This window comes from Maribacter halichondriae (assembly GCF_027474825.1).
Lineage (GTDB): Bacteria > Bacteroidota > Bacteroidia > Flavobacteriales > Flavobacteriaceae > Meishania > Meishania halichondriae.
The window spans coordinates 1,100,344-1,158,014 of record NZ_CP107030.1; the positions used below are offsets into that span (position 1 = coordinate 1,100,344).

At 41.5% G+C, this 57,671-nt stretch carries 49 protein-coding genes, 1 tRNA gene and 5 pseudogenes (1 of these 55 running past the window's edge); 18 read left to right on the top strand and 37 right to left on the bottom strand.

Features of this window, described 5'->3' with window-relative positions; translation table 11 throughout:
- Positions 1–273: 273 nt before the first annotated feature.
- The 3 genes from N8A86_RS05075 (at position 274) to N8A86_RS05085 (ending at position 3,496) form a co-directional block, all read left to right on the top strand.
- Positions 274–909: a hypothetical protein gene (locus tag N8A86_RS05075; RefSeq protein WP_273568076.1), complete on the top strand. Its 636-nt coding sequence runs from the start codon at positions 274–276 to the stop codon at positions 907–909.
- A gap of 107 nt (positions 910–1,016) precedes the next feature.
- Positions 1,017–2,780: an adenosylcobalamin-dependent ribonucleoside-diphosphate reductase gene (locus tag N8A86_RS05080; RefSeq protein WP_273568077.1), complete on the top strand. Its 1,764-nt coding sequence runs from the start codon at positions 1,017–1,019 to the stop codon at positions 2,778–2,780.
- A gap of 50 nt (positions 2,781–2,830) precedes the next feature.
- A complete protein-coding gene (locus tag N8A86_RS05085) occupies positions 2,831–3,496 on the top strand; it encodes a hypothetical protein (protein WP_273568078.1) in 666 nt (221 codons plus the stop codon).
- A gap of 367 nt (positions 3,497–3,863) precedes the next feature.
- On the opposite strand, the gene N8A86_RS05090 is transcribed toward N8A86_RS05085, so the two are convergent.
- The gene (locus tag N8A86_RS05090; protein WP_273568079.1) at positions 3,864–4,556 is read right to left on the bottom strand and encodes an RNA polymerase sigma factor; all 693 of its coding nucleotides are present in this window, start codon (positions 4,554–4,556) and stop codon (positions 3,864–3,866) included.
- 312 nt (positions 4,557–4,868) lie between these two features.
- Here N8A86_RS05090 and acsA point away from each other — a divergent pair, with 312 nt between their 5' ends.
- The 6 genes and pseudogenes from acsA (at position 4,869) to N8A86_RS05120 (ending at position 10,029) form a co-directional block, all read left to right on the top strand.
- On the top strand, positions 4,869–6,602 hold the full coding sequence (gene acsA / locus N8A86_RS05095) for an acetate--CoA ligase (RefSeq protein ID WP_273568080.1): 1,734 nt from the start codon (positions 4,869–4,871) through the stop codon (positions 6,600–6,602).
- A gap of 70 nt (positions 6,603–6,672) precedes the next feature.
- A pseudogene (gene pdhA, locus N8A86_RS05100) lies at positions 6,673–7,592 on the top strand (pyruvate dehydrogenase (acetyl-transferring) E1 component subunit alpha).
- A gap of 26 nt (positions 7,593–7,618) precedes the next feature.
- The gene (locus N8A86_RS05105) at positions 7,619–7,951 is read left to right on the top strand and encodes a hypothetical protein (RefSeq protein WP_337251738.1); all 333 of its coding nucleotides are present in this window, start codon (positions 7,619–7,621) and stop codon (positions 7,949–7,951) included.
- Between the two features lie 5 nt (positions 7,952–7,956).
- On the top strand, positions 7,957–8,595 hold the full coding sequence (locus tag N8A86_RS05110; protein ID WP_337251739.1) for a transketolase C-terminal domain-containing protein: 639 nt from the start codon (positions 7,957–7,959) through the stop codon (positions 8,593–8,595).
- Positions 8,582–9,775, top strand: coding sequence for a dihydrolipoamide acetyltransferase family protein (locus tag N8A86_RS05115; protein WP_273568081.1), 1,194 nt, complete (start codon positions 8,582–8,584; stop codon positions 9,773–9,775). Before N8A86_RS05110 ends, N8A86_RS05115 begins: the two co-directional genes overlap by 14 nt.
- On the top strand, positions 9,772–10,029 hold the full coding sequence (locus tag N8A86_RS05120) for an acyl carrier protein (protein WP_273568082.1): 258 nt from the start codon (positions 9,772–9,774) through the stop codon (positions 10,027–10,029). The genes N8A86_RS05115 and N8A86_RS05120 overlap by 4 nt, the downstream gene beginning before the upstream one ends.
- Before the next feature lie 74 nt (positions 10,030–10,103).
- On the opposite strand, the gene N8A86_RS05125 is transcribed toward N8A86_RS05120, so the two are convergent.
- From N8A86_RS05125 to N8A86_RS05135, 3 genes are all read right to left on the bottom strand, one after another.
- Positions 10,104–10,286, bottom strand: a complete 183-nt coding sequence (locus N8A86_RS05125) for a hypothetical protein (protein WP_273568083.1) — start codon at positions 10,284–10,286, stop codon at positions 10,104–10,106.
- Between the two features lie 115 nt (positions 10,287–10,401).
- The gene (locus tag N8A86_RS05130) at positions 10,402–10,770 is read right to left on the bottom strand and encodes a VOC family protein (RefSeq protein ID WP_273568084.1); all 369 of its coding nucleotides are present in this window, start codon (positions 10,768–10,770) and stop codon (positions 10,402–10,404) included.
- Positions 10,771–10,814: 44 nt separating this feature from the next.
- On the bottom strand, positions 10,815–11,324 hold the full coding sequence (locus tag N8A86_RS05135; protein WP_273568085.1) for a hypothetical protein: 510 nt from the start codon (positions 11,322–11,324) through the stop codon (positions 10,815–10,817).
- Between the two features lie 60 nt (positions 11,325–11,384).
- Here N8A86_RS05135 and N8A86_RS05140 point away from each other — a divergent pair, with 60 nt between their 5' ends.
- Positions 11,385–12,476: a ribose-phosphate diphosphokinase gene (locus N8A86_RS05140; protein WP_273568086.1), complete on the top strand. Its 1,092-nt coding sequence runs from the start codon at positions 11,385–11,387 to the stop codon at positions 12,474–12,476.
- A gap of 81 nt (positions 12,477–12,557) precedes the next feature.
- Here N8A86_RS05140 and N8A86_RS21380 read toward each other — a convergent pair whose 3' ends face one another.
- Together N8A86_RS21380 and N8A86_RS21385 are read right to left on the bottom strand one after the other, a co-directional pair.
- Entirely contained in the window at positions 12,558–12,941 is a 384-nt protein-coding gene (locus tag N8A86_RS21380; RefSeq protein ID WP_430682180.1) for a 3'(2'),5'-bisphosphate nucleotidase CysQ family protein, read from the bottom strand.
- A 16-nt stretch (positions 12,942–12,957) separates the two neighbouring features.
- Entirely contained in the window at positions 12,958–13,353 is a 396-nt protein-coding gene (locus tag N8A86_RS21385) for a 3'(2'),5'-bisphosphate nucleotidase CysQ family protein (protein WP_337251741.1), read from the bottom strand.
- Between the two features lie 96 nt (positions 13,354–13,449).
- Between N8A86_RS21385 and N8A86_RS05150 the strand changes: the two genes are divergently transcribed.
- A complete protein-coding gene (locus N8A86_RS05150; RefSeq protein WP_273568087.1) occupies positions 13,450–13,713 on the top strand; it encodes a BON domain-containing protein in 264 nt (87 codons plus the stop codon).
- Positions 13,714–13,822: 109 nt separating this feature from the next.
- Here the strand turns inward: N8A86_RS05150 and N8A86_RS05155 are convergent, their stop codons facing one another.
- From N8A86_RS05155 to N8A86_RS05185, 7 genes and pseudogenes are all read right to left on the bottom strand, one after another.
- On the bottom strand, positions 13,823–14,290 hold the full coding sequence (locus N8A86_RS05155) for an Hsp20/alpha crystallin family protein (protein WP_273568088.1): 468 nt from the start codon (positions 14,288–14,290) through the stop codon (positions 13,823–13,825).
- Between the two features lie 123 nt (positions 14,291–14,413).
- Positions 14,414–15,118 carry a hypothetical protein gene (locus tag N8A86_RS05160; protein ID WP_273568089.1) on the bottom strand — a complete coding sequence of 235 codons (705 nt, stop codon included), beginning with the start codon at positions 15,116–15,118 and terminating at the stop codon, positions 14,414–14,416.
- Between the two features lie 225 nt (positions 15,119–15,343).
- Positions 15,344–15,996 (bottom strand): annotated as a pseudogene (upp, locus tag N8A86_RS05165) (uracil phosphoribosyltransferase).
- 281 nt (positions 15,997–16,277) lie between these two features.
- Positions 16,278–16,559 (bottom strand): helix-turn-helix domain-containing protein, encoded by a 282-nt coding sequence (locus tag N8A86_RS05170; RefSeq protein ID WP_273568090.1) that lies wholly within the window; start codon positions 16,557–16,559, stop codon positions 16,278–16,280.
- A 304-nt stretch (positions 16,560–16,863) separates the two neighbouring features.
- Positions 16,864–18,417 (bottom strand): Fic family protein, encoded by a 1,554-nt coding sequence (locus N8A86_RS05175; RefSeq protein WP_273568091.1) that lies wholly within the window; start codon positions 18,415–18,417, stop codon positions 16,864–16,866.
- A 228-nt stretch (positions 18,418–18,645) separates the two neighbouring features.
- A complete protein-coding gene (locus N8A86_RS05180; RefSeq protein WP_273568092.1) occupies positions 18,646–19,989 on the bottom strand; it encodes a site-specific integrase in 1,344 nt (447 codons plus the stop codon).
- A 306-nt stretch (positions 19,990–20,295) separates the two neighbouring features.
- Complete coding sequence (locus N8A86_RS05185) at positions 20,296–20,493, bottom strand: hypothetical protein (RefSeq protein WP_273568093.1); 198 nt, start codon at positions 20,491–20,493, stop codon at positions 20,296–20,298.
- 316 nt (positions 20,494–20,809) lie between these two features.
- Here N8A86_RS05185 and N8A86_RS05190 point away from each other — a divergent pair, with 316 nt between their 5' ends.
- The 4 genes from N8A86_RS05190 (at position 20,810) to cls (ending at position 26,111) form a co-directional block, all read left to right on the top strand.
- Positions 20,810–22,186 (top strand): methylmalonyl-CoA mutase subunit beta, encoded by a 1,377-nt coding sequence (locus N8A86_RS05190; RefSeq protein ID WP_273568094.1) that lies wholly within the window; start codon positions 20,810–20,812, stop codon positions 22,184–22,186.
- On the top strand, positions 22,179–24,341 hold the full coding sequence (gene scpA, locus N8A86_RS05195) for a methylmalonyl-CoA mutase (protein ID WP_273568095.1): 2,163 nt from the start codon (positions 22,179–22,181) through the stop codon (positions 24,339–24,341). Before N8A86_RS05190 ends, scpA begins: the two co-directional genes overlap by 8 nt.
- Before the next feature lie 105 nt (positions 24,342–24,446).
- Positions 24,447–24,520 (top strand) — tRNA-Arg (locus tag N8A86_RS05200).
- 169 nt (positions 24,521–24,689) lie between these two features.
- Positions 24,690–26,111 (top strand): cardiolipin synthase, encoded by a 1,422-nt coding sequence (gene cls / locus N8A86_RS05205; protein WP_273568096.1) that lies wholly within the window; start codon positions 24,690–24,692, stop codon positions 26,109–26,111.
- A 22-nt stretch (positions 26,112–26,133) separates the two neighbouring features.
- Here the strand turns inward: cls and N8A86_RS05210 are convergent, their stop codons facing one another.
- The 8 genes from N8A86_RS05210 to N8A86_RS05245 all read right to left on the bottom strand — a co-directional run bounded on the left by N8A86_RS05210 (position 26,134) and on the right by N8A86_RS05245 (position 34,102).
- Positions 26,134–27,495, bottom strand: a complete 1,362-nt coding sequence (locus N8A86_RS05210) for a c-type cytochrome domain-containing protein (RefSeq protein ID WP_273568097.1) — start codon at positions 27,493–27,495, stop codon at positions 26,134–26,136.
- Between the two features lie 74 nt (positions 27,496–27,569).
- On the bottom strand, positions 27,570–29,030 hold the full coding sequence (locus tag N8A86_RS05215; protein ID WP_273569027.1) for a DUF1501 domain-containing protein: 1,461 nt from the start codon (positions 29,028–29,030) through the stop codon (positions 27,570–27,572).
- A 4-nt stretch (positions 29,031–29,034) separates the two neighbouring features.
- The gene (locus tag N8A86_RS05220; protein WP_337251799.1) at positions 29,035–30,114 is read right to left on the bottom strand and encodes a DUF1553 domain-containing protein; all 1,080 of its coding nucleotides are present in this window, start codon (positions 30,112–30,114) and stop codon (positions 29,035–29,037) included.
- On the bottom strand, positions 30,105–30,884 hold the full coding sequence (locus tag N8A86_RS05225; protein ID WP_273568098.1) for a DUF1549 domain-containing protein: 780 nt from the start codon (positions 30,882–30,884) through the stop codon (positions 30,105–30,107). Before N8A86_RS05225 ends, N8A86_RS05220 begins: the two co-directional genes overlap by 10 nt.
- A 98-nt stretch (positions 30,885–30,982) precedes the next feature.
- Complete coding sequence (locus N8A86_RS05230) at positions 30,983–31,375, bottom strand: c-type cytochrome domain-containing protein (protein WP_273568099.1); 393 nt, start codon at positions 31,373–31,375, stop codon at positions 30,983–30,985.
- 101 nt (positions 31,376–31,476) lie between these two features.
- Positions 31,477–32,424, bottom strand: coding sequence for an FAD:protein FMN transferase (locus N8A86_RS05235; RefSeq protein WP_273568100.1), 948 nt, complete (start codon positions 32,422–32,424; stop codon positions 31,477–31,479).
- Between the two features lie 67 nt (positions 32,425–32,491).
- Positions 32,492–33,025, bottom strand: coding sequence for a YceI family protein (locus tag N8A86_RS05240; RefSeq protein WP_273568101.1), 534 nt, complete (start codon positions 33,023–33,025; stop codon positions 32,492–32,494).
- A gap of 153 nt (positions 33,026–33,178) precedes the next feature.
- Positions 33,179–34,102: a formylglycine-generating enzyme family protein gene (locus tag N8A86_RS05245; RefSeq protein WP_273568102.1), complete on the bottom strand. Its 924-nt coding sequence runs from the start codon at positions 34,100–34,102 to the stop codon at positions 33,179–33,181.
- 283 nt (positions 34,103–34,385) lie between these two features.
- On the opposite strand from N8A86_RS05245, the gene N8A86_RS05250 reads away from it, so the two are divergent.
- Positions 34,386–35,066: a head GIN domain-containing protein gene (locus N8A86_RS05250; RefSeq protein ID WP_273568103.1), complete on the top strand. Its 681-nt coding sequence runs from the start codon at positions 34,386–34,388 to the stop codon at positions 35,064–35,066.
- A gap of 6 nt (positions 35,067–35,072) precedes the next feature.
- Here the strand turns inward: N8A86_RS05250 and N8A86_RS05255 are convergent, their stop codons facing one another.
- The 9 genes and pseudogenes from N8A86_RS05255 to N8A86_RS05290 form a co-directional block, all read right to left on the bottom strand.
- Positions 35,073–35,255, bottom strand: coding sequence for a CPXCG motif-containing cysteine-rich protein (locus tag N8A86_RS05255; protein ID WP_273568104.1), 183 nt, complete (start codon positions 35,253–35,255; stop codon positions 35,073–35,075).
- Positions 35,256–35,390: 135 nt separating this feature from the next.
- Positions 35,391–36,710 (bottom strand): TolC family protein, encoded by a 1,320-nt coding sequence (locus N8A86_RS05260; RefSeq protein WP_273568105.1) that lies wholly within the window; start codon positions 36,708–36,710, stop codon positions 35,391–35,393.
- The gene (locus N8A86_RS05265) at positions 36,710–40,012 is read right to left on the bottom strand and encodes an efflux RND transporter permease subunit (RefSeq protein ID WP_273568106.1); all 3,303 of its coding nucleotides are present in this window, start codon (positions 40,010–40,012) and stop codon (positions 36,710–36,712) included. The genes N8A86_RS05260 and N8A86_RS05265 overlap by 1 nt, the downstream gene beginning before the upstream one ends.
- Complete coding sequence (locus N8A86_RS05270) at positions 40,012–41,148, bottom strand: efflux RND transporter periplasmic adaptor subunit (RefSeq protein ID WP_273568107.1); 1,137 nt, start codon at positions 41,146–41,148, stop codon at positions 40,012–40,014. Before N8A86_RS05270 ends, N8A86_RS05265 begins: the two co-directional genes overlap by 1 nt.
- Before the next feature lie 152 nt (positions 41,149–41,300).
- Entirely contained in the window at positions 41,301–41,429 is a 129-nt protein-coding gene (locus N8A86_RS05275; RefSeq protein ID WP_273568108.1) for a hypothetical protein, read from the bottom strand.
- 36 nt (positions 41,430–41,465) lie between these two features.
- Positions 41,466–41,588: pseudogene (locus N8A86_RS21955) on the bottom strand (hypothetical protein); the annotation flags it as partial.
- A complete protein-coding gene (locus tag N8A86_RS05280) occupies positions 41,585–42,187 on the bottom strand; it encodes a hypothetical protein (protein WP_273568109.1) in 603 nt (200 codons plus the stop codon). The pseudogene N8A86_RS21955 and the gene N8A86_RS05280, both read right to left, overlap by 4 nt.
- A 215-nt stretch (positions 42,188–42,402) precedes the next feature.
- Positions 42,403–43,281: a leucine-rich repeat domain-containing protein gene (locus N8A86_RS05285; protein ID WP_273568110.1), complete on the bottom strand. Its 879-nt coding sequence runs from the start codon at positions 43,279–43,281 to the stop codon at positions 42,403–42,405.
- Between the two features lie 186 nt (positions 43,282–43,467).
- Positions 43,468–45,389: pseudogene (locus N8A86_RS05290) on the bottom strand (ABC-F family ATP-binding cassette domain-containing protein).
- Positions 45,390–45,535: 146 nt separating this feature from the next.
- Here N8A86_RS05290 and N8A86_RS05295 point away from each other — a divergent pair.
- Complete coding sequence (locus N8A86_RS05295; protein ID WP_273568111.1) at positions 45,536–45,937, top strand: DUF983 domain-containing protein; 402 nt, start codon at positions 45,536–45,538, stop codon at positions 45,935–45,937.
- On the opposite strand, the gene N8A86_RS05300 is transcribed toward N8A86_RS05295, so the two are convergent.
- The 7 genes and pseudogenes from N8A86_RS05300 to topA all read right to left on the bottom strand — a co-directional run bounded on the left by N8A86_RS05300 (position 45,915) and on the right by topA (position 55,838).
- Positions 45,915–46,970, bottom strand: a complete 1,056-nt coding sequence (locus N8A86_RS05300; RefSeq protein WP_273568112.1) for an NAD(P)/FAD-dependent oxidoreductase — start codon at positions 46,968–46,970, stop codon at positions 45,915–45,917. The two genes, N8A86_RS05295 and N8A86_RS05300, sit on opposite strands and share 23 nt — an antisense overlap.
- 202 nt (positions 46,971–47,172) lie before the next feature.
- Positions 47,173–48,072, bottom strand: coding sequence for a type IX secretion system ring subunit PorN/GldN (gene porN / locus N8A86_RS05305; protein WP_273568113.1), 900 nt, complete (start codon positions 48,070–48,072; stop codon positions 47,173–47,175).
- 56 nt (positions 48,073–48,128) lie between these two features.
- Positions 48,129–49,688 carry a type IX secretion system motor protein PorM/GldM gene (porM, locus tag N8A86_RS05310; RefSeq protein WP_273568114.1) on the bottom strand — a complete coding sequence of 520 codons (1,560 nt, stop codon included), beginning with the start codon at positions 49,686–49,688 and terminating at the stop codon, positions 48,129–48,131.
- Positions 49,689–49,742: 54 nt separating this feature from the next.
- Positions 49,743–50,393: a type IX secretion system motor protein PorL/GldL gene (gene porL, locus N8A86_RS05315; RefSeq protein ID WP_273568115.1), complete on the bottom strand. Its 651-nt coding sequence runs from the start codon at positions 50,391–50,393 to the stop codon at positions 49,743–49,745.
- Positions 50,394–50,506: 113 nt separating this feature from the next.
- Positions 50,507–51,861 (bottom strand): annotated as a pseudogene (porK, locus tag N8A86_RS05320) (T9SS ring complex lipoprotein PorK/GldK).
- A 122-nt stretch (positions 51,862–51,983) separates the two neighbouring features.
- The gene (locus N8A86_RS05325; protein WP_273568116.1) at positions 51,984–53,141 is read right to left on the bottom strand and encodes a formimidoylglutamase; all 1,158 of its coding nucleotides are present in this window, start codon (positions 53,139–53,141) and stop codon (positions 51,984–51,986) included.
- Positions 53,142–53,291: 150 nt separating this feature from the next.
- A complete protein-coding gene (gene topA, locus N8A86_RS05330; RefSeq protein WP_273568117.1) occupies positions 53,292–55,838 on the bottom strand; it encodes a type I DNA topoisomerase in 2,547 nt (848 codons plus the stop codon).
- Positions 55,839–56,028: 190 nt separating this feature from the next.
- On the opposite strand from topA, the gene N8A86_RS05335 reads away from it, so the two are divergent.
- On the top strand, positions 56,029–57,671 hold the 5' portion of the coding sequence (locus N8A86_RS05335; protein WP_273568118.1) for a WD40/YVTN/BNR-like repeat-containing protein. Its footprint extends 1,504 nt past the window's final position; only the first 1,643 of its 3,147 coding nucleotides appear in the window; it begins with the start codon at positions 56,029–56,031; its stop codon lies beyond the right edge, outside the window.

The following is a 57,671-nucleotide window of genomic DNA, read 5'->3' on the forward strand; positions in this document are numbered from 1 at the left end:
GCCCCTATATCATTTTAGCAATAAGATGACTCAAGGATAGATTGACAGTAAAGAATAAAACGAACACTTCAAAGGAAACAGGAGACCTCGGGCCTCCTGTTTCTGTTTATAATAAATCCGAAAGTTCCATACAATAGATTTTGAAGGCAACCATCCCAAAGGCAGCACTTCGGAAATTTTAATTTGTCCCTTAAATTTGTCGCTCAACAGATGATGCATGTCATTGTCGTCAAGACATCTGAACTATACTTTTATCCTTTAAATAGTTACATCATGAAAAAAATAGCGTTTGTACTCGTAATATTTACATTGATGGCATGTTCCTCGACACGATTTGTGGATAGCTGGAAAAACAGGGAAATAGCTGTGTTCAGTCCCCAAAAGCTTTTGGTCATGGGCATGACCGAAAACCTTACGGCACGAAAGATTTTTGAGGAAGAACTCAAAGAGCAGTTCATAAATCGCGGAATCAATGCTTATGAAAGTAGTGTGGCCATAGATCAATCTTTCACGACTTCAAAAAGAAGCGAGGAAGAAATAGAGTCCATGAAGGAAAAACTTTTGCAAGAAGGATTTGATGCCGTTGTGATTACTGCGGTTGTAGGTATCGATGATAAAACGATACGTAGGTCAGGGTATTACACTTTCGGGTATAATTGGTGGTATCGGTTCGGACCTTATTTTTTCAGATTTCAGGATGTTTACTACACTCCCGACTATTATGAAGATTATAAGGTTTTTCATATAGAGACTTCTATCTATAACATCAAAGGCGATGAGGACAAATCGTTAGTCTGGGTTGGCACTTTTGATATAACAGACCCAGTAAACATCACCTCGACCGTTGATGATTACGTAGCCCGAATCGTCAAGCAATTGGAGCGGGAGCAGTTGATTTCCAGTTTATAAAATCTTGGCAAGCCCTTTACGGAGGTCTTCTCTATGGCCGAAGGAAAAGCAATTTCTGAAATAGACAAAGGTAGTTTCGAAATACTATTAGAATAGTAGGGTCGAAAATGATAGAGCAAATTCTACCGGTCAAGATCGGATTTAATAATAAAAACAAGATGTTGACTGACAACGCACTACAGATTCTAAAAGCTCGTTATTTGCATAGGGATGCAAATGGCGAGGTTAGTGAATCTCCAGATCAGCTTTTTAAAAGAGTAGCCAAGTACATCGCCAGTGCCGAAGAGGTGAACCGGAACATTTGGGAAACCCGATTTTATGAATTAATGGCTTCCCTACAATTTCTACCTAATTCCCCGACCTTAATGAATGCAGGCCTCCCGAACGGACAGTTGAGTGCCTGTTTTGTACTGCCTATTGAAGATAGTTTGGATGAGATTTTCACGACCCTCAAAAATGCGGCCTTAATCCATCAGAGCGGGGGAGGAACAGGTTTTGATTTCTCAAAACTTCGTCCGAAGGACGACCAAGTCAGCTCGTCTGGTGGGAAATCCTCAGGTCCCATTGCTTTTATGAAGCTCTACGATGCCGCGACAGAATATGTAAAACAAGGGGGTAAACGCCGAGGGGCCAATATGGGAATTTTCCATGTTGACCATCCAGATATTCTGGAATTCATCATTGCAAAGACAAATGGAAACACCCTACAGAATTTTAATATCTCCGTAGGTATCACACGAGACTTCATGCATGCCCTCGAAAAACAAGAAGATTGGAAATTAATAAACCCCAGAACGGGTAAAGTTCAAAAAATAGTAAAGGCGGCATACATCTGGAACTCCATCGTGAAAGAAGCTTGGAAGACCGGAGATCCGGGACTCGTTTTTTTGGACTCCATCAATAAAAATAACCCTATTTCGAAACAGGGCTACCTCCAATGCACCAATCCTTGTGGAGAGGTGCCATTGCTCGATTTCGAAAGCTGCAATTTGGGATCCTTGAACCTTACCAGAGTATTAATCAAGGAAGGAGCAAAAACTAAAATTGACTGGCCAAAACTCGAAACCAATATTCAAATTGCAATGCGGTTTCTGGACAACGTAATCACCGTTAACCATTATTTACTGCCACAAATAAAAAAAATAAGTACAACTAATCGTAAAGTGGGATTGGGTGTGATGGGTTGGGCAGAATTATTGTTATCACTTGGAATCCCTTATGCATCTGAAGAAGCTGTGAACCTGGGCGAACAATTGATGGAATTCATCAAAACCAAAAGTCACGAATCCTCAAGGGACCTTGCTCAGGAACGGAGTGTTTTTCCTTCCTGGAAAGAAAGCAGCTATGCTCCTCATAAACCTATGCGGAACGCTACCTGTAACAGTATCGCCCCCACAGGTACGATCTCCGTCATTGCGGACACCTCTTACTCCATTGAACCTTTATATGCACTGGCCTATAGACGAGTCGGGGTTTTGCAAGACAAAACCCAAACCGAAATAAATTCCGTTTTCTTGGAAAAAATGAAAAGGCTTGGATTGTGGAACGAAAAAGTAAAAGCGGAAGTTTTGCAATCTGGAAGCATACAGCACATGCCATCGATCCCAAAAGAAATCAAGAAGCTGTTCGAAACCAGTTTAGAGATTCCTTGGGAGTATCATTTGTTGCACCAAAGAGCGTTTCAAAAATATACCGACAATGCGGTATCAAAAACCATCAACTTGCCAGAAAAGACTACTGTAAAAGAGATTTCGGAAATCTATAAAAAAGCTTGGGAATACGGATTAAAAGGCATTACTATCTATAGAAATAAAAGCAGAACCCGACAGGTATTGCAAAAATGTAATTTCAACAATACTGCGGAGTGTTAGCAGGAGATTACACAAGCCTCCAAATGAACACTCCTGAAGTAATTAAAAAAATGGAAAAAATAAAAGCTGCTTTTATACCCAAAAATACAAAACCAAATATGTTGTTGCTGCCCTTGGGCGGAATGGGCTTGTTTGTTATTTTGTATATCATGGCTGCCGTGAATTATCCAGGCGGTTCTTGGATATTGCCAGATCAGGATGGATTTAGTTTCTGGCACAATTATTTGTGTGATTTGTTGGACGTTTATGCAATCAATGATGAAGTTAATTCGGGGCGATTTTATGCGATAGCAGCATTAGGCTTACTTTGCACAGGTTTGTTTTGGTTATGGTCCTATTTGCCCAGATTATTCGAGACAAAAAATCTCAATCAAAAAGTTATGAAAATCTCGGGGCTCCTTTCACTTCTAACAATATTTTTACTTGCTTTTGGCAACCATGATGAAGTTGTACGAATTGCAGGTATTTTTGGTGTGATCGCCTTTATAACTTGCTCGGTAGAGCTTTTTAAAGCGTACCATAAAAACCTATTTCTATTGGGCGTACTCTGCATTTTGGTCTTTCTGATCAATTATTATATCTATGAGACCGGACTATTCATTAAATCACTTCCCGTCATACAAAAGATTACGTTCATATTATTTATAAGCTGGTTTATTGGTTTGGATGTGGCGTTGTATAGGAAAGTAAGGTTGCCTGTTAAAAAACCCGCTTGAGTTTATCAAAGACGAAATTCTAATCATTCCCGCCATTCTTCAAAAAAAGATGAAAAAAACGGTACTTTTCGTTATCAAACCGTTCAAGAAAAACATCTCTTTTTCGGGCAAGTCCATCTTACATAAGATAACTCAAGGGTGCCAAAAGATAGGATGTTAATATGGCCAATATCCTATAACGTAGCTTACGTTCAAAGAAACCAACTATGGGCTTTAACATCAAGGCAAAAAAACTAAATAGCAAGGGAACACTAGTGATCTTAGCTACTATCAAAATCTAGATAAGTGCGGTAACGCTAAAAACAAAGTAAAAAGTGTTGGCCAGATTGATTGTATATTTCTTCTTGGGCTCCAAAATCTGTTTCGACTATAATAATCTAAACCGTTCTTTTACCTTAAATATGATCCTATTAATAACATTTTCGGGGACTTCCAATATTTCGGAAATCTCCAAAGTATCCTGATGTCCAAAGACAAGTAGCTCCACAACGGTCTTACTTCTTGCAGGTATAGTTGAGTAAAGTTGCCCCAGTAAACGTCTTTTTTCATCGGAAAGCAAGGCAGCTTCATGTAGGCCCAGCTTTTGGACCAGTTGCCGTTCCAGCGGTTCATCCAACCGAATCTCCAGTGACCATCCCTGTTTTTGCCGATATGAAATATCGTCCAATTCATCATACAGTATGCGATCTCCATCCCCATCTGTGGTGAAATCTTCGCTCAAGGTTTTCAATTCTTCTTTTAATAAGGCATGAGTATTGACCTCATCTGGAACTTCCTGTGCCTTTTTCTCCTCTATTTTATTTATGGCCTTTTTAAAGAGTGATCGTCTCAGTTTCGTCACAACTGTTTCAGATGAAAAAGCCTTAAAAGCTTCTAAATAGACTTCATCCAGCATTTCATCTGCATCATGAAATCCCCTGTCCAGCATACCCTGGTTTTCCGCGGCTTTTAGACTTCCGGTCATGAATTTTTTTAATTCGGGGACAAGAGTTTCAATTTTTTTATAAAACTGTTCAAAGTCGTTTTCTTGCTTATACTTATATAATTCTTTGGTCGACATGATATTTGAATTTAAATGATTAGTGACGACCTATTTGATGGCCATTTTAAAACATTTTGGCATAAAACTAGGGTTAAACCAACTGGATAAAAATGATATGCGTCAGTCCTTTATTGGTATATAGATAAATTGTCTAGAATCAAGTTCACGAATCACACACTAAACTGACCAGGGTCATTTCGAAATTGCCGGGTTATGGCCAATTTTAGAAACTAGTGATTACAAAATCTAAGAATTGAACACGGAGTCCATTTTACATTTTAATTAAAAAATAAGAGCGTTCAAAACTACTATCCATACCCAAGATCTGTCATGAAAGATAATCTACACAAAGTAAACCGGACAATTTCAAATATGCCAGATTACGATTCTTTCTATAGTAAGTTTAGTTGGGAAAAGGAATATGAAAGTTTAGACGGACTTCCAGAAGGTGGAATCAATATCGCCCATGAAGCGGTCGACAGGCATGCCAATAGTAATAGAAGGGATACCGTTGCTTTAAAATGGATGCGAAATGACCGTTCAGTTGAAGACATTACCTATGCCGATTTAAAATTACGTACCTCACGATTCGCCAATGTGCTGGAAAAATTGGAGATAAAAAAAGGAGATGGTGTGTTTACCCTTTTGGGGAGAATTCCTTTGTTATATGTCGCGGCCTTGGGAACACTCAAAGCCAGGGCCATATTTTGCCCGATGTTTTCCGTTTTTGGCCCCGAGCCTGCTTTCCAGCGTCTGAGCAAAGGCAAAGCCAAGGTATTGGTCTCGACGACAAAACTTTACGAGAAAAAGATAAAACCATTGTTGGAGCGGCTTCCGCTGCTTCGCACTATTCTATTGGTGGATGTGGATCAGCATGTAGACGATAAGGTAAAGTCCTTATCACTATTGATGCGCGAAGTTACCGATCATTATTCCATTAAGGATACACAGCCGGAGGACCCCGCACTGCTACATTTTACAAGCGGTACAACGGGCATGCCTAAAGGTGCCTTGCATGTCCACCGCGCGGTCCTTACTCATTATGTTACTGGTAAATACGTGCTTGATCTTCATCCCGGGGATGTGTTCTGGTGCACGGCCGATCCCGGATGGGTAACCGGTACGTCCTATGGCATTATTGCGCCCTTGGTCAATGGGGTTACCAACATTGTTGATGAAGAAGAGTTCGATGCCACTCGGTGGTATTCCATTCTTGAAGAACATCGAGTGAATGTTTGGTATACGGCCCCAACGGCCATCCGGAGATTAATGCGGCTGGAACTTAAGCCACTCGATAGCTATGATCTATCCAACTTACGCCTGATTCATAGTGTTGGGGAACCCCTTCAGGCAGAAGAAGTGGTTTGGGGTAAAAAGACATTTGGAATGCCCATATGTGATAACTGGTGGCAGACCGAGACTGGTGGCATCATGATCAGCAACTATGCCTCGATGGAAGTTCGGCCGGGATCTATGGGGAAACCGCTACCGGGAATCGAAGCTTCCATTGGATCTATTGAAGGAGAAAAAGTACAGCTCTTGACAAAACCCTTGGAACAGGGCCATCTTTTGCTAAAAGCCGGATGGCCATCGATGTTCCGAGCCTATCTGGACGAAGAGGAACGTTATAAAAAGTGCTTTAAAGGGGAATGGTATATCACAGGCGACCTGGCCAAAAAGGATGCCGAAGGCTACTACTGGTTCGTGGGCAGGGCCGATGATATCATCAAAACCTCTGGTCATATGGTCGGGCCTTTCGAGGTGGAAAGTGCATTGATGGAACATCCTGCCGTGGCCGAAGCGGCTATTATAGGAAAACCGGATGCTATGATCGGTGAATTGGTTAAGGCCTTTGTGGTTTTGGAACCCGGATTCGAAGCGGACGAGGCGACCAAGTTGGATATCAAAGGATTTTCTAGAAAAAAACTGGGTCCCGCGATAGCACCCAAGGAAATTGAATTTATCGACAGTCTACCAAAAACCAAAAGCGGTAAGATCTTGAGACGGCTTTTGAAAGCACGCGAATTGGGATTACCGGAAGGGGACACCTCAACATTGGAATAAGATGGAAGAAAAAGAAATTCACGCAGGTCCGATAATTGACAAGAAAAAAGGTCTTGAGCTTTTGTACAAGATGATCTTGATCAGAAGGTTCGAAGAGAAGTCGGCCGAGTTATATACCAAAGAAAAAATCCGGGGCTTTCTGCACCTATATATCGGGGAAGAAGCCGTGGCCGTTGGTGTCATGGAGTCGTTGACGGAGGAGGACAATATCTTGAGTACCTACCGCGAACATGGTCATGCATTGGCTAGGGGAGTAGATCCAGGAAGTATCATGGCAGAAATGTACGGCAAAATGGAAGGATGCAGCAAGGGGCGTGGTGGTTCCATGCACTTGTTCGATACGAATAAAAAGTTTTATGGCGGAAATGCAATTGTCGGGGGGCATCTACCGCTGGCAGTAGGTATGGCATTGGCATCCAAAAAACAAAACCAGCCCAGTTTAACCTGTTGTTTTTTTGGAGAGGGGGCAATTGCCGAGGGGGAATTCCATGAATCGATGAACTTGGCGGCCTTGTGGAAGGTGCCAGTACTTTTCCTTTGTGAAAACAATCTATACGGCATGGGGACGGCACTCCGTTTTTCTCATTCGGTCCCCGAAGTCGAAAAAAAGGAGCTGCATACGGTGTGGAATCAGCTGCTGTTAACGGAATGGACGTGTTGGAAGTACGGCAAGCCGCCAAGAAGGCTGTAGCTTATATTAGGTCAACAGGAAAACCCTATTTCTTGGTTTGCAATACCTATCGTTTCAGGGCGCACTCGATGTTCGATGCCGAACTGTACCGGGAAAAAGCGGAAGTTGAAGTATGGAAAGAACGCGATCCTATTCCTGAATTGGCGAATGACCTATTAAAAAAAGGCCTGGTTGCCCAGACCGCTATCGATAACATTGAGAAAAAGGTAAAAGCCGAGGTACAAAAAGCCGTTGACTTCGCGGAAGCGGGAACCTTTGAACCCCTAGAAGATCTAACAAAATTCGTTTACAGCAAGTAGCCATGGAGAATACACAAACCTTAAGGATGACCTACAGGGAAGCACTAAAACAGGGGCTTCGCGAAGCCTTGATCAATGATGAAAAGGTTTTTTTGATGGGCGAGGATGTAGGACGTTATGGGGGAGCCTTCGCGGTAAGCAAAGGCTTTCTTGAGGAATTTGGGGAAGACCGAATTATGGACGTTCCCTTATCGGAATCTGGTTTTGTAGGCGCAGGTATAGGAGCTTCCCTAGGTGGAATGCGCCCAATCGTTGAAGTTATGACGGTTAACTTTAGTTTACTCGCACTGGATCAGATTATAAACAATGCCGCTACGCTGTTACATATGTCCGGGGGCAGATCAACGTACCTGTGGTAATCCGAATGAATTCCGGAATAGGCAACCAACTTGCGGCCCAGCATTCGCATAGTTGGGAACCTTTTTATGCACATGTTCCCGGATTAAAAGTAATTTCTGCCGGAACACATGAAGATGCCAGGGGAATGCTCGCGACCGCCCTTGAGAGCTCTGATCCCGTCATCATTTTCGAATATACCTCACTACTCAATACCCAATCGGAAATTCCATTGAACTCGGGTCCGGTGGATATTGACAAGGCCAAAATACGGAGAGCAGGAAAAGACCTATCGATCATAACCTATGGCCCCGGGGTATACAAAGCATTGGCGGCGGCCAAAGAATTGGCCTCATCAGGAATTGATGTGGAAGTATTGGATCTTCGTGTGCTCAATCCTATCGATAATGAGACGATTATGGATTCCGTAGCTAAAACCCATCGGGTTTTGGTAGTGGAAGAAGCCTGGCGATCAGTCAGTATATCATCCGAAATCATCTCACGAATAATGGAACATTCCTTTTATGAATTGGACATGCCCATACAGCGCCTTTGCGGCATAGAGGTGCCCATTCCGTACGCCAAACACATGGAGGATGCTTCGATTCCCCAACAGCAAGATATCGTCGACACGATTTTAAAAATGATGCAGCATGATCGAGTTTAATATGCCCAGTTTAGGTGCTGATATGGAAGATGGAACGCTTGTAGAATGGCGGGTTAAGCCCGGCGATAAAGTACAACGCGGAGATATCGTGGCAGATGTGGATACCCAAAAGGGATTGATTGAAATAGAGGTCTTCGATGAAGGAATCATTGAGGAACTGATAATCAAGGAAGGGGAAAAAGTCCCTGTTGGTACCCTAATGGCACTGATTATTCCAGAAGGAGATTCCGAATCGAGCGAGGAGAAAACCGAAACAGCTGGGAAAAAGAAAAAATTGGTGGAAGTTGAAAGAGAAGCGGTCATCACACCGCCAAAAGAGAAGGTAAAGCAATCATCGGATCGAGTAAAAATTTCTCCCTTGGCAAGGAAAATGGCAGAGGAAAACGGAATTGACATATCAACCTTAAAAGGAACAGGACCAGAAGGGAGCATCACAAAAAAGGATGTTGAGGAGGCCGATGCCTTGAAAAAGACGCCGCAAGCGCAGAAAGCGATACACGAAAACAAGAAAGATACAATGCTCCATGGCGTACGCTCTGCCATTGCCTCGGCCATGAGCAAATCGAACCGGGAGATTCCTCACTTTTATATGGAAACGAAAATCGACATGTCCAAAGCATTGGCGTGGTTACAAGAGACCAATAGGAAAAGGGAGGTAAAGGATAGATTGCTATATGTTGTTCTGTTGATAAAAGCTATGGCAAAGGCCCTTGAGAAGGTGCCGGAAGTCAATGCTTATTGGGAAAACGGTCTGCATTTGAAGGAAGCGATAAACATTGGGTTTGCCGTTTCCCTGAGGAAAGGCGGTGTGGTTATTCCGGCGATACATGGTGCCAAAGAAAAAACATTGACCGAATTAATGACGGTACTCAACGATTTGATCCCGCGCGCCAAAGCATTGAAATTACGGAGTTCAGAACTAAGCGAATCGACCATTACTCTGACCAATATCGGGGAAGGAAATGTAGCCACTGTTTTTGGGGTAATTTATCCCCCACAAGTTGCCATAGTAGGATGCGGTTCGATAATCGACGAGGCATGGGCCGAAAATGGCTCGCTCAGTTCCCGTCCCGTTATTCATATTACCTTGGCCGCTGACCATAGGGCGATTGACGGTTATCTAGGGCGCCAATTTTTAACTGCAATGAAAGACCATCTTCAAAATCCTGAAATGCTATGAGAGAAGGGGAAATAAAAACCGTTATTTTTCAACTGCTGGCAAAAATAGCACCGGATGAAGACTCCGAAACATTGGAAATGAACAGCAATATAAGGGATACGCTCGGTATCGACTCCTTTGATTTTTTGCAATTCATCATCGGTCTCGATGAGGAACTGGGGATCAAAACCCCTGAAGAGGATTATGGTAAAATGACGACACTCGAAGCTTTGATTACCTACATTAAATCCGTAGAACAACAACAGTCAAAATAATTTACACTCTTACTAAGGTCATATCAAGTAGAAAATTGAAGAATAAAGAGATTCTCGTCGACCACAACTCAGTCTTAAATTATGGACAATGCACCATCCGATTCCCATCGGGCCTTAGTTCCAAACTGCGCACATTCCCTATTTAAAATCTGATACATCCAGTTATCATCCTTTTTATTCGGTAGTGATATTTGGAGTTTTTCATTTTGGTTGGGACCATTTTCAAAGAAACCATTTTTAAGTCCTCTACTATTCACTTTTTTTGTTTGACCAATGCGGCTCCCTTCATTTGTCCTTGATACTTGTAAAGATGCCAGTGTTTGTCGTACAGTCAGAAGATATCCATTAAATGCGATGGTTTCTTCAATGAAGTTATTCTTTCTTAACCTCCATGATGCCGAACATGTTGCCTTCAGTATCCTTACATCCAGCGATAAACCCGATGTTGGGGATGGCCGACTTGGGCTCAACGATTTCCCCGCCGAGTTCCCTTACTTTGGCGATAGCCTCATCGATGGAATCCACCTCTATAAAATTGGTGATTTGTTGATAGGCCTTTTCCCTTTTGGCGATACCGCCGCCAATACCTTTTTTTCCAGTCTTTGCAAGAGTCTCAATAAGGTAGTACTCCGAAGGACCGGTAGGAAATTTTTTGATTTTCCATCCAAATAGTTTTTCGTAAAAATTTTTCGCCCTTAGAACGTCGTCCGCCGAAATATCGAAATGTATTATTGAAGCCATTTTGAATTGTTTTTAATGTTGATCATTCTATTTTAATTCTTAATTTATTGGTCGGAACCTACAGTAACCGTAGCATTTCCTTCTCCCACCATTACAACTACCGTCAATTTTCCTTTTTCAGCGGTGAGGTGGCCTCCGGTTCCAGCTGTAGTAGTATAATTAATCTTAAAGCCTTCGGTCTCCAGTTCTTCTTTGTATTTCTGTAAAGCAGTTTGGGGCACATCTTCAAAGATGACCACCCAGTTTTTGTTATCGTCCATTTCATGAGTCGTGACGCTAATTACTTTGCCCTCCTTAAATTCGGGAACGTCGGAAGGAAGCTCCTTGGGCCAACTATGGATGGTAGCATCGGTAGTAAACGTTCCCTCATCGGTCTCGATGACCATTTTCTCATCATCGATGTCAATATTGGCATCATCGCCCATTGACTTTTCTATGATTTTTTCACTAGTCTTTTCGGCAGCTCTTTTACAGGAATGGAATACCGCCGTAATGGTAAATGCAAGCAATACCACACCCATCTGCTTCACACCTATTATGATAGACTTTCTCATCGGATATTTTTTTAGATTGAAAACTTTTTATCATCTAGAGCAGGACAAAGCCCTACGATTATGGTATCAAAAGTATCATGTGGACATAACCGCTACAATGATGTAGGTCATCCCGACCGACTGACAGATATCATTGTGGTACGACAGCGTTTTGTGGACTTTTATAGGAATCTTTCTCCCTTAGAAAAAATGATGGGCACTGCCAACAACTTGATATTCGCCTTGGATTCCAGTAAGGAGTTTGGCCAAAAGGCTGCGGAAGCGATAGGCTTGACCTTGAGTGACCATGAGGAACGAGATTTCCCCGAAGGGGAACATAAGATACGTTCCTTGGTCAATGTACGTAACAAGAGTGTGTACATTATATACAGTCTTTATGGTGAACCCGAACTTACGGTCAATGACAAACTCTGCCGGCTGTTGTTCTTTATTGGTTCATTAAAAGATGCAGGAGCATCAGAGGTGACGGTAATCGCTCCTTATTTGTGCTATTCCCGAAAAGACAGGAAGACCAAGAGCCATGACCCGATTACAACCCAATATGTCGCCCGCTTACTTGAAACTATGGGTACAAACAAGTTAGTGACCTTGGATGTGCATAACGTACAGGCCTTTGAAAATGCGTTCCGCATTCCTACAATACATTTGGAGGCCAAGGTTTCTTTTGCGTCGCATTTCGCTCCACTACTAAAAAATCAAGAAACGGTGGTCTTATCGCCGGATAGTGGAGGGATAAAACGTGCCATGGCATTTGCCCAAACACTAGAAAATGAAATGGAAAAACCGATTCCAGTCGCAGTAATGCACAAAACCAGGAGCGAGGGAATCGTAGGGGGCACCGAGATGATTTTTGGTGATGTTCATGCCAAAACCGTAATCATAATAGATGACCTCATCAGTTCGGGTACTACCCTGTTACGAGCGGCAAAGGCCTGTAAACAAGCTGGATCAAATAAAGTATTTGCAACTGTGACGCATGGTGTTTTTTCAGCAGGGGCGAATGAAACACTAAAAGATCTAGCATTGGACAAAGTTGTCATTACCAACAGTATTCCTCCTACTCGGCTGGAAAAGGAAATCGTAGAACAGAAAGTTGAGATTATTGATGTTGCGCCTTTAGTAGGGGAACTGATTCTTGAACTAATGGTTTAGCTGGCGGATTTCCCAGCCTTGAACCGGTGTATATTTCAATTTCAAACCCATCCGTAGGTTATATAGATATTGTACTATTATTTACTTATGTACCACAAAATAACTATTCAACAAATCACGTTTATTATATACCAATTCTTCATTGGTTTCTGTTGAGATGACCAAAAGACCTACGGCCTTACAAATGGCATGTCCTGCAGCTGTGTCCCATTCCATTGTCGGTGCAAGTCTTGGATAAATATCTGCTTTACCTTCGGCAACAAGACAGAACTTCAATGAACTTCCCTTGGTAACGATGTCTATTTTCTTATAATTACCTTTTTGCTCTTCGATGAAACTCCGCGTTAGATCATTCATATGTGATTTGCTTACAACGACCCTAAGTAAATCTTCAGAATCGGGAGTTGGGGAAATAAGATCATGATCTTTGAAAAATGGCCTATTCGATTCATGTTCATTATCCAATAGGGTTTTATATGCTTTACCTATTACAACATCGGCGTAGTAGAGTTCTCTTGAAACTGGGACATAAATAACCCCCAAAAACTGGAATGCCATCTTCTACCATGGCTATATTCACTGTAAATTCGCCATTTCTTTTGATAAATTCCTTTGTGCCATCCAAGGGATCTACGATCCAACAGGTTTTCCATTGCTTTCGTACCGAAAATGGCATGTTCTTAATTTCTTCTCCAATAATGGGGATTTTTGTGGTTTCCAAATAGGTGTTGATTACATCATTAGATGCTATATCGGCTTCGGTCAAAGCCGATTTATCCTCTTTCATATCTACTTTAAACTCATCTTCATAAATTTTCAGTATTACTTTTCCGGCCTCAATCGCCGCTTGAATGGAGATATTTAGATAATCGTTCACAAAATGCTATTATTAGTTCATAGGTTGATTAATGTAGAAAAAAGTTGATATTTCTATCCTTGTCAAATTTCAAATAATTGCAAATAGCCGTAATCTTTGAAACCTTTTTTTAGGATAACTTCGAAGCAAAACCTAAAGCCGTTCGAAGTCAAGAACAGAATTCAGAAGACCTTTGAACGTTCTGCCAATCTTGAAGCCAAAGGTATACGGGTACAGGTTGATGGGCGTACGGTGCAATTGAAAAGTAGGGTACATTCCCATAAGGAGAAAGAAATAGCGGCAAAAGCTGCATATAAGGCTCCGGGAGTAAATAAAGTGGTGAATGATATCGTCGTACAATTATACCCTGAATTTGTATAAATAGCATATTTGGCAGGGCTTTTCAGGAAAATGCAATGCCCTCAAACCAACCTATTTATATGGACGCGATTAGGTTTTAGCCAAAGGGCATTCTTTACCTGAAAAATGTTTAAGCAATCTGTACTTTTTTTGGAGGCAATTTTTTGGCCTCTTCTTTTTTGGCCAGTTTAAAACTCAAGATGCCGTCGTTGTACTTGGCCTTGATTTCCTCCTGCTTTACGCTTTCTGGCAACTGTAGCGAACGCTCAAAAGAATTGTAGCTAAACTCGCGACGTGTGTAGTTGTCTTCCTTTTCCTCTTCGGAATATTCTTTTTCGGCCTTGATGTTAAGGCATCCGTCGTCGATGGTTACCTCGAAATCTTTTTTGGCGAAGCCCGGGGCGGCGAGCTCAATTTCGAAATTATCATCGTTTTCTTTGATGTTCAGGGCAGGTTCGCCGTTTTTACCGTTCCAAAAAGTGCTGGGCACCATATTCCTGACCCATCTTCGGCTATCGAAAAAATCATCCATGTCAAAAAAATCTTGGGTAATCAGGTTTCCAAAAGGTCTTCTTCTTTTAAATTTTACAAGTGACATATTTTTATATTTTTTAGATTAAACAATTGTTTAAATATGACCCGAAGGTATAGCGGGTAAAGCAACCGTAAAATGATTTGGGTCAGTCCACAATACTCAAAAAGCGGTATTTCAGAAATCAGCCTAATAGAAATGTTCCTCAATGGGGATGATCCGTTCGAATTCGGAACAGGAGGTATCGAACAGTAAACCACGATCTAAGATGCGTCCAAACTGCTCGGCAGTTGGTGTAATATAAATCTGCGTACTTTCTGAATCGCGCTCCGATAACATTTTTATAGGAGTGACGGAATCCAATTGAGCGAAATTTTCAGGGATTTCCGCCCGTGCGAGCGAAAGTATTCCGGCACCTTTATGGGAAGCTACCAAAACGGCCCATGCATTTTCATCTAATTTGGTATTCAATATCAGATGCCCTTTAAAGGGTTTTAGAATTTGTTCCTTCGCAATTGAAAAAATCGTATCTCGCATAACAACTTTTGAAATGATTGTATCGCCTTTTTCCTCAATTGGAAAAGAACTTCCCAAATCATTGACATATAGTCTTCCATTTTGAAGCTCTAGGTCATTGCTTGAATCAATTTCTGCTTTGGTAAGTTTTATCAGAAACTCCTTCCGTTTTATAAATGTCCGGTCATCAATGAACAAGGAGGCACTATCTACTTTACACCAATAGATGCCATGATATTCCCGGGGAATGGTCGATAAGGGTTTTGTATCCGCTGGTTGAGGCTCGCCAAAGACCACGGGTGGTTGGCAGGAAGTGAATATTCCGACACAAAGAACAGTAATGATGAAATGAGTGAGATTCATTTTTGCTTGAGTCATTATAGATTTTCCCTTTTATTAGAATTAGATTTTTACTGTTATGAAGATAAATGGGAAAATCTTTTTGGGAAATGACCTGCATCAGTATCGTATTGGCATACGGAAGAAGTTTTACTACAACTTGCAGGATAACTCTAATGATATATTGACTTTACCGGTCTTTATTCATGGTTCTAAATAATTAGTATCCAGAAGAGAGTCAAAAGAAGGTAAAATTTGATCTGACTACAACTTCTCCCCAAAAGCCAGATCACCGGCATCGCCAATTCCGGGAAGAATATAGCCCTTACTGTTCAGTTCCGTGTCAATAGCGGCAATCCATAAATGTGTGTTTTTTGGAAAAACATTTTTCACATGCTCGATACCGCTCTTAGAACCGATGACCGACATGATATGTATTTGGTTTGGCGTACCATGCTCTTTTAGTGCCTTCAGCACGTTTTCGAGCGTTTTTCCGGTCGCTAACATGGGGTCTGTCAACACCAAGGTTTTGCCCTCCAAAGAAGGAGCGGCAAAATATTTCACAATAACTTCAAAGGCATCTTCATCGCCGCGATGATGTCGATAGGCTGAAATAAAGGCGTTTTCTGCACCGTCAAAATAATTCAACATTCCCTGGTGTAAGGGAAGTTCGGCACGTAAAACGGAACATAGTACCATTTGTCATTGAGCAACGACATTTCTTTAGTACCGAAAGGTGTTTGTACCACTTTGCTTTGATAATTCAGAGATTTACTCATTTCGTAGCTCAAGATTTCACCGATACGCCCGATATTCCGGCGAAACCGCATAGCGTCTTTTTGGATATTGGCATCCCTGATTTCAGAAATGAACTGATTTAAAAGCGAATTTCCTTCGCCAAAGTGGTGGATGGTCATTTGAAAATGATTTGTATTATAGATAGCATTAAACAAGGTATTGGAATTTCTATAAAAAATCCGCTTAAAAGTAAAAATCCGGTATTCAAAAATGAATGACATTAATCATCAATAAAAAAGCCGACTCCAAAAAGTCGACTTTTCCTTTGTACAGGCGGAGAGACTCGAACTCTCACACCTTGGGCGCTAGACCCTAAGATTTAGGGTTTATTCTTTAGTGTAATATCACTGGGAAAGGATATGGTCTTAGGTTCTCGCGTTTTTGTTATGATGAGAAGAAATTAATAATCGGTAAAAGGTTCTTTGGCATGCGCCTCAAGATATTCGTTAATAGAATCGCGGTCGTAAAGAATGTGCTTCCTTTGGGGCTGCGAATACCTTATTTGGCCTTCATCACGCATTTTTTGAAGGGTGGTATCCGATTTTATTCGCAATAACCGCTTGGCCTCTTTTTTGTCGATCCATTTATCGGAAGTATTCATGTCCATTTGGGATTGGACATACTTGAACATCCTATCCAATAGGTTATCAAAAGCTTTTTCTTCGATGCAGATAACGTTCATAGATGTCAATATAGCAAATGATTTCTAGTCTTTCCAAATCTGAAAACACATGATAATAGATGAAAAGAAGATTGCACGATAATCGCGCTTAGCAATGAAAATTGTAAATAAATAGTGAACTATTGTGATCTTAGTACTAGTCTTGCATTAGGTATCACAAAATGTGATACCTCAAAACATAGTGGTTTTGTCCATTGCCGAAAGAACACCTATGTGTTTTCAAAATCGACCAATTATTGGGAGATGAAATAGTTCCGCTTGAGACTTGACCGGAATGGCATTTTAGTTTCTTAGACAAATACGCTTATACTAATTTCTTTGCTATCGGCTTTCCCTGTAAGCCAGCATCTACGAGGTAGGCCATAAATTTGGTGAAAGGTTCGATATCATTTTCAACACTCGCACTTTCAAGGGAGTTCATGTAGGTATCTCTTTCTTCTATTGGGATTACTGTCCAAGGATACCCTCCGGATACGAGCATCGTATTCAACAAGAAACGCCCCATGCGACCATTACCATCCATATAGGGATGTATGTACACAAAGAAAAAGTGACCCAATACCGCACGTACGCTAGCTTCTTTTTCAGATGCCAGCAACTCAAAGAGTAAGGGCATTACATCCCGTACACCGTGCACATTGATCGGGGTATGTTTAGACCGGCCAATATAGACCTGAGCATTTCGGTACCCTGCTAAATCCGAAGGTTTTAACATTCCCGTGGTAATGCTTGGGCCAAATAATTCCCTATACCAATCGCCGTGGTCTTCATCTGTGACCTTCCCTGGATTCTCTCCTTCGAAAATTCGCTGAATACTTTTCTTGACCGCGTTGAATGCCAACCAGTACCCCCTAGCGGCCATGGCATCTTTTTGTTTCAAGTCCGCTTCATTATCTTCCGGATTCCATTTTCCACTTCGAACGCGCTCTATCAGTTCCGGAGTTACCTTATATTTTTCAATGGATAACGAATGATAGGCATCGGTTACATAGATTTCATCGATTTTTTCCATGTACGATTTCAAGTCCTTCGGAATGCCCGGAGCTTTCGGAAAGGCTGCAATTACAACTTCCCTCATTTCTTGCCACATCAATTTTATTCTATTTACATACGGAGATCGTTCTCTTGGGTCCAATTTTATCGGAGACGGTTCTTTGAACGGATCCGTTTCCCTGACATCATATCCGGCAGCTGTCATTGTTTTTGAAATCTCGTCTGCAATTTTATCTTGTCCCAGATTTCGATACGCGCCGACCAGTCTTCCTGCAATAGTGGAGTGTCCTCCTTCCAGTAAAATTGGTAACAGTTCGGATGCGTCACGTATCATCATAAGTGCGGTTCTTGAATCAATGGATTGTTTCGTGAATATTGACGGAGTACTATGCACTATGGAAGAAGCCAGACTAACAATTCGTATTCCGTTACGGGTTTCAATTTCAGCTACATCTGGCAAGGGCGATTTCATAACGAATATCGAAGTGCCGAACAATAAATTTGTAACTGAATTGTTGCCTTTCGTAGACCTTATAATCAATTGCCCCGGCACAACATTGTTTCCGGCATGGAACATCAAGGATTGCTCCGCTGAAATACAGTAATCCTCTCCGTAACGATCTTGTAAATATCTTGCGGAAAAGTCCCAGAAAGAGGTAAACCAAGAAGTACTGTCGCCTTGTTGTTCGTCATGCGGTGTGCCGATGTACCATCCTTTAACTACTTCCTTTATAAATCCGTTTTTAATCAATCTTTCTTTATGTACCCTAGACAGATTATCAGCCTTTATAGCAACGAGGCCGGAATCTTGAAGTGCTTTGAGTCTTTCCAATGATTCCGCTAACTTTTCTCCAGGTGTCGCCATTTTTTTAATTTATCTTTAGAAATATAATATTCCCCAATTTTAAAGTGCGGTCTACTTCGGATACCGTACATCATTTATTAATCGATGCTGTGCTTATATTATTACTAAAAGCTGTGCATTAATTATTAATTAGTGCTGTGTTAAAATTATTAATTAGTGCTAATTTAGGAAATATTAATAACCCAACCTGTAAATCTCCCTTATTTTTATAAAATTTCAGTAACCTTTTTAAGAATTCAAAACAGCATCTAATGCATCATCGGCATCTTTATGGATAAAATTTGCCTGATACATGATTGTTGTCTTTAAATCACTGTGGCGATAGAGTTTTTGAAGCATTAAGGGAGAAATGGCATCCCCTGCTATATTGCCAAAGGAATGGCGGGCAATATGGTTGGATAAGTTTTTGGTAATCCCACTTTTTTCGGCCAGTTGCTTAAGGTATTTGTTAAGTACGGCGATTCCATTGCGAGTCTTTACAAATATGTCCCGCTTGCTATTGGGATTTGCTTTTTTCAAATAGGGAAAAATATAATCATCCTGTGACTGGCGGGACGGTCGATAACAAGCTAATATCCCTTCTGCCTGCTCTGGAATTTTCAGGCTCAATGGCTTTTCATTCTTGTTCATGGTATAATAAAGACGGCCATCCATCAAATCTGACCATTTCATTTGCAGCACATCTGATATACGGATTCCTGCAAAATAGAAAGAGAACAGCCATACATTTCGGGTATGCCATACCGGGCTGTCTTCCTCCAATTCCACATTTTCAATGCGTTCAATCTCTTCCCTCGTTAAACCGATTTTTTGTGTTGGTTTTATTCGTATGCGCTCTTTTTCTCCCGCAAAAGGATAGTGTTTGGCTTCAACGATACCTTCCTTTATGGCCGCATTGAACAGCGTGCGAATATAAATGAGGTGATTGGTAACGGTTCTGGTCTTATGTTCCAAATAAGAGATGCAGAACACCTTGAAATTGCTCAAAAAGGCTTCGTTAATATCTTCAAAGTAAAGTGAGGTTTCTTTATCAAATTCGCTCTTTACATGGTCCAAGAAATTATATCCAAACTTTCGGGACTGCCCTACTCGATTTCTTCGTCGCTCCTTAATTCCGTCGATGACTTGTTGCCGTTCCTCAAATCGGTTCCACTTCAAAAACTCACGGACGTTAAACAACATGGAAAGCTCCCCCTTACAAGTGGAAAATTTGCCTGACTGAAATCTGCTCATGACCCTCTCGGCCCCAAATTGGAAGAAGGAAACTGTTCGGCCTTTATGCTTTGCCTTATTCTTAATTTGTTTACTGGAAATGAATTCTTTTGAGCCTTCGGCTTCCAGAGCGATACTATCGACCTCGGTCAACTTTTTTAACAGAAAATTGTTCAGCCTTGCAGAATTAGGGTGAGATTTTTTAACCTTACTCAAATTTTTGTCCCAATCCTTCTCCAAAATATATTTGCCGGTGAAAATATATCTAGTTTTTCTATTTTGAGTAATTCGAATGGCCAATGGAAAAGTGCCGTCCTTTTTTTTATCATGTTTCCAAAGTACTATCTTTATCGAGGCCATTTCGCTAAAATATTTCCTCTAAATATACGGCAACCTACACATTTTACCTAAAACATACCTAAAACATTTTGGGGTTTTTTATGGTTTTACCTGTTTTAACATAAAATATAAGTATTTGATTATCAATTATATCAATACATATGAAACCATATAAAACCAGTATTATTGCGACTCATAACCCGAAGGTCGCTGGTTCGAGTCCAGTCCCCGCTACTACTAAAAAACCTTCCAGAAAACTGGAAGGTTTTTTCTTTTATGAAAACAATGGTAGAGGATTTTTGATAGCGGCATTAAAAATCTATTTCACTATTTCATCAATTCGGTCAGGCCATCTAAATGGAAGGCCAAGCCACAGGCTACTATTGTACTAACCAAATAGCACATAAAAAAGTAAATCGCCCTACCCTGAAAGCACCTATTTTCCACTATTTTCTTTTCGAGATTTTCCCTTTCTTTCCAACTGCTTACCGGAATCTGAGAGAAGCCCAAATATAGCAGTGACATTAACCAAAAAGATTGGCCAATTACGAATAATAAGAATACAAGACTTGAAAATATCGGAAAGAAATAAAATACGTCGACATACGTACCAAAACAAATAGTTGTAAATAATTTAGAAACCGGCAGTGCAGAAATAAGAAGAGCCAAAATACCTAGATTAAATAAATACTCATTTCGAATGATTGTGCTTGTTTTTTCTGTGATTTTCATAATTTTAGTTTTAAAAGTTTTTTCTTAAACGAATTAATCAGAAGATAATACTAAGTGCTACTTTTTTTAACCAAGGATAATTGAAAAAGAAAGTTGGCTACCTTTACGTATGACTCAAAATCTGTTTGACGAATTTGACGAAGTCTCTTCCAAGGCTTGGAAGCAAAAAATACAGTATGAGCTAAAAGGTGCGGATTATAATGAAACGTTGGTATGGGAATCTCTCGAAGGCATTAAGATAAAACCCTTTTATCATAACGATGACCTTGATAATGTAGCGCTTCCCAAAAAAGTAGTTTCCAAGGTTTGGAAAATAGGACATGAAATCTTCGTAGGAAATCCTGAAAAGGCAAATCAAAAAGCACTCGATGTACTACAGAGAGGGGCTGAAAGTTTAATTTTCAATATTCCTTCGGAAAATATTAATATCGAAAATCTACTTTTTGGAATCGATTTAGCATCCGTTCCTTTACACTTTAACCTTCAATTTCTTTCGGAGGAATTTGCCAAGCAACTTTTGGAGTTGACCAAAATTTCCAAGACCGAAATCCATTTACATATGGATATTATCGGCAATCTAGCCCGAACCGGAAATTGGTTTTTTGATTTGAAGAAAGACCATACGATTTCAGAAGCGATCGTTTCCCAATTTGAGCCTTCAAAGGCTACTACAGTTTTGAGCATTGATGTGGCCCTTTATCAGAATGCCGGGGCGAATATCGTGCAACAATTGGCCTATGCCATGGCACACGCCAATGAATATTTGAACCATGGTTTGTTCGAGAAATTGCAAAGTCCGGTGTTTAAGGTTTCCATAGGTCCCAACTACTTTTTTGAAATCGCCAAACTTAGAGCGTTGCGCATTTTATGGCGAACACTGGCGGGGGAATATCGCATATCGAACGATTGTCATATTCTTGCCACCCCGTCAAAACGGAATAAGACCTTGTACGATTATAATGTCAACATGCTCCGCACCACATCCGAATGCATGTCCGCTATTTTAGGAGGCGCCGATACCATAAACAATCTACGATACGATGCCATCTACCATAAAGACAATGAATTTGGGGAACGGATTGCGCGAAACCAATTGTTGATCATGAAAAATGAAAGTTATTTTGACAAAGTGGGCAATCCTGCAGATGGTGCATATTATATAGAGACCTTGACATCTCAATTAGCCGAAAAGGCACTGGATCTTTTCAAAAGTATTGAAAGTGGAGGTGGTTTTTTAAAGCAATTAAAAGAACATACGATTCAGAAAAAAATAAAGGAAAGTGCCCAAAAGGAACAACTCCTATTTGACCAAAAAAAGGAAATACTAGTAGGCACCAACGCCTACCAAAATGCTGATGATGGCATGAAGGGCGCAACGGAACTCTACCCTTTTGTGAAAATCGATAAACGTAAAACCCTAATCGAGCCCATTCTTGAAAAAAGATTGGCCGAGGTATTGGAACAAGAACGGTTGAGCGATGAGTAGAAAGGATTTACAGCATATTTCCATAAAGAATTCAGAATTCAGGATTCAGAATCCAGAATTGGAGTCCGGTTCCTTTGAAACCGCCGAGGGTATTGCACTAAAAAAAATATTTGGTCAAAATGATATCGAGAAATTAGAACACCTCAACTTTGTGGCAGGTTTTCCTCCCTTTCTCAGAGGGCCATACTCAACCATGTACGTTCGCCGACCTTGGACGATACGGCAATATGCCGGATTTTCTACCGCTGAAGAAAGCAACGCTTTTTACAGAAGAAATCTGGCCGCAGGTCAAAAAGGGCTTTCTGTGGCCTTTGATCTACCCACACACCGAGGTTACGACAGCGACCATGAGCGCGTCACCGGTGATGTGGGAAAAGCCGGGGTAGCCATTGATTCGGTCGAGGATATGAAAATTCTTTTTGAGGGAATTCCTCTGGATGAAATGTCCGTTTCCATGACCATGAACGGAGCCGTTTTGCCCATTATGGCCTTCTATATCGTCGCGGCCGAAGAGCAAGGTGTACCGCCGGAGAAATTGGCCGGAACCATACAGAACGATATTTTAAAGGAATTTATGGTGCGTAACACCTATATATATCCGCCCGGACCATCCATGCAAATCGTTTCCGATATTTTCGAGTATACCAGTAAAAATATGCCCAAATTCAATAGTATCAGTATCTCGGGTTACCACATGCACGAGGCCGGCGCCACTGCGGATATCGAACTCGCCTATACGCTCGCCGATGGTCTGGAATATATTAGAACAGGACTAAAAGCAGGAATGGATATTGACAGTTTTGCTCCTAGGCTATCCTTTTTTTGGGGCATAGGTATGAACCATTTTATGGAAATTGCCAAACTTCGTGCGGGAAGGATGTTATGGGCCAAATTGGTCAAACAGTTCGACCCTAAGAACGAAAAATCGTTGATGCTGCGAACCCATTCCCAGACCAGTGGGTGGAGCCTTACCGAACAAGACCCTTTCAACAATGTGGCCAGAACTACGATCGAGGCCATGTCGGCCGTTTTCGGGGGTACCCAAAGCCTTCATACAAATGCTTTGGATGAAGCTATCGCACTACCTACTGACTTTTCGGCCCGAATCGCTAGAAACACACAGCTTTTCTTACAGCATGAAATTAAAGTCACCAAAACCGTAGACCCATGGGCCGGAAGTTTTTATGTAGATCGTCTTACCCATGAACTGGCCCAAAAGGCGTGGAAGCTTATCGAAGAGGTCGAGACGCTCGGTGGTATGACAAAGGCCATAGAGGCAGGCATTCCCAAAATGCGCATTGAAGAAGCCGCAGCAAAAAAACAAGCGCGAATCGACAGTGGTCGAGATGTCATCGTCGGCGTTAATAAATTTCAATTGGAAGAAGAAGATGCCTTACAAATCTTGGAGGTCGATAACCAAGAAGTGCGACGGCAACAAATAAAACGTCTGGAAACGGTACGAAATAAACGTAATCAACGTAGTTCGGAAAACGCTCTACAGCAATTAGAAGCTGCAGCGATGCAAAAAGTGAAATCCAACCAAAACGAAACGGATCCAACTAAAAATTTACTAGCTTTAGCCGTAAAGGCGGCTCGCGAAAGGGCAACGTTAGGGGAAATCAGTAAAGCTTTGGAAAATGCCTTCGGAAGGCATACAGCAAACATTCAATCTATTTCAGGGGTGTACTCAAAAGAAATAAAGAACGACAAAAGTTTTAAAAAAGCTAGACAATTAGCGGATCAATTTGCCGAACAAGATGGTCGTAGACCTCGCATTATGATCGCTAAAATGGGACAAGATGGTCACGACCGCGGAGCCAAGGTTGTAGCAACCGGGTACGCCGACCTAGGTTTTGACGTCGATATTGGCCCCTTGTTTCAAACTCCCGCCGAAGCGGCAAAACAGGCTGTTGAAAACGATGTTCATATACTCGGTGTTTCCTCACTTGCCGGCGGACATAAAACCCTAGTGCCGGAAGTTATCAAAGAACTTAAAAAATATGGAAGGGAAGACATCATGGTCATTGTTGGTGGTGTGATTCCCAAGCAAGATTACAAATTCTTGTTCGACAATGGTACGGCCGCAATATTCGGACCTGGCTCCAAAATTCCGGATGCCGCCATCCAGATATTGGAAATTCTTATGGATGACTGATGTATTCCAAAGGATTGAAATGAATCAAATGCTTCCACAATTTCATAGTTTTTCCCCTTTCGGAAACTATAATTTTTAATACATTTGCACCCACATTTAAAAAACGGTCGCGTAGCTCAGCTGGATAGAGCATCTGCCTTCTAAGCAGACGGTCACAGGTTCGAATCCTGTCGCGATCACTTAAAACGTAAAGTCCATCACTCAAAGTGTTGGATTTTTTGTTTACATAGAAGAACGCCTTATCGAACACTTTTGCCCAATCCCCTTCATTTCTACCTCTAACCATATCTTTCTTCAAATCCTTAAATCGATTGACTATATTGGTACTTGAATAAACAGCTACTGGCGATGAGCACCTTTTTATGGGTTTTATATTTAGGGGTGACGCTGTGGAGTCTTATCAGCATAATACTACACGGCAGCAGACCAACAAAGTCGTTAAGTTGGTTATTGGCGATTCTTTTGCTTCCGTTTGCCGGACCATTACTGTATTACTTATTTGGAGTGAATCGTAGAAAGTTCAAATTTTTCAGGTTACGGCAAACCGAAAAAAGAAAGCTTTATGACGAAACCTATAAAGAACTTCAAAGCCAAAAAACCAAGGTCGAATTTGAATCCATGAAGGAAAGAAAACTGGCCGAACTTATTCGCAACAATACACTATTAGCTCCTTACGATGGCAATCGGGCAACTGTTCTTAATGGTGGAAAGGAAACTTTTGAAAGTATTTTCGAGGCTTTGGAGAAAGTCGAAAAATTCATCCATTTACAATATTATATTTTTTCGGAAGGAGAATTAACTGCACGGTTTCGTGAAATATTCAAGCGCAAACTGGCAGAAGGAGTTGAAGTACGGCTTATCTATGATTCATTCGGTAGTTTTTCGTTTCGTGGAAAAACTATTAAACGCTTTAAGGATATAGGCGTGAAAGCCTTTCCCATGATGCCTATTCGTTTCGGCAATCTTTTGTTCACGCTGAATTATCGAAATCACAGAAAAATTTTGATCATCGACGGAAAAGTTGGTTTTACGGGCGGGGTAAATGTTTCCGACAAATACATCAAGCCTATTTCAGACCTTGGGGTTTGGGAGGACCTTCATGTGAAATTGGAAGGCCCCGTAGTCAATAGTTTACATCGAATCTTTATAAAAGATTATCATTTCGCCAGTAAAGAAGAACTTTTATTGACCGAAAAGTACATTCCACAAATAAATCCGGCAGGAAACCATAAAGTACAAATTGTAGCAGCCGGTCCCGATTCAAAACAGCCGGCCATCATGCAGCAATATATCAGTATGATAGGTTTGGCAGAAAAAAGAATCTGCATCGCCAACCCCTATTTTATTCCTGGCACCGCGGTACTCCAGGCCATAAAGATTGCCGCATTAAGTGGTACCGAAGTTCGACTTATAATTCCTGAAAAATCGGATTCCCGTATGGCCAAATTCAGTATGTTCTCACGCCTAGAACCTCTTCTAGAAGTAGGTGTGAAGATTTATTTGCGGCCTGATTTTTCGCATAGTAAAATGATATTGATCGATGGTGAGATTGCCTCCATTGGTTCCGGTAATTTCGATTATCGAAGCTTTGAGCATAACTTTGAGACCAATGCGCTCTTGTATGACATCGGTTTAACAAAACAGATCCAAGAAGAATTCGATAAGGTCCGCGAAACTTGTAAGTGTTTGGATTATGAGTCGTTCAAGAACCGCTCGGTCGGGCAAAAGTTAATGGAAGGGTTGGCCAAATTTTTTAGTCCGCTATTGTGACACCAAATTTCTAATGGGTTTTCTATTGTTCTTCAACCAAAGAATCAGATTTTATAAAAAATTCTTTTACTTCATCATCAATCCCATCATCTACTATCAGATTGGTTCTGGTCGATTTCAAATCATCCAAAACGTTTTGTGAAGTATTGGTTTTCCACAGATAAAGACTTTTTAGGCTTTGAAGCTCTTTGAGCACCCCAACACCCTTGTCCCCTATTTTCGTGTCGTATACCTTTAACAGTCTCAGTTTTGAAAGGTTCTTCAAGGTATCAATCTCTACATCCGTAATTGGTGTGCGATCCAATTCCAACCATTCAAGATTGGTGCATTGGGCCACCAAACCCATTTCTTGAGGCCCCAATGGCAAACCGCTCAAATCCAATTCTACAATGTTCTGTGCTACACGTTTCAAATTCAGAATATATTGCGGATCATATTCCGGAGGAAGAAAAGCAGCCGCGCTTAAAGCATCTGAATTAATGGCAATCCGGTTAATGGTCAAATAGTCCGATGCCAAATTCTGTAGCGTACTATCTGCCACTTTCGGTAAATTCTTCCATTTCTCCATGGGATCCGGCTCCATGAGCCCTTTCACCAAAGCGACCAAAGGTTCACTATCTTCCAATTGATTTAATCGCAACGTATCGGAGGCCCCCAAGGCTATCCATCGTTCCAAGATTTTGATTTCGCGTTCGTCCAACGGCTTTTTTCCTTCGGGCGGCATATGTTCTTCGTCTTCCAAAGGGAGGTGTAGTCTTCGTATCAGTTCACTATTCTCAGCATCACTGGGAATGATGGTATTGCCGACTTCACCTCCCTTTAATAGGTTATCCAAACTTGTCATCAAAAGCTGCCCCTTTTGTTTATTAGCATTGTGACATGATACACAATTATTTTCCAAGATTCGGTCTACCACGTGGGCATATATCAATGGGTTTTCAGGTATTTTCTCTTCTTTTTTATTTACAGGAAGTGCCAAAAAATCTTCGCCATGGGTCACCATACCCCCATAATGGCCCGTAAATAGTATGAGCACCAGCAAAACGATTTGAAGTATTTTAGAATAGATGGGCTTTTTAAGTTGCAGGCCTTCCAACCCATACCAAAGTGCGGCAAATAGTGCCAAACCTCCTCCTAACCATTGATGCCAAAAAAGTAGATTGCCCTTGGTCTCAGATTCCCTTCCAAGAAAAAATCCAGAAATAGCGGTAATTAAAGCTGTGAGAACTGCTAAGGTCAATAATTTTTTAGGGACTTTCTTTCCTGTCAATCCTAAAAATATACCGATTAAAAGAAGCACGATAGGAAAATGTAATATCAGTGGATGCCAACGACCGACCCAGGCCACAAGCGCGGGCAATTCGATGTACGATTCGAAAATCAAGCAAAAAATCAGGAAGATGGAAAGGCCAAATACTGCATAGTCGGCCCATCGGTTTTTTTGGTATAGGTCATGTTTTATGCTAACAAATCCTTAATAACATTTCCTGCCACATCGGTCAATCGAAATCGGCGTCCCTGATATTTATAGGTAAGTTGTTCGTGATCTAAGCCAAGTGTATGCATTAACGTGGCGTGGAAATCGTTGATATGCACCGGATTTTCAACCACATTATATCCGAACTCGTCAGTCTGGCCATAATTGAGTCCAGGTTTGATACCGCCACCGGCCATCCAAATACTAAAAGCCCTAGGGTGATGGTCACGCCCATAATTATTGGGGTCGAACTTACCTTGACAGTAATTGCCACGACCGAATTCACCGCCCCATATGACCAAGGTGTCCTCCAACATTCCGCGTTGCTTTAAATCCATGACAAGGGCCGCGGAAGCTTGATCGACATCTTTGGCCTGGCCTTCCATTTCGTCATGTAAATTACCGTGCTGATCCCATCCTTGATGATATAACTGAATAAAGCGCACCCCGTTTTCCGCCAATCTACGGGCCTGAAGGGCATTTGCCGCATACGTGCCGGGCACTTGACAATCCTCTCCGTACAATTTAATAATCGATTCCGGTTCTTTGGAAACGTCCATCACATCGGGTACGGACATCTGCATGCGATAGGCCATTTCATACTGGGCAATCCTAGATTCGATTTCGTCATCACCGGTTTCGACATGATGCAATTTATTCAACGATGAAACCTGATCCAATAAATGTCTTTTATCGGAACGTGAAATACCTTCGGGATCGTTTAGGTAAAGTACCGGGTCTTTGCCCGATCGCAACAAAACCCCTTGATGTTTGGAATCCAAAAACCCACTCGACCATAATTTGGAGTATAGCCCTTGACTATTGCCTTTGCCCCGAGAGGTCAATACCACGAAAGAAGGCAGGTTCTTATTTTCACTTCCTAGACCATAGCTTAACCAAGATCCCATACTGGGTCTTCCGGAAATTTGACTTCCCGTTTGAAAAAATGTGATTGCCGGGTCATGGTTGATCGCCTCGGTATGCATACTTCGCACTACGGTAATCTCATCGGCAATCTTGGCAATATGTGGAAAAAAATCGCTGATCCAAGTTCTACTTTCACCGTGTTGCTGAAAACCAACTTTAGGTGGCATTAGGGGAAATTTGTCCTGGTTAGCGGTCATATTGGTCAAACGCTGCCCTTTTCTGATACTTTCCGGCAGGTCTTGACCCATACGCTCACGAAGAATAGGTTTATAGTCAAAGGTCTCGAACTGTGATGGAGCTCCCGCCTGAAACAAATAAATGACCCTTTTTGCCTTAGGCGCAAAATGGGGAATTCCTAAAGTCGGTTGTGCGATTTGCCCAGCACTATTTTTAAAAAGGTCAGGAATCAGCAATGAACCCAAGGCCAGCGAACCGATACCAACACTCAATTGCGAAAAAAAATGTCTTCGATTGACTTTTAATGGATTCTCTGATTTTATTTTATCCTCTTCCATCATCTTATTCTTTGGTTATAGTTTCATCAAGGTTATAAATCACCTGAGCGGTCAACATCAAAGCTGCTGTCTTGACCGGATCTGATTCATTTTGTAGATAGCTTCCCTGGGCAATCAATTTCTCGGCGTTCTCCTTATTTTGATTGAATTCCTCCCATGCGTTGCTGTAATACGATTCCAACAGTTCAAGTTCATCTATACTAGGGCTTCGAACCAAAATGGACTTAAATACATCGTTGACCATGTCCTTTGGGCTATCCTTTTCTGCCACAATTTGCTGCGATAAGACCCTTGCGGCCTCTAAAACCTGAACATCGTTCTGAAGGGCCAAGGCCTGTAAGGGAGTGTTTGTTTTCTGCCTTCTGACTTCACAAAAATCGCGGGTCGGGGCGTCAAAAATAGTCATACTCGCGGGTGGCAGGGTACGTTTCCAAAACGTATACAGCGAACGGCGATATAGTTTATCACCCTCATCGGGAATGTATTTCGTCAAGGTGCCACGGTTGCCTCCGGCATTGGTTTCTTCCCACAATCCTGCGGGTTGGTAAGGTTTTACGCTTGGTCCGCCTATCTCTCTATTCAAAAGGCCACTTGAAGCCAAAATATAATCCCGGATCATTTCACCACTCATTCGAAAGCGAGGTGCCCGGGCCAATAATTTATTCTCTGAGTCCGCTATTTTGAGTTCCGGGGTTAGTTCGGAACTTTGTTGATACGTTGCCGAGAGCATTATCTTTCTCAAAAGATATTTGATATCCCAATCATGTTCCATAAAATCGACCGCCAGCCAATCCAAAAGTTCGGGGTGGGTCGGTAAACTTCCTTGTACGCCAAAATCTTCGGCAGTTTCGACGAGCCCTCTGCCAAAAACCATTCCCCATATTCGATTCACAAAAACGCGTGCTGTTAAAGGATTTTTGGTGTCGGTTACCCATTTTGCCAAGCCAAGACGATTTTTGTGAAGACCATCCGGAAAATCATAGATGGATGCCGGGGTACCGGCATAAACGGTGTCGGTGGGCTGATCATACTCCCCACGGTTTAGAACAAAAGTATCACGGGGCGCCGAATCGTTCATGACCATAACCTTGACATTACTTCCTTGTTCAAGATTAACGAAAGATAAAACATCTTCGGTCTCCTTATCAGAAATCTGAATAAAAGGCGGATCCGCAAAAAACTTTTCGTTAGCAGCTTGTACGGCATCCATTTGTAGGCCCTTCTCAGCGACTTGATTGAAAAAGAAAAAATACCAAAATAGTCTTTCTGTGATATAGGATCGTACTTATGGTCGTGACAGCGGGCGCACTCCAAGGTAATTCCTAAAATTCCCTTGCCCAAAGTGTTGGTTCGATCCAACACATAATTGGTGCGATATTCTTCTTGAATAACTCCACCTTCTTGGGTAATGGGGTGGTTGCGATTAAACCCGGTCGCCAGTATTTGTTCCTTCGAGGCACCGGGCAAAAGATCTCCGGCCAATTGCCAGGTCAAAAATTCATCATACGGCAAGTTTTCATTGAACGCGTGTATCACCCAATCACGCCAGGGCCACATACTGCGATAACTATCGTCTTGATAACCATGCGAATCGGCATAACGTGCCAAATCGAGCCATGCTTGGGTCATTCGTTCGCCATAGGCAGGAGTAGAAAGAAATTCATCAATGACCTTTTCCAAAACTTTCTCAGACGGATTGGCAACCAATCTTTGGACAATTTCACGCTCTGGGGGAAGACCCGTCAAATCTAAACTGATTCTTCGAATCAAGGTTTCGGTATTAGCTTTGGGGGAAGGTTTTAGGTTATTTTCCTCCAATTTGGCAAGAACAAATCCATCAATTTCATTCTGCACCCATTCGTTATCTGCGATTACAGGCAGCTCTTTTTTCTCAGGAGCCAGAAATGCCCAATGTTTTTCAAATTTTCCTCCTTGCTCGATCCATTTTTTGATTAGTTTTTTTCATAGGAATTTAAGGCCAATTTAGAATCTGGGGGAGGCATCAGATCATCAGGGTTTTCTGAAATAATATGCTCATAAATAGCACTTTTGTTTGGTTTACCCACCACAATTGGAAACTCACCCGGACTTTCGGGCAGCTCGGAATAGGCATTCTTGGCGAGATCCAAACGAAGTCCAGCCTTGCGCTTATTGGCATCTGGGCCATGACAGGTATAGCAATTATCGGAAAGTATGGGCTTTATATGAAAATTATAGTCGACCTGATCTGGAAGTTTCATATCGACATAGGCATCTTTTGGTGAAGAAAAAGCTCCGCTTTTGAATGCGTAGAGCAACCCAATAAGGCCCACAAGAATACCAATAATTCCGATTTTCTGTTTCATTGCGATTCCATCAACTGTACCCTTTAAAGTTAATGATTTCCTATCAACCGAAAAAAGCGATTAAGGACTTAGCCCATTTGTTGTTTTTTAAAGACCATTTGTTATTGTTCCAAAGTAAAATTAGCAAAGGAACCACTGTTCCATTGTTGATATTTTTCCTCTGATCGCTCGGTCACAAAAACCTCGATATTTTCAATTTGCTCAATTTTCTCCTTTGTTTTTTGAATTCCAAGAACACTAAAGGCCGAAGCATATCCGTCGGCCAACGTTCCCGTGGGTGCAATCGTGGTTACCTGAATACCGTTTTGAAGGGCCATACCTGTATTGGGGTTGATGATATGAGAATATCGTACTCCGTTTATCTCAACGAATTGGTATAAATCGCCGGAGGTCGCGACAGCCTGATTTTTAAGTTTTAATTTCTGGAAAACCTGCTGCTCTTGCTCATCATAATAATAAAATACCAGCGTCCAATGGCTTTTTTGGGGAGGAGAATCACTAACCCGAATATCGCCGCCCATATCGATAAGCGCCGATGTAATACCGTTGGATTCAAGAATCTTCAAGGCATGATCCGCTGCAAAACCTTTGCCGATTCCACCTACATCCAACTGCATATTCTTTTCTTTCAGTCGGACGGTATTTTGCTTTGGGAAAACCAAATTTTGATATCCTACGAACTGTAGGGCATCTTTGATTTCCGGTTTTTTAGGGAGTATTTCCGTCTTCCTAGCATTTCTCCATAAGCGAATCAAAGGACCGATCGTAATATCAAAGGCTCCGTCCGTTTTTTTAGAAATCTCCATGGAAGTTTCCAGTAATGAATATAAGTCAGGGCTGACGGTAACATCTGAATCTACCTGGTCACAGAGTCTGTTGAGTTCGCTATCGGATATATAATCGCTTAAAATCGTGTTGAGCACATCAATTCTTTGAAAGACTTTTTGGGAAATTGAATCAGCCGCCACCTTATCCTGAGCATAAAACACCAAACGTATTTGTGTTCCCATTTGCTGATGCCCGTATTCAAAACGGGTCTGGGCACTCATGCGTATTGTAAGAAGGAGAAAAACAATCAAAAAGGGCTTACCCAAATTGCCTTGGACCGCACTTTGATTATTGGTCACTTTTAAAAACGAGATTAAACTTGACCGTTACATCGTCACCCACAATTATCTGTCCGAACATTGCGGTCGGCGGTTCGATATCAAAATCTTTTAAGACAATTTTCTTTTCTCCCGAGATCTTCAAAATATCCCCAGAGCTGGAAATCTTACTTTCAATATCGACATCTTTGGAATTACCCGCTATGGTCAATGTACCAGAAACTGTATCTTGACCCTTAATTTCTTTCAAAACAAAAAGTACCTTGGGGTGTTCTTCTTTTTTTAGCGCATTGTGCATCTTATTATCCATGGTAGCACCGCGTTCACTTATAATATCTGCCACGTCGACTTGAAAATCGATTTCTATTGGTGAAGTACCTTCCGTTTTTACGACGCCCTGCATCGAATTTGCAGTAACGGTCCAATCGTGGATAGTAGAGGTTCCATCGATGGTCAACTTACTATCAACAGTAAGCGCATACGTTTCTTGCGCCATTGTAGACGAAAGCCCTATCAAGAGCAACATTGTACAAACCCATTTCATTTTTTGTCCCATATTCTTAATTTTCATTTTTACAATACTTATTCATCGAGTACTTTTTGCCAAAATTTCTTTTGCTCTTCAGGACTTGGTTGTTCCACCGGACTCAACAAACGAAAGCCAACATAATTCGAATCGGTGAACCACCAAAAACTTTTAGGAATCTGGGGGTCTCTTTTTTTGCTGCTTCAAACTTGATGCCGTTCTTGCCGCGGAACGCATTTTATCGGCATCATCGTCCCATGAACCGCCCCGGTACACCCTAGGATGTATCACCGTTGGCATGGCCCAAGGATTTTTAGCTTCCAAGGTAGCGTAAGCATCTTCTTTGTATTCGTCCAGGGTCCATTCGGCCACGTTGCCATGCATATCATACAAGCCCCATTTGTTAGGTATTTTGGTACCTACTTGAGCATATTTGTTACCAGCGTTTTTATAATACACCGCATATTTATCGACCTCGTTTAGATTGTCGCCAAAAGAGTAGGCTGTTTTCGTACCGGCCCGAGCGGCATATTCCCATTCGGCCTCGGTCGGCAATCGATAAAATCGCCCCGTGAGATTGCTCAACCATTTACAAAATAACAGGGCAGAATAGGTGCTCATACTTACCGCCGGGTAGTTGTCCTTGCCCATACCATATGAAGGATCCTCATAGGGGGGACTCGGTCTTGTAATGGCGTCGATTGCCTCTAGTTTTTCAGCTTCCAAACTCTCAAAGAGTACTTTATTCTGTTTGAAGAACAGTTCGAAAACATCCCAGGTTACTTCATATTTACCCATCCAAAAGGCATCCAATTCGACCGTACGCTGAGGTCCCTCATCCGGTTTACGGTTCGCTTCCGAATCTGGACTACCCATGGAAAAACTTCCAGCCGGTATTTTGACCAAATCCATAGAAATATCGGTTTCAGGTATTTTTTCTGTATAAACCTCTACCTCTTTTTCGGTCGACTCGACCGGCGACTCTTCCGCCACGACTTGGGTAGATTTGCACGCGGTACCCAGAAAAAAGACTCCCAATGCAATACATTTCAAAATAGTATAAGTTCCCTTAAGGGGATAAATCGATTTTTTCAAGAATTCCGTTTTAAGTTAGTTTTACACGATAATCGAGATTTAAATTCCCCCTAGGCTTGTCTCGACACCAAAATTTCTTTCCTTTAAATACCACGTGGGCCTGCCCCTAGGTAGTTTACAAATCACAATTTAATCAATTTCGGCAGCTAATTAAATCAAAATCGTTTTAAACCTTAATTTTAATGAATAATGTTAAATTTGGAAAACACATCCATATCTTAAATGAATCATTACTTGTGGAACGCTTATTGGTAAGACCTTCCATAATAACAAAACACACTTTATGAAAAATACGATCTTGTTGCTCTTGGCTACCTTCACATCGCTGACGGCCGTTGCCCAAACCGGCACGAACAAACAATTGGAAAAATTCACCGAACTTAAAGTATATGACCGCATCATCGTGACCTTAGTGAAAAGTTCGGAAAATAAGATGGTCATTACTGGCGACGATAAGGACGAAGTAAATATTTCAAACAAAGACGGCTTACTCAAAATTCGAATGGAATTCGATAATTTCATGGATGGCGACGAAGCGAAAGCCACTTTATATTACACAGAGCCTCTAACGCTACTCGATACCAACGAAAATGCCAAAATCAATTCAGAGGAAACGTTTACAGGAGAGCGAGTGGAAATAAAAAGCCAAGAAGGCGGTCAAATCGATTTAAAGATCGATGTTGAGGATCTGTACGCAAGATCGGTATCGGGAGGCGAGGTCACCCTTACCGGAAATGCCAAAACGCAAGAAGTCACAGTAAATACGGGAGGCAAAATTTACAACAAAGAACTTCATACCGAAAATGCCATCGTGACCGTTAGCGCGGGAGGGCGGGCCGATGTGAAGGCCTCAGGGCAGGTCAAGGCCAAAGTGCGGGCCGGAGGATCCATCTATATTTATGGCAATCCGAAAGATGTAAAAAGCGATAAGGTTTTCGGAGGAAAAATCAAGGTGATGGATTAATTACGCCTATTGCTCTATACTTAATGCTTCAAAACATACGAGATCGTTTTCCTGAAATCGCGGAGTCACTTGAATAGGATTGCAACATACTTCACAATCTTCTATATAGGTCTGATTCGATTGGGAAGAATCCAACAGCATCGATATTTCTTCCCAACAATAGGGGCATTGAAAGAAGTGTTCGTACATGACAAGAATAAAGGGCAAAGATAAAAGAACAAAGATTGGTGTAACCGGCGACTCACCTGAAATTGTCCACACGCTTTTAATAAATAGGCAACTTCTATATTCTTTTCTCTATGTTCTGTTTTTTAATAGCCATCCTTAAAAATCCACATTCAACAACTGACCTGTAAGCTGCAGTAATTGTAGTTCTGCAAGTTTGGCATTATACTTTGCAAAGTTTTTACTTGTTTCAGCGTTTAACAGATTTAACTGGGCTTGTCGCAATTCTACAGAGGTAATTCTTCCCAATTTATATTGTTCATTTGAGCGTTCGTAATTATTGGTCGCTGTAGTTACATTGCGCTCTTGCAATCGATATATATAAAGCCGATTTTCATAATCACCCTTTGCATTTGCTATATCACGCTTTACTTCTTGATTGATTTGCTCCATTAACGTTTCTTGATTATCCAATGCTATTTTTGCATTCTTAATTTGGGTAATTCCAGAACCGCCATCAAAAAGATTCCAAGTAAGGTTTAAACCGGTAGAAAAACCAGTTGATGTACTTGATGATAAAAAATTTGTGGCAGGAAAATTCCCTTCATTCCATCCGTAAGAACCGGTCAAACCAATAGTCGGCAGTAATACTGACTTACCCGCCTTCAAAACATAATCGTTTACCAAGATGTTTTTCTCAGCTTGTAACATGCGAATATTGTTGCTTTCGCCATTCTCTAAAAACTCCTCTAATATCAAAGGGTTTGTAAAAACAATTGTTGTGTCAACTTCGAAATTTACTTTTAAATCTCTATTCATTAAAAGATTTAAATCACGCTGCGTATTCCTGAAAGTCTGTCTTTCGTTCATTAAATTGATGCTGTCATTTACTAAATCTACTTGAGCATTTAGAACATCTAATTTATTTGTCTGACCATATTCAAAACTATATTCTGCTCTTTGCAGACGATTAGTGGTATTCGCAAAGGTCTCTTTGAGTACCTCAATATTTTCAGAGAGTCGTGCAACCTCAAAATAAACAGTAAACAATTGCACGATGGTAGTTTCAATTGTCTCTCGTGCCTGAAGTTCTGACAGATTATACTCTTCATTTAATCGTTTATAATCATACCACCTTCCTAATCCATCGAACAAGGTATAATTCAGGTTCAAAGACGCATTATAGCGTGTAGTTTCAGCTCCATCAATTGCTCTAACTGTTCCATCTTGAAAAGTAGCTTCCTGATTATTCTCGTCATACGAACCTCCCGCATTTGCGGCTAACGCAGGTAAAAACCCGGAATTTAAAATACTTTGATTGTTATCCGCAATCCTGACCTGATTTTTAGCTATTTTAATTCCAAAATTATTCTCCAAAGCAAGCTTTACCAACTCATCTTTCGAAAGTAATTTTTCTTGAGCATAAATCACACCACATCCTAGCGTCAACAGTAGGATTAGCAAGCTACATTGTTTCATTATATTTCTTTGCTTTCAGGTTCAAGTGAAGGTTCGTCGCTATGTCTTGATGGCGTAAGCTGGCCATTTCCTGAACCATTTACGGAATGCGTCTGCAATTCGCTCATATGTTTTTCTTCCTTTTGTTCCTTAATGGCTCGCTCAACTTCTTCTTTGGAAATATCATTACCTGTAGCCAACCATTTTGTACCCACTTTTAAATTATTGCTAAACGATAAAAAGAGCGGTAGCATCAACAGCGTAAGCACGGTGGCAAAGCCAATTCCGTAGGCAATGGAAATTGCCATGGGAATCAAAAATTGTGCCTGTCGACTGGTTTCGAGCATTAAAGGTGCCAACCCCGCTATAGTTGTAATCGAAGTAAGAAAAATTGCGCGAAAACGAGAACGCCCAGCTTCATAGATAGCATCGTCAAAGGTCATTCCTTCCCTTAGGTTATTATTAAATCTCCCAATAAGCACGAGCCCATCGTTTACCATAATTCCGATAAGTGCGATAATGCCCAACATGGATAAAATGTTGATTGGAAAATCATGCAACCAATGCCCCCAAGCAACTGCGGTTAGACTGAAAGGAACTAACAAGAGCAGCATCAACGGTTGACTAAAGCTTCTAAACGTAAACGCTATTGTCATATAGATCAATGCCAAAACGGATAGCCCAACGAAATTCAGGGAATCAAAAAGTTTGTTCCTTTCCCTATTTTGCCCTTCATAGGATGCTGTCACGGTGGGGTATTTCGACTGGATCTCAGGCATGATCTCGGTCTTGATCTCGTTCATTATATCGACCGGACTCGTAGCCTTGTCGTCTTTCAAATCCGCCGAAATTTGAATTTCTCGACGACCCTCGAGACGGTTGATGGCGACATCGCCACGTTCGATACTGTAACTTGCAATTTCTTTCAAGGGTACACGACTACCGGTATTGGTCACAATTCGCATTTCATCCAAATCGGAAATAGATGAACGATTGTCCCTATCGTAGCGCACCCAGACCCTTATTTCATCTTGCCCCCTTTGAAAACGTTGAGCCTGCGCTCCAAAGAACCCGGCACGGACCTGATTCATGACCGTTCTCAAGTCCAGACCTAATAAATAAGCATTCTCTTTAAGTTCTAAACGGATTTCCTTGATGCCATCCGGATCATTATCGGCCACATCTTTCAAAGCCGTGTTATTCTCTAAGGCGGTTTTTAATTCCGCTTTTGCCGCCTTTAACTCTTGTATATTATTTCCTAATAGGGACACGGAAACAGGGTCACCCCCAAAATTTCCACCCGAACCATAAATAAGGCTCTCTACGCCGATGACGGGGCCCACCAATTCTCGCAACCTGTTGGTTATCAAATCGGCCCGAATGGCATCGGGTCGTTCTTCACCAGGAAGAAGATTAATTCTTAGGGTAGCCGATGAGGATCCAGGACCGAGTTGTCTGATCACATTTTCAAAAAGAACCTTATCCGTACCCTTTAAATATTGTTCGGTGAGTTCTTGGTTGACGATTTCAGATTTTTCCTCGATAAGACTGATAATCGAATCGGTAACCTTTTCATTGGTGCCATTCGGCATTAATAACTCTATCTGCACCGCATCGCTTGCAATTCTAGGGAAAAAAGCAGTGCGGATAATACCTCCACCGACCGAGCCAAAAGTGAGCAACAATGCTGCCACGAACATACCGAAGACCAATAATTTGTTCGCTAACGAGAACTTTAGGGCCGGACTATAAAGATTGTCTCGCATCCATCCCATAAAACGGTCTCCTGCCTGATTGATGCCCCTAAGTTTTGCAAAAGCCCTACCAATGCCCGTTTTTGGCTTTTTATCAACGGCTTGCAATGCCTTGGAATGGGCTAAATGCGCGGGCAATATAATCAGGGCCTCGATCAAAGAGACTACCAAAGTCAATATAACGATGACCGATACTTCTCCAAAGAAATCACCGATCCGTCCATCGAGAAAGAGAAAAATGGAAAAAGCCAAAAGGGTTGTAATTATTGCAGAAACAATAGGCGGTATAACTTCCATCGTACCATCTATTGCAGCCTGAATCGGCGATTTTCCCTTCTCGTAGTGTTGGTAGATATTTTCGGCTATTACAATACCGTCATCCACCAAAATACCGATTACGATAATCATCCCGAATAGGGAAAGTACGTTGATGGTCACATTGAAGAACCCGGCAAAGACGAACATACCCAAAAATGAAATCGGGAGTCCGAACGCCACCCAGAATGCCAATCGTGTATTCAAGAACAACGACAGGAAAATGAGCACGAGTATCATCCCCATAATCGCATTTTCAGTAAGCAGTTTAGTACGCTGGGTCAAGGTAGTGGAAAGGTCCCTGACGACATCCAATTGAACGTTGTCGTACTTTTCGTTGAAATCTTCGATATACGCTTTTACTTTTTCGGCGGAGCCGATAAGATCTTCGGTATTGGTACTGGTAATGGTCGCATTTACCGATAAATTTCCGTTGAAATAAGAAGCATTGGGTGTCTCTGAGAAACGATCTCGAATAATGGCCACATCTTTTAAGCGTACAGCTTGACCCGATGCATCTGCACGTACTATGATATTGGAAAGTTCATCACCATAATATGAGCGATTGTTCGCCCGAATAAGATATTCCTCAGCATCGGTCTTGATATTTCCCCCGGTAACCAGAATATTCGCATTTCCAACGGCCAGGGCCACCTCGGTAAATGAGATATCGTAGGCCAACAAGCTATTTTCATCTACGGCAATCTCGATTTCCTCCTGTGGGTAGCCTTCGATCTCTATCTGCGAAATTCCTTCGATCGCCCTAATATCGTTCTCTATCTCACGGCCTATTTTTTTCAAGGTGGCCAACGGAATGTTATCACCGCTCACTGCAAAACTTATGGTAGGTCGTACGGCATCCAATTTTGAAACGATCAAAGGCTCCATTCCTCCAGGAAAGGTAGGCACTCGATCGACAGCATTCTTGACCTCCAACAACATAAAATCGATATCGCGTCCTTTTTCGATCTCAACATTGATACTACCGCTATTCTCTCTAGAGGTCGAGGTAACGCGATCCACGCCTTCCAAACCTTTTAGATTATCCTCTATTTTGAGTACGATACCTTCCTCCACTTCCTGTGGGGACGCTCCTGGGTAGGTTACTGTGATAAAAACATTTTTTGATTCGGTAAGCGGAAAAAAGGAAGATTTCAATGAAAGTGCACCGACAATCCCAAAAACGAAACATGCCAAAACGATCACATCAACTGCGACATGGTACTTTATAAAGTAAGCGATTAACTTTCTCATTATCCGTTGATGTTAGCGGTATCATTCTCAAAAATCTTCACCGCCATACCGGTATAGGCGCCTATCAATGGTTTTGCCATAATCGTAGTGCCATCCGGAACCTCTTTGATCACTACCTTCTTGTCGGTAAAGTACACCGGTTTTACGTTTATAAGGTCGAGAACCGAATCGCGCACTACGAAAATCTGATTGTTCTCGAGCAGCAGGTTCCTATCAATTTCGATGGCGTCCTTTTCTTCTTTTGCATCAAGTTGCGCTTCGAGGTACATACCCTCGCGAAGCGTCTTGTCGTTGACCTGAATATATGCCTTTATGGTTTGGGATGCCTGATCTACCCTTCCGTTGATTCTGGCTACTTTTCCCTTGTATGTTTTTGAATCGTTCAGGTTGGTGAGTGCCACTTCCTCTCCAATTTTTAGAAGGTCACTGTACGTCTTACTAATCGCCACTTCAAGTTCGTAGATATCCGTATTAATGAACTCGCCCAATTTTTGGCCTGCTCTAATCAATGTTCCTTCAGTGACAAGGGTTTCGGTAAGAATACCGTTGAAAGGAGCAGAGATGCGATACTTTGACAATCGTTGTTCAAGGTTCTTGATATTATAGAAGCTGGTAAGTATGCCACGCCCACTAATAAAGAATTTCTCCTTTTTCGAAGTCATTTCAGGAAGCTCGGGAGTATTCGTGTTCATATCAAAGCCATTAAGGTAGCTTTCCCATTTGGAAAATATCTCAGGGTAATCAAGGCGAAGATCGGGCATTATCGAAGTCAACTGATTATAAAGATCGCTTTTTGCCGATTGTACACTTGCCGCATACTCGGCCGCATCTATTCGAATGATGGTTTCTCCTTTTCGATATTCCTCCCCTGCTCTGAAGAGTTTGTTGCCACCTTTAAAAACCCCTTGCACCTCAGCATAAAGTTCTACTCTATTTTTGGCTCGAAGGTTACCATTTGCCGGCACCACAATAGGTATCGTACCGTTCATGACGACTTGCGTAAAAACAGTCTTGACTACTTTTTCTGCTTTGGGTCTAAATGATTTTTTACTGTCGGCAATGGCTTTCATACCGAAAAAGGCACCTATGATCAATAAGACGCCCAAAATCGATAATATTATTTTTCTTTTATTCATAGGATGGGATAGATGGCTTGCGATTAGATTGCAAAACTAACTATTGGTTTAAGCGAGTGGAGTTAAATATATCTTAAATGTTAATGGGCAAACACATACAAGAAAGGGGATGCAATGTGCATCCCCTTTCTTTACTACTTTTAAAGATATGGCTATTGATCATTGTTCACATCTTCGAATTTGGTCTCGGCGGTTCGAGTATCCATTCCGGGCAACCCGCTATATTTTCCATTTAATAGAACATCGTCGCTATAAAAAGTGATCAAGCCTTTGCTGTTCATGTCGTGAAGTGGCTCGAAAGAATCAAACTTATTCCTTTGAAGACTTAAAAATTGAAGTTCTGTCAAAACCGCAATACCATTGGGAACAGTACCTTCAAAAGCATTGGAAGACAGATCAAGCTCCGAAAGGCCCTTTAGACGTTCAAAGCTTAAAGCTATCTTACCCCCAACCTATTGTTGGAAATATCCAAATTGGTCAACTTGGAAAGTCTTTCTATTGATGTCGGTAAATTTCCGGTCAATGAGTTACTTGAAAGATCCAATATCTCAAGGTTTTTGGCAGCACCGATACTTCTAGGGATATCGCCTTCAATCTGATTATCGAAAAGCGTAAGTGTCTTCAAATTTGACATGTTGCCCAATTCGAAAGGAAGCTTTCCATCCAATAGGTTCATTTCCAATTTGACCGCTTCTATTTTGTTCAGTTCGGTCAACTCCTCAGGTATTTCACCTTCCAACTTGTTGAGGGCCAAATCAAGTATATGTAAATTTTTAAGTTCTTTTACGCTTGTAGGAATCTTGCCTTCCAGATTATTTTCGTAAAGAACAATACCTGTAACATGGCCTTCATTAATTTCTATACCGTACCAAGTATCTACGGATGATTTTATGTCCCATGGGGTAGTCCAAGAGGCACCCTTGGTGGCATGGTAGAGATCCAGCAAAGCCGATTTTTCACTCTCAGGAATCTGGGCACGTACCAGAACGTGCATAAACAGTAGCATTAATACTGGTGCAAAAAGTAGTTTTTGTTTCATAGTTAAACGTTTTAGAATTAGGACGAAGTGAAATGGTTTCAACAATTGTTGTGGAAATTTTGTAAAAAGCCCCGATAAAATGTTTATTTCAACCATATTCGTTGAATTCTAACGTTTTAATTTGCTATTTCTGATATTTTTTAGTAGAAATTTAAAGGAACATAAAAAGGGGCGTCTATAGACGCCCCTTTTTATTGGATCAAGGTTGCTAAAGTTCAATCATTTTCAATATCATCCTCGAATTTGGTATCGGCCATTCTTGAATTGTTGATATTGAGATCTTTAAAGTCGGTCTTTATATTGCCGTCATCGTAGTCGAAGACCAAAAACTGACGTGCTTCCATGAGCTGCAAATTTTCGAACGAATTTATTTTGTTGTTCTGAATTTGAAATACTTGCAAACTTGCCAATTGACCGAACTCTTCCGGAATGGCTCCTGTAAGCTGGTTGTTGGCCAGTACCAATTCTTTCATTTTGGTCAAATTGCCAATCTCTCTGGGGATAAAGCCTTGTAAAGCATTTTCGAACAGCCCCAAACTTTCTAAGTGAACAAGGTCGCCCAACGAACCGGGTATCTCACCCGATAACGCATTACTTGATAAGTTCAATGTTTTAAGTTGCGTTAGATTTCCTATACCTTCGGGAATGTTGCCAGAAAGAAAATTATTGAATGCGGTAAGTTCTTCAAGGTTTTCAAGGGCTCCGATACTTTCGGGAAGTTCTCCTTTAATCTTGTTCATTTCCAATTTGAGCACTTTGAGATTGCCCAACAGAACAATTCCATCAGGAAGTTCACCCGTGATATTATTGAACGCCAGATTTAGTTTGGTGAGCTTCTTAAGATCTCCGATGCTTTTTGGTAAAGTTCCCATAAGGTTATTTCTGAACAAATTGATCTCAACGACGTGGTCATTCTCGACTGTTACGCCGTACCAATCTGAGACCGGTGCCTTTAAATCCCACTTTTTTACCCAATGTTCTCCATTGGTGCTCGCATGAAGATCAATGAGTGCCTTTCTCTCCGCTCTAGGAACTTTGGCGAAGACGACCGTACAAGTAAAAAGAAGTACGACAATAGCTAGTAGATTTCTCATAAATAAATGTCATTTTGAATTATATCAAGATTTGGCCAATCCAAATATTGTAAGATTTGTTAAGATTTTACCTACAAATAACGCTAAATTATAGATTAAAATCTAAAAATATCGACGAAACGTCCATATTTGTTGTGAAAGCCCTGTTTTTTGTGGTGTAGGAAAAACAACTTGTACATATTGACTTTAAGACTCCATTTTTTCTAAATCCAAGGTAATGCTTTCCCAACTTTTCATATGCTTTTCCAACGCTTTTTTCTTATCCTGATATTTCTCGAAAAATTGTGGATTGGCTATGGTCTCATCATAATTCATCAGCAAGTCATGATCAATTTCGGCAATTTCTTTCTCCAAGGCCGAAATCTTATTTTCGACCGAGCTCAATTTGTTTTTTAAAGATTTCAGCAATTTCTGATCTTGGAACGAGATTCCCTTGTCTTTTTTTGCTTCCTTATCCGTATTCTTGGGTTTACTCTGCTTTTTTTCTATGGCCCTGAAGTCTTCGACCTTTTTTTGCTCCAAGTAAAAATTGATATCCCCTAGATATTCCTTGATTTTTCTATCCTTGAATTCATAGACCTTGTTGGTCAATCCTTGTAGAAAATCTCGGTCATGCGAAACCAATATTAGGGTACCCTCAAAATTCTGTAAGGCCTGTTTGAGAACGCTTTTTGACTTAATATCCAAATGGTTCGTTGGTTCGTCCATGACCAGCACATTGAAAGGTTGGAGCAACATTTTAGCCAAAGCCAAACGATTGCGTTCTCCACCCGAAAGCACTTTGACGTATTTTTCAACTTCATCGCCCCTGAATAGGAAAGATCCCAAAATATCTCGCACCTTACTTCTATTCTTTTCATTTGCGGCATCGATCATGGTATCCAAAACTGTTTTTGAACCATCAAGATACTCTGCCTGATTTTGAGCAAAATATCCTATCTGCACGTTGTGCCCTAGTTTTAAATGACCTTTATAATCCAATTCTCCCACCATGATTTTTGCCAGTGTAGACTTGCCCTGCCCGTTCTGACCTACAAAAGCCGTCTTGCTATCACGTTCAATAAGCAAGTTGATACCCGCAAGTACATGGTTGTCGCCATAGCTTTTAGATAAATTTTCAATCTCGGTTACTACTTTTCCAGGGTTATCGAGATAGGAAAGCGCACGTTCATCACGCTATTGTCATCTTCATCTACCTCGATACGCTCTATTTTGTCCAGTTTCTTGATCAACGATTGCGCCATGGAGGCCTTTGTGCTTTTTGCCCTGAACTTTTCGATAAGACGTTCGGCCTGTTGAATTTCCTTTTCCTGATTTTTTTGGGCATTTAGCTGTTGTTGCTTCATGTCGTGACGCAATACCAAGTACTTAGAATAGGGTTTGTTATAATCGTAAATTCGCCCCAATGAAATCTCAATGGTCCTGTTCGTTACATTGTCCAAGAACATTTTATCGTGCGATACAATGACCACAGCACCGGTATGGTTCCTTAAAAATTGTTCAAGCCAAATAATGGATTCGATATCCAAATGGTTGGTGGGTTCATCCAATAGAAGTACATCGTTACTTTGAAGTAAGAGTTTGGCTAATTCGATGCGCATACGCCATCCGCCCGAAAAAGTATCCGTTTTTTTTGTGAAGTCTTCCCGTACGAACCCTAGGCCCTGAAGAATTTTTTCGGTCTCCCCTTGATAATTATATCCCCCGACTATCTCATACCGATGCGAGACATCGTTCAGGTCGACCATAAGTTGATGATAGCCCTCACTTTCATAATCCGTACGTTCGGCCAGCTGTTGGTTGATATACTCTAGGCGTTGCTCTAGCGCCTTGATTTCCTCAAAGGCTTGATAGGCCTCTTCTAAAACGGTTCTGCCCTGTTCGAAGTCTATATCCTGTCTCAAAAAACCAATCTTCACATCTTTCTCAATGGCAATAGTACCCGAATCAAAAGTCATGTCTTTCGACAACAGTTTCAAAAGTGTCGATTTGCCGGCACCGTTCTTACCGATAAGACCCACTCGGTCTCCCCCGTTCAAACGAAAAGAGATTTCTTCAAAGAGATATTCGCCTCCGAAGGAAACCGAAAGATTATGGACGTTCAACATGGAAATTTTGTTTATGTTCTCTATTGTTTCATTTTTATGGTTCAAAAACCATATACATGAAATTTTAGAAACTAAAAATATATTAATGTGACTTTTGTTACGGTCAAAAATACCGCTATTACATACCTTTGTGCAAAGTTTTGCAAATGTTAAAAAAAGGAAACAAACTCTACAGTATTTTAACAGGAAGTTGCCCAAAATGTCATAAAGAAAGCATGTATGAGGATAATAACCCCTATCATTTGGGCAATCTCTTTAAAATGCACGAGCGTTGTTCTCATTGTGGTACAAAATATAAAATGGAACCATCATTCTTCTATGGTGCCATGTATGTAAGTTACGGTGTTGGAGTTGCGTTTGCCGTTGCCGCTTTTGTCATCTCCTTTTTATTTATAAGGATGTCGTTGAAAAACACCTTTATTGCCATTGTGGGCACTTTGGTGATTTTCTTGCCCTTTATCATTCGCGTCTCGCGAAATATCTGGATAAATTTCTTTATCCATTATGATGCAAAGGCCGTCAAAGTTAGTCCTCATAATACTTTTTAATAAATCGTGAAATGTCCAATTGTTGGTCTACGGCCATACCATTCTCGATAAGGTGATATAGTTGTTGGGCGGCATAGGGCGCAATCAGCACGCCTCGCGACCCAAACCCATTAAGAAGGTATAAATTCTTATGCTTCGGATGTTGGCCGATCAAGGGTCTTCTATCAACTACCGTAGGACGGATACCAGCAATGTGATCCATAACTTCATAGTCGCATTTTATAAAACGGTCCAAAGCGGCCAAAAGTTCTGTTTTGGCTTTCCCAGTGGGTTTATTGGAGAGGCCATTTCGGTCATAGTTTGCGCCAATACGATACATATCATCTCCTTCGGGAATACAGAAAATCGAAGCTTTGATAGCATCTTTCTCTTTTAAATTCTGAGCTTTTATAAATACATATTCACCTTTATTACCATGTACGGGCAAATACTTGAAATATGGGTTATTCTTTATGCCGAAACCTTCGGCGAAAACAATATTTTTGGCCTTGATCGATTTGTATTCCAAAAAGTTCGTTTCACATCGCAACGCTTTAAAATCAAAAGTTTCGGGTAGTAAACAGTTTTGTCCAACCAAGTGTTCTTTATATGCCTGTATCAGCTTTTTAGTGTCAATCTTTCCTGTTCCCAATACTTCTCCATAGCCAAAGGGTGCATCTATGTTCGGATTCGTATTTTGGTGGATGTCCGTCGACAGAAACTCTCCCAAATCTGTTTTATCCGATGCTTCGAACCACAAATTTTGTTCTTCCACCGAAACAAAACGTCGTAAGACTGGCAGCTTATAATTCAGTTGAACGCTCAACTTTTTCTCCAAACCGTTGTAAAAAGGTAGTGCCAAATCGAGCTGCTCTTTTGCCTTCCATGCCAGTGTGAATCTTTTTAAAATAACGGGGTTATAGAGACCGCCAGCTACCAAAGAAGAATTCTGTGACTCATCACTGACAACTTTGAATGTTTTTTGATTTTGTTGCAAAGTTTCACTGAACGACACTCCGGCCAATCCCAGCCCTACGATTAGGTAATCAATCATAAGGTAAAGGTAGAAAATCGCTGGTCATTGTGAGTTTTTCAACAGTAAGTTGAGGTCGGAAATTGTAGAATCCATTTTCTAACCTTCGACAGATTGCTTCGCTTCGCCTGTCTACTGACAGGCAGGCTCGCAATGACGAATAAAAAAGCCTCGACGTTTTCGTCGAGGCTTTTTATACTATTGAATTGGAATTAATTCTTTCTTAATAAGACCACATATCTTGTTCCCTATCCCTAATGGCCTCTTTTATTCTTTTGGACTCTAGCAATTGAAATAATGCGTTGTCTGCAACGTAATCGTTCACTTCTCGGTCGCCATGTACATTGTCTTCCTTGTAGATGACCGCTCCGAACCTTCGTGCGTTCAACAACATATCAAACGATATAGGCTGCGCCGAATTACGCTGGTTGAATACCTTGGCTTCGTGCAAAATCTGTCTTGCATCAGGGTACCATACCCAGAACAACTCAACTTTGGCATCTGCTGGATCCATCGATTCGTCATCAATAAAGTTGACATCTGGTGCCACAGGGGCAATACCTAATAACCGATACTTCAATTCACCTTGACGCTTATCAAAATACCACATACCTTTGATACGGTACTCCTCAACATCGGCAGCACTTAAATCTCTTCGAATAACATATTCTTGAGAAAGTTGTTCACCAGCATTTATCTGCTCATACCCATAATCGGTCGTATCTACTTTTTGCAAGGTAGCGGTGAGATCATTGAAGTTTCTCTTATCGGTAAAATACGAGTCAGCATAAACCTCAAGCTTTCCGTTTCTAACATTCTTTACTAGAACATCATACAATGACCGTCGATCGGCACCAATATCTATGGTGTCAGTCGGATAATACAAAGGAAAGTTGACCCTTTCATCAAGATCGATAACTTCCCAAACAGTCTTAGACCAAAGGATATCACGATCATCGACATAACCATACTCAAGCGGCGCATCATTGTCCATTGCCTTTTGGGCCTCGGTCTTTATACCGATTTCCTGCGGCTTTTTGGCGTTCAATATGTTCGCTTGGGCCATCATTGAAACAGGTAATAAAGTAACTGCTCCAATCAATAAAACATTTTTCCAATTCATCTTAATTCAATTTAAAATTACCGAGCGACCATTGGGCCGCCCGGTTATCCATTATACTAGTTTGTAATCTCCACAACTACAGGAGATACTTTCTTCAACTTGTAACTTTTGTTATTGGTAATATATGCTTCGATATCGAATATCTGAACAGCATCACCTCTACTAGCTCTTTTCAAAGCAGATTTCGCATTTGCGTTCAACTTGTTACCGCTTACACTTACGGTAGGCTGACCTGGCACTTTGAATTTAAATCCGCTTACGGCAAGGTTCAAATCAAAATCGAAATCTTCCAACATTGCACCGATAGTAGCAATCTCCATGTTAGACCTAGGCAATTTTGCACTACCTGTCTGCTTACTTACCGAACCTGCAGGTCTTGGAATATCTTTAATCCTAAACTCGGATTTAGAAGATACTGTTTGACCATCTGGCAAGGTACCCGAAGCTGTGATCGTAACCGTTCTACCTGTACCAGGGTTCATGACATACTTGCTACCACTGCTCTGTTTAAGACCAGGTGCAGAAGCACGAACCTTGTTATTAGGAATACCAGGAATCGAAATCGACATTGGATTCGCTACACCACGATACACAACATTCATTTTATCAGCAGCGATCAACGCGGCATTTGGCTTAGAAATAGTTGCGAAACTATTTTTTACTTCAACTGGAATTTCTTCCCCGTCTTGTTTAAAATAGATAGTACCTGCAACTTCATGGTCTCCGGCATTACCAGAACCGATTAGAAGTTTAACACCGCCCGACTCTAATTTATAGTCACTTCCCTCCGATAGTTTTCTACCGTCTAAAGTTAACTCCGCTCTAACCGGTGTAGAAGAATTGTCGGTTTTACTAATAATAATCTTACCGTCATACTTTTCTCCAGTGTAGAAAGCAGATTTACTTGCAAGAAGTGAAGTAGCAAAATTCTTCAGCGAAACCTGTTCTGTCAATTCACCAGCTAACATCGATTTTAAAGCATCTTCTTCTGTAGCCTTAACATCTGCTTGAAGTGCTGACAATTTAGCCAAAGAGGCTACCTGAGGGAAACTCTCATAATGATAGTTGATCCAATCTTGCTTTGTTCCATCACGCTTTTCGACTTTTCCGTTAGCGTCACCCGTTTCAAAACGAGCGTTGACAGAAGCTTTAATCCCTTGAGGGACTATAGCGGCAACCTGCGTTCGATAATCGTTTATACGTTTCATAAACTCCTTACCACCTTCGGCAAGGTTATCGCCTTGAAAGAACGTTTGATCCAAATAATCGGACTTGTCCATTACCGCATAATCCTTAGGATCTTCAGTACCCTCCATCATTCCGGTTTTTAAACCTTCCAGATAATCATAATACTCCTGAGATAATGTCTTTATTTGCTGAGCATCTTTATAGAGTTTTTCGTATTTAGCTGAATCCTCTGATGCCTTTGTTTCAAGACCGCTTAAGAAAGCTAGGTTACTTTCTGTCGTCTTTGCATTGGAAGCTTCCATCCTCTCATTCATAATACCGAATGCGGCGAGAACTTCCTTGCTCATATTTAAGGCCAACATCGCGATGAAGATCAAATACATTAAGTTGATCATCTTCTGACGTGGCGTTGCTTTTCCTGAAGCCATATTTCTAATTAGTTTTTAATTAATATTTGATTTGGGGTATATAACTAAATCTAATTAGTTTCTGTTCATTGCGGATAGCATTCCTCCGTAAACTCCGTTCAAAGAAGAAAGGTTGGTAGACAATGAAGCCATCTGATCCTTAAGGGCAGAAGCATTTTGTACCACTTCTTCGTTAACGGAAGCTTGCTTGCTAGCACTTTCTAACTGAACTTTATATAAGCTGTTCAAAGATTCCATCTGCGCTGCAGCCTGAACCATTTCATCAGAATATTTTCTGGTAGATTCCATAGCATCTACTGTTGGGGCAATACCTTTGGCAGCGCCTTCGAAGTTTCTGATGCTATCTCCAAGACTTTCCATCAAGCTGGCATCGACACCTGCTTCTTTCAATAGGTTGTCCAACTTAGCTGACAATGAAGCTTCTGCTTCTTTCATTTCAAGAGCTTCGTTGTTTCTACCTTGAGATGCACCACCGCCCAGTTCTGGATATACCAAAGACCAATCGTATTCGTCATCTACAGGTTCGAATGCACTGATTGCAAAAATTAGTGCTTCTGTAATAAGACCTATCGCAAGTAAGATTCCGCCGTTAAGAGGGCCAAATTCCCAGTGAAGGATTTTAAATAACGCACCAATAATTACTACCGATGCCCCAAGGCCATAGGCCATGTTGAAAAGTTTTTTTGTTGATTTTGACTGTGCCATAATAAAAGATTTAATTTAAGTTTAATTAATAATAAGTATTTGGTTAAAATTTGATTGTTTTTTCCGGCAGTAACCGGAGGGTGTATTTACTATTTAACTATATTCTTAATATTCTATTGTGTTGAATCTTCTTCTCCCATATAATCTTGCACGGTACGGAACCCTACATAACTACGGGCAGAATCAGCATATTCATAATCCCTAGTACTTACTTGCAAGAAGTAGGCAACATCTTTCCATGAACCACCACGTATCACCTTTCTGGAGTTACTGCCGTCGCCACCGTTCGGGTTCATCGTAGATACATAGTCGTACGAACTTGGATCATAACTAGAGTTCGTCCATTCCGAAACATTACCTGCCATATTGTACAAGTTGAAATCATTTGGCTCATATGATTTGGCCTCTACGGTATAGAGTGCCATATCTGCTGCGTAATCTCCACGCTGTGGTTTAAAGTTTGCCATATAACAACCCGTGTCGCTTATTACATAAGGACCACCCCATGGATAGGTTCCACCTTCGATACCACCTCTGGCAGCATACTCCCACTCAGCCTCCGTAGGAAGTCTAAATTGGTTTACAAACTGCTTTCCTCTACTTTTCTGATCGTCATTCTTGAACTTGGTTCTCCAGTTACAGAAAGCCTTTGCTTGTTTCCAAGAAATACCGACAACAGGATATTCGCTATAAGCATCATGCCAAAAATAATCGTTGTGCATAGGTTCGTTGTACGAGTACTCAAAATCACGGATCCAAACTGTAGTGTCGGGATAGATTTCCAATTCTTCTTGACGGATGAAATCTTTTCTTCTGCCAGTTTTAGATCTTGCAGCAGCTTCGATATCCATCCAGCTATATTTGTATTTCAATTTCGTAACGTCGATGGTACGTTGGCCGTTATACGATTCCTCTTCAGGAATGTACAATGAATCCATCACCTCGGTATAATATTCATCAGGATATTCCGAAACATCCCAAACAAGATCTTCATCCCTGTTAAGAGATCGTCCCTCATTGTAATCGTCACCCATACCTACATAATTGTCCAACATATACTTATCGTAAACGGACAATTTTGTTGTATCGGCATCTTGATATGCATATTCGCCGATGCCACCATCTTCTGGCCCGAGGCCCAACTCATCGGCAAGTCTGGCCAAATTGGTTCTGGCAATCGAATCTTGTACCCATTCTACGAACTGACGATATTCGCTGTTTGTAATCTCGGTATCGTCCATATAAAATGAACGCACGGTAACGGTCTTGGTAGGGGCGTTGAGAACCTGTGCCATATCTTCTTCTGCTTTACCCATGATAAAAGATCCACGGGGATCAATTCCATACCATAAGGCTTTTCAGGATACCACTTTTTTCCTTGGGCCCCGACTAGTTCTCCCTTTGTTTTAGACCCACAACTCGTGAGCAAAAAAACAAACGCTATAGATGATAACAATAGCTTCTTCATACTTTAGGTTAAATTTCGATTATGGTTATAACTGCAAACACAATTAGCATTTCTACTCTCTAAAACTTCGATTTGAGTAAAATATTGTATTGGACGTTATTATCCCTTAAAAAAATTTTTGATCAGTTAAAGCCTTTCTTATAGGCCTTGAACCACCGGTCTGGAATGTTCTGGTCGCATGCGTCCAAATAGTCCTTTTCAGTGCATGGTAATAACGCCGGTGAATTTGTTTTAGTATGCGAAGAAAGAATCGAAGGCACCTCTACCCACCACCGATCGGTGAAATGACTCTTATAATAGACCAAATGCTCATTTTCGGTGGGTACCATATACTTAGTGAAGTTGTCACTGTCCGTAAGCGGCGACTCAAAAATTCTGAAATTAAAGCCTTCTATGAAGTACCAGATCAGCTGGGCCATCAGTTGGCATGATTGATTCGTATTTTCCATTTCATATAACCCAAAAACGCGAACATTTTCACTTAGACCTGCATATCTTGAGATCGCACATATTTCACGGCCGGTAAATCCGTTCGGGGAAAAATTATTTGATAAGCCAATTTCGCTGGCCCCTACTGCCCTCAGGTCCAAACTCACGAGGTGGGCATTACGCAATGCAGGTTCGGCCAAAGTGATATCCGCGGCAACATCTCCCAATCTATAGGAGTCAAAAAAGAGACGTTCCATAAGATCCAGCTCTTCCTGGGCATTGAAGTAACTCTGATAGCCTATATTTGAGAAGTTGAAAAGATTGTTCGGTTTATCGGTAATAATCTTGCTCATATACGAATGTGACGATATTAATTCATCGTCCATCCCGAAATCGAAACGGCTATCAATAGCTACCAAGTTGATCATGTCGACAATACCATCGAAAGCCCTATATGTCGGATAGGTAATATCTTGGGTAGCACCTATTATTATTGGTATAATGTCTTCTTCTAAAAGTCCCGCAACGATTTCCTTGACGACAAAGTAGGTATCTTCTACGGATTCACCTTCTTCAATATCACCCATGTCAACGATGTTCGAATTCCAATTACCCATCATCAACTTATACAGTTGTAATCGGATTGCAGAGACATCTAATTTTTCCGGTTTTTTTTCAAAGGCATTTCGAGATTCCTTGACCCCAAGAATTGCTATGGAAGCCAAAGCCAAAACAGGAAGACCGTCTTTAACGGTATGTATATGAATATGTCTTCCGAGGGCCTGAGAAGGCAACAATTCGCAGTGAGCCAGCACCTTATCTTCAACTGGAATTAAGAAATCGTAAGCCATTTTCGGGTTTCGGGTTTCGGGTTTCGGGTTTCGGGTTTCGGGTTTCGGGTTTCGGGTTTCGGGTTTCGGGTTTCGGGTTTCGGGTTTCGGGTTTCAAATGTTTAATTCTAAACTACAAAACCCATAAACTCCTAACCTTTTTTGTCACTTTTATAGTTTAGAGGCACATGCAGTATTTGTCTCGAACTGCCACTGCCTACTGGTTACCGACCACTGTTCACTTTTTTTAGCCTTAGCCTTCTTTTTCGGAGCCTTCTTTTCAATCAACGCCTTGGCTTCTTCCAACGTCATTTTTGACGCATCGACGGATTTGGCCAATTCGACCTTGTTCTTGCCCTTTAAAATATTATGTCTACCCCATCTGGCTTTTTCGATACGAATACCCTCTTCCGGCCAATTTTGTACGACTTTATCGATTTCCTTTTGTTTTTTGGCCTCGATTAGTTCTTCGATATCCGACTGGGAAAGATTATCAAAATCGTACTTTTTGTTGACATTGATGAACATTCCATCCCATTTGATGAAAGGTCCGAAACGGCCTACTCCTTTGATTACATCTTTATCCTCATACGTGGCTATTGGAGCATCCGCCTCTTCTTTCTCCTTGATCAATTCGATGGCGCGTTCCAAAGTAACTTCCATGGCACTCTCGCCTTTTGGAAGGGAAACAAATTTTTTCCCAAAGCGCACGTAAGGACCGAAGCGACCTACGTTGGCAGCTACTTCCTCTCCTTTATACGCCCCTAAATCCCTTGGGAGTTTGAACAATTCCATTGCCTCCTCATAGGTAATGTTATTCAAAGATTGATCCGGTAATAAACTTGCGAACAATGGTTTTTCTTCCTCTTCAACGGTACCTATCTGCACCATTGGTCCAAACCTGCCCAACCGCACCGAAACCTGCCGGCCCGTTTTTGGATCTTCGCCCAATACACGCTCTCCACTAGCGCGATCGGCATTTTCCTCCACATCTAGAACATTGGGGCGAAAGTCCGTATAGAAGTCTTTCATCACTTTTCGCCAATCTTCATTGCCCTCTGCAATTTCATCAAAATCTTCTTCGACCTTGGCCGTAAAATTGTAATCCAATATGTTCGCAAAATGGCTGACCAAAAAGTCATTTACGATCATTCCGATATCGGTAGGCACCATTTTTCCTTTATCGGATCCAACCATTTCGGAAAGACCCTTTTCCTTGATTTGTCCAGATTCAAGTATGAGTTGGGCATATTTTCGTTCGGTGCCTTCAACAGTTCCTTTTTCAACATAACCACGATTCAGTATAGTCGATATGGTAGGTGCGTAGGTAGAAGGTCTTCCGATACCTAACTCTTCTAGTTTCTTCACCAAAGATGCTTCAGTGAAGCGATAAGGTGGCCTTGAAAAACGCTCGGTTGCCGATATATAATTGTTCTCAAGAGAATTACCTACTTTCATGGCCGGAAGCATTCCTTCTTGCTCCTCCGCGGCATCCTCATCGTCAAGACCTTCCATATATACTTTTAGAAAACCATCGAATTTGATGACTTCACCGTTCGCACTGAATTCATCAGAATGCGTGTCGGTCTTAATTTTCACATTGGTACGTTCCAATTGTGCATCGCTCATTTGCGATGCAATGGTCCGTTTCCAAATCAACTCGTATAACTTGGATTGGTCACGTTCCAAAGATGGTGACTGGTTCGTTATATCGGTAGGGCGTATGGCCTCGTGGGCTTCTTGGGCACCTTTTGATTTACCCTTGAAGTTTCGAACGTTGCTATAAGTTTCCCCATAGTTGGAAATAATCGCTTCCATAGCTGCATTTATCGCCTCACCGGACAGGTTTACACTATCGGTTCTCATGTAGGTAATCAATCCTGCCTCGTACAAACGTTGCGCAACTTGCATCGTTCTGCCCACCGAAAAATAGAGTTTTCGTGATGCTTCCTGCTGCAAGGTCGAAGTAGTGAAAGGAGCCGATGGCGATTTCTTGGCCGGTTTTTTATCTAGGTCCGCTACCGAAAAATCCGCTCCGATATTTTGTTTTAAAAATGATTCCGCTTCGGCCTTTGTAGCGAATGTTTTATATAATTTGGCCGTAAAGACACTTCCGTCCTGGGTTTTGAATTCCGCCGATACCTTAAAGGAAGCTTCGGGCGTAAAAGCTTCTATGTCCCTTTCTCGTTCGACGATCAAACGCACCGCAACAGATTGTACCCTGCCAGCCGATAATCCCGGTTTTATTTTCTTCCATAATACGGGAGAAAGTTGATATCCGACTAAGCGATCTAATACTCTTCGTGCTTGTTGGGCATTGACCAGATTGTAGTTGATTTCACGCGGATTTTCAATGGCCTTCTGTATCGCCGATTTTGTAATCGAGTTAAAAACGATGCGCTTGGTTTTCTTTTTGTCTAAGCCCAAAGTTTCCGCCAAATGCCACGAAATAGCTTCTCCCTCACGGTCTTCATCACTGGCGAGCCAAATAGTTTCCGCTTTTTTTGCCAAATCCTTCAATTTTTTGACCAACGCTTTTTTATCGTTGTCAACGATATATTTCGGCTCAAAGTTGTTGTCTACATCGACCCCTAATTCTTTGGAAGGAAGATCGGCAATGTGCCCAAAACTCGACTCTACTTTATAGTCTTTTCCTAAAAATTTTTCAATCGTCTTTGCCTTTGCAGGCGACTCTACTATCACTAAATTCTTGGCCATTCAATGGTTTTTGAAGGACAAAAGTAGTTGAATTTTTTAATTTGGTGCCATACCCTATATATATGTATAACGATATGCTTCAAGTTTAGAATCTATTTTCCACATTTGGTTCCTCGCAAAAAAATCAATGAATTCGTTCGAGGCACGTGTAGAATATTGTTATTTTTAGGAATCAATATAATCCAACGACATGAAAAAAACCCTCCCTTACATTTTGATATTTTTAGTTGTGTTCGCAAGTCAAGAACTGACCGCCCAGCGTAAAAAAAATAAAAAAGCAACTATCACGATCTTTGATGAATCGCTTTATGGCGGAATGAAATGGCGCTTGGTAGGTCCTTTTAGAGGCGGAAGAGCGGGAACCGTATCGGGTATCGCCGACAACCCGAACCTCTATTATATGGGTACGGCAGGTGGAGGTGTCTGGAAAACCACCGATGCCGGAAGCACTTGGGAATGTATTTCAGACGGCTATTTCGGGGGCTCCATTGGTGCGGTCGCTGTATCGGAATCGGACCCTAATATCATTTATGTCGGGGAAGGCGAACAGACGCTGCGGGGGAATGTTTCCTCAGGTAACGGAATCTGGAAAAGTTACGATGCCGGAGAAACCTGGAAATTTATTGGCCTCGAAGGTTCAGAGCATATTTCAAGAATTCGAATACATCCTACGAATCCTGATATAGTGTATGTCGCCGCCATCGGTAATCTTTGGAAACCCAATGAGATCCGTGGTGTATATCGTTCAAAGGACGGTGGCCAAAATTGGGAGAAAATCCTTTATGAAAGTGATAAGGCCGGAGCGGGCGATCTCATCCTAGACCCGAACAACCCGAGAATAATCTATGCCGCCACATGGGAAATGAAACGAAACGGCTACCGCATGGACAGCGGCGGGCCCGATAGCAATCTATACAAAAGTACCGATGGCGGGGATTCGTGGATTAGAATTTCAGATCGTGAAGGTTTGCCCAAAGGGCCTTGGGGCATTGTAGGCATTACCGTTTCCCCAGTAGACTCCAACAGGGTTTGGGCATTGATCGAAGCTGAGGACGGTGGCATGTACCGTTCCGACGATGCCGGAAAGACCTGGGAAAAAATCAACGAAAACCGGGCCTTGCGCCAAAGGGCCTGGTACTATACGCGCATTTACGCCGATACCCAAAATGTCGATAAAATCTATGTGATGAACGTAAGTTATGGGGTTTCTACCGATGGCGGCAAGACTTTCACTTTAAAGAACGCACCCCATGGCGACCACCACGATCTTTGGATCGACCCGAACAACAATAATCGCATGGTCATCGCTGATGACGGCGGGGCGCAAGTATCGAACGATGGCGGAAACAATTGGTCTACCTATTACAATCAGCCTACGGCACAGTTTTATAGGGTAACTACCGATAATACATTTCCGTATCGCATTTATGGCGCTCAACAAGACAACAGCACCATTCGCATTTTCAATCGATCTTCAGGTTCGACCATCGATGAAAGTGATTGGGAAGAAACCGCCGGTGGCGAAAGTGCACATTTGGCACCAGACCCAAAGAACAACGATATTGTTTATGGAGGCACTTTTAAAGGTTATATGATGCGCGAAGACCACTCGGTAAACCAAACCAGATCGGTCAATGTATGGCCCGACAACCCTGCAGGTTCGGGGGCCGAAGTGATGAAATACCGTTTTAACTGGAACTTTCCCGTAAAATTCAGTATCCATGACCCGAACAAACTCTATGCAGGTTCCAATTTTCTACATGTGACCACAAACGAAGGCCAAACATGGGAAACCATTTCTCCCGATTTGACGCGTGGACTACCTGAGACCAT

Excerpts from the sequence above, each read along its gene's own strand:
- N8A86_RS05075 (WP_273568076.1), top strand. The coding sequence starts at position 274 with ATGAAAAAAATAGCGTTTGTACTCGTAATATTTACATTGATGGCATGT.
- N8A86_RS05080 (WP_273568077.1), top strand. The coding sequence starts at position 1,017 with ATGATAGAGCAAATTCTACCGGTCAAGATCGGATTTAATAATAAAAAC.
- N8A86_RS05085 (WP_273568078.1), top strand. The coding sequence starts at position 2,831 with ATGGAAAAAATAAAAGCTGCTTTTATACCCAAAAATACAAAACCAAAT.
- N8A86_RS05090 (WP_273568079.1), bottom strand. The coding sequence starts at position 4,556 with ATGTCGACCAAAGAATTATATAAGTATAAGCAAGAAAACGACTTTGAA.
- acsA (WP_273568080.1), top strand. The coding sequence starts at position 4,869 with ATGAAAGATAATCTACACAAAGTAAACCGGACAATTTCAAATATGCCA.
- N8A86_RS05105 (WP_337251738.1), top strand. The coding sequence starts at position 7,619 with ATGACCTACAGGGAAGCACTAAAACAGGGGCTTCGCGAAGCCTTGATC.
- N8A86_RS05110 (WP_337251739.1), top strand. The coding sequence starts at position 7,957 with ATGAATTCCGGAATAGGCAACCAACTTGCGGCCCAGCATTCGCATAGT.
- N8A86_RS05115 (WP_273568081.1), top strand. The coding sequence starts at position 8,582 with ATGATCGAGTTTAATATGCCCAGTTTAGGTGCTGATATGGAAGATGGA.
- N8A86_RS05120 (WP_273568082.1), top strand. The coding sequence starts at position 9,772 with ATGAGAGAAGGGGAAATAAAAACCGTTATTTTTCAACTGCTGGCAAAA.
- N8A86_RS05130 (WP_273568084.1), bottom strand. The coding sequence starts at position 10,770 with ATGGCTTCAATAATACATTTCGATATTTCGGCGGACGACGTTCTAAGG.
- N8A86_RS05135 (WP_273568085.1), bottom strand. The coding sequence starts at position 11,324 with ATGAGAAAGTCTATCATAATAGGTGTGAAGCAGATGGGTGTGGTATTG.
- N8A86_RS05140 (WP_273568086.1), top strand. The coding sequence starts at position 11,385 with ATGGTATCAAAAGTATCATGTGGACATAACCGCTACAATGATGTAGGT.
- N8A86_RS05155 (WP_273568088.1), bottom strand. The coding sequence starts at position 14,290 with ATGTCACTTGTAAAATTTAAAAGAAGAAGACCTTTTGGAAACCTGATT.
- N8A86_RS05160 (WP_273568089.1), bottom strand. The coding sequence starts at position 15,118 with ATGACTCAAGCAAAAATGAATCTCACTCATTTCATCATTACTGTTCTT.
- N8A86_RS05170 (WP_273568090.1), bottom strand. The coding sequence starts at position 16,559 with ATGAACGTTATCTGCATCGAAGAAAAAGCTTTTGATAACCTATTGGAT.
- N8A86_RS05175 (WP_273568091.1), bottom strand. The coding sequence starts at position 18,417 with ATGGCGACACCTGGAGAAAAGTTAGCGGAATCATTGGAAAGACTCAAA.
- N8A86_RS05180 (WP_273568092.1), bottom strand. The coding sequence starts at position 19,989 with ATGGCCTCGATAAAGATAGTACTTTGGAAACATGATAAAAAAAAGGAC.
- N8A86_RS05185 (WP_273568093.1), bottom strand. The coding sequence starts at position 20,493 with ATGTCACTGCTATATTTGGGCTTCTCTCAGATTCCGGTAAGCAGTTGG.
- N8A86_RS05190 (WP_273568094.1), top strand. The coding sequence starts at position 20,810 with ATGACTCAAAATCTGTTTGACGAATTTGACGAAGTCTCTTCCAAGGCT.
- scpA (WP_273568095.1), top strand. The coding sequence starts at position 22,179 with ATGAGTAGAAAGGATTTACAGCATATTTCCATAAAGAATTCAGAATTC.
- cls (WP_273568096.1), top strand. The coding sequence starts at position 24,690 with ATGAGCACCTTTTTATGGGTTTTATATTTAGGGGTGACGCTGTGGAGT.
- N8A86_RS05215 (WP_273569027.1), bottom strand. The coding sequence starts at position 29,030 with ATGGAAGAGGATAAAATAAAATCAGAGAATCCATTAAAAGTCAATCGA.
- N8A86_RS05220 (WP_337251799.1), bottom strand. The coding sequence starts at position 30,114 with ATGGTCATGAACGATTCGGCGCCCCGTGATACTTTTGTTCTAAACCGT.
- N8A86_RS05230 (WP_273568099.1), bottom strand. The coding sequence starts at position 31,375 with ATGAAACAGAAAATCGGAATTATTGGTATTCTTGTGGGCCTTATTGGG.
- N8A86_RS05235 (WP_273568100.1), bottom strand. The coding sequence starts at position 32,424 with ATGAGTGCCCAGACCCGTTTTGAATACGGGCATCAGCAAATGGGAACA.
- N8A86_RS05240 (WP_273568101.1), bottom strand. The coding sequence starts at position 33,025 with ATGAAATGGGTTTGTACAATGTTGCTCTTGATAGGGCTTTCGTCTACA.
- N8A86_RS05250 (WP_273568103.1), top strand. The coding sequence starts at position 34,386 with ATGAAAAATACGATCTTGTTGCTCTTGGCTACCTTCACATCGCTGACG.
- N8A86_RS05255 (WP_273568104.1), bottom strand. The coding sequence starts at position 35,255 with ATGTACGAACACTTCTTTCAATGCCCCTATTGTTGGGAAGAAATATCG.
- N8A86_RS05260 (WP_273568105.1), bottom strand. The coding sequence starts at position 36,710 with ATGAAACAATGTAGCTTGCTAATCCTACTGTTGACGCTAGGATGTGGT.
- N8A86_RS05265 (WP_273568106.1), bottom strand. The coding sequence starts at position 40,012 with ATGAGAAAGTTAATCGCTTACTTTATAAAGTACCATGTCGCAGTTGAT.
- N8A86_RS05270 (WP_273568107.1), bottom strand. The coding sequence starts at position 41,148 with ATGAATAAAAGAAAAATAATATTATCGATTTTGGGCGTCTTATTGATC.
- N8A86_RS05275 (WP_273568108.1), bottom strand. The coding sequence starts at position 41,429 with ATGAACAGCAAAGGCTTGATCACTTTTTATAGCGACGATGTTCTATTA.
- N8A86_RS05280 (WP_273568109.1), bottom strand. The coding sequence starts at position 42,187 with ATGAAACAAAAACTACTTTTTGCACCAGTATTAATGCTACTGTTTATG.
- N8A86_RS05285 (WP_273568110.1), bottom strand. The coding sequence starts at position 43,281 with ATGAGAAATCTACTAGCTATTGTCGTACTTCTTTTTACTTGTACGGTC.
- N8A86_RS05295 (WP_273568111.1), top strand. The coding sequence starts at position 45,536 with ATGTTAAAAAAAGGAAACAAACTCTACAGTATTTTAACAGGAAGTTGC.
- N8A86_RS05300 (WP_273568112.1), bottom strand. The coding sequence starts at position 46,970 with ATGATTGATTACCTAATCGTAGGGCTGGGATTGGCCGGAGTGTCGTTC.
- porN (WP_273568113.1), bottom strand. The coding sequence starts at position 48,072 with ATGAATTGGAAAAATGTTTTATTGATTGGAGCAGTTACTTTATTACCT.
- porM (WP_273568114.1), bottom strand. The coding sequence starts at position 49,688 with ATGGCTTCAGGAAAAGCAACGCCACGTCAGAAGATGATCAACTTAATG.
- porL (WP_273568115.1), bottom strand. The coding sequence starts at position 50,393 with ATGGCACAGTCAAAATCAACAAAAAAACTTTTCAACATGGCCTATGGC.
- N8A86_RS05325 (WP_273568116.1), bottom strand. The coding sequence starts at position 53,141 with ATGGCTTACGATTTCTTAATTCCAGTTGAAGATAAGGTGCTGGCTCAC.
- topA (WP_273568117.1), bottom strand. The coding sequence starts at position 55,838 with ATGGCCAAGAATTTAGTGATAGTAGAGTCGCCTGCAAAGGCAAAGACG.